The 57671-nt window shown below is 35.7% G+C and carries 49 protein-coding genes and 1 pseudogene (2 of these 50 running past the window's edge); 30 read left to right on the top strand and 20 right to left on the bottom strand.

The features are described 5' to 3' along the window. A protein-coding gene (locus FHR29_RS16470; RefSeq protein ID WP_183915835.1) for a translocation/assembly module TamB domain-containing protein crosses the window boundary here: on the bottom strand, positions 1-3032 show its 5' portion. Its footprint begins 1351 nt before the window's first position; only the first 3032 of its 4383 coding nucleotides appear in the window; its start codon is at positions 3030-3032; its stop codon lies off the left edge, out of view. 20 nt (positions 3033-3052) lie between these two features. Between FHR29_RS16470 and tsaD the strand changes: the two genes are divergently transcribed. Beyond that, positions 3053-4054: a tRNA (adenosine(37)-N6)-threonylcarbamoyltransferase complex transferase subunit TsaD gene (tsaD, locus tag FHR29_RS16465; RefSeq protein ID WP_183915832.1), complete on the top strand. Its 1002-nt coding sequence runs from the start codon at positions 3053-3055 to the stop codon at positions 4052-4054. Positions 4055-4110: 56 nt separating this feature from the next. On the opposite strand, the gene FHR29_RS16460 is transcribed toward tsaD, so the two are convergent. Beyond that, complete coding sequence (locus tag FHR29_RS16460; RefSeq protein WP_183915830.1) at positions 4111-4959, bottom strand: hypothetical protein; 849 nt, start codon at positions 4957-4959, stop codon at positions 4111-4113. A 132-nt stretch (positions 4960-5091) separates the two neighbouring features. On the opposite strand from FHR29_RS16460, the gene FHR29_RS16455 reads away from it, so the two are divergent. From FHR29_RS16455 to FHR29_RS26885, 4 genes and pseudogenes are all read left to right on the top strand, one after another. Further along, positions 5092-5985, top strand: a complete 894-nt coding sequence (locus FHR29_RS16455) for an energy transducer TonB (RefSeq protein WP_183915828.1) — start codon at positions 5092-5094, stop codon at positions 5983-5985. A 146-nt stretch (positions 5986-6131) separates the two neighbouring features. Next, positions 6132-6641, top strand: coding sequence for a hypothetical protein (locus FHR29_RS16450; RefSeq protein ID WP_183915826.1), 510 nt, complete (start codon positions 6132-6134; stop codon positions 6639-6641). Positions 6642-6860: 219 nt separating this feature from the next. Then, positions 6861-7856, top strand: a complete 996-nt coding sequence (locus FHR29_RS16445; protein ID WP_183915824.1) for an energy transducer TonB — start codon at positions 6861-6863, stop codon at positions 7854-7856. Between the two features lie 133 nt (positions 7857-7989). Beyond that, a pseudogene (locus FHR29_RS26885) lies at positions 7990-9358 on the top strand (IS3 family transposase). Positions 9359-9411: 53 nt separating this feature from the next. Here the strand turns inward: FHR29_RS26885 and FHR29_RS16425 are convergent. The 3 genes from FHR29_RS16425 to aspS all read right to left on the bottom strand — a co-directional run bounded on the left by FHR29_RS16425 (position 9412) and on the right by aspS (position 13865). Then, on the bottom strand, positions 9412-10548 hold the full coding sequence (locus FHR29_RS16425; RefSeq protein WP_183915818.1) for an acyltransferase: 1137 nt from the start codon (positions 10546-10548) through the stop codon (positions 9412-9414). 80 nt (positions 10549-10628) lie between these two features. Beyond that, positions 10629-12017, bottom strand: a complete 1389-nt coding sequence (locus FHR29_RS16420) for a LutB/LldF family L-lactate oxidation iron-sulfur protein (protein WP_183915816.1) — start codon at positions 12015-12017, stop codon at positions 10629-10631. Between the two features lie 93 nt (positions 12018-12110). Then, positions 12111-13865, bottom strand: coding sequence for an aspartate--tRNA ligase (gene aspS, locus FHR29_RS16415; protein ID WP_183915814.1), 1755 nt, complete (start codon positions 13863-13865; stop codon positions 12111-12113). Between the two features lie 519 nt (positions 13866-14384). Here aspS and mraZ point away from each other — a divergent pair. The 14 genes from mraZ to FHR29_RS16345 all read left to right on the top strand — a co-directional run bounded on the left by mraZ (position 14385) and on the right by FHR29_RS16345 (position 31510). Further along, positions 14385-14858 carry a division/cell wall cluster transcriptional repressor MraZ gene (gene mraZ, locus FHR29_RS16410; protein ID WP_031288067.1) on the top strand — a complete coding sequence of 158 codons (474 nt, stop codon included), beginning with the start codon at positions 14385-14387 and terminating at the stop codon, positions 14856-14858. Further along, positions 14851-15765, top strand: a complete 915-nt coding sequence (rsmH, locus tag FHR29_RS16405; RefSeq protein ID WP_132844606.1) for a 16S rRNA (cytosine(1402)-N(4))-methyltransferase RsmH — start codon at positions 14851-14853, stop codon at positions 15763-15765. Before mraZ ends, rsmH begins: the two co-directional genes overlap by 8 nt. Before the next feature lie 20 nt (positions 15766-15785). Beyond that, positions 15786-16196, top strand: a complete 411-nt coding sequence (locus FHR29_RS16400) for an FtsL-like putative cell division protein (protein WP_021189603.1) — start codon at positions 15786-15788, stop codon at positions 16194-16196. A gap of 9 nt (positions 16197-16205) precedes the next feature. Further along, a complete protein-coding gene (locus tag FHR29_RS16395; protein WP_021189602.1) occupies positions 16206-18329 on the top strand; it encodes a penicillin-binding protein in 2124 nt (707 codons plus the stop codon). Position 18330: 1 nt separating this feature from the next. Further along, complete coding sequence (locus tag FHR29_RS16390; RefSeq protein WP_183915812.1) at positions 18331-19788, top strand: UDP-N-acetylmuramoyl-L-alanyl-D-glutamate--2,6-diaminopimelate ligase; 1458 nt, start codon at positions 18331-18333, stop codon at positions 19786-19788. 4 nt (positions 19789-19792) lie between these two features. Further along, positions 19793-21037 carry a phospho-N-acetylmuramoyl-pentapeptide-transferase gene (mraY, locus tag FHR29_RS16385; RefSeq protein WP_021190263.1) on the top strand — a complete coding sequence of 415 codons (1245 nt, stop codon included), beginning with the start codon at positions 19793-19795 and terminating at the stop codon, positions 21035-21037. Positions 21038-21041: 4 nt separating this feature from the next. Beyond that, positions 21042-22415, top strand: coding sequence for a UDP-N-acetylmuramoyl-L-alanine--D-glutamate ligase (gene murD / locus FHR29_RS16380; RefSeq protein WP_183915810.1), 1374 nt, complete (start codon positions 21042-21044; stop codon positions 22413-22415). Between the two features lie 35 nt (positions 22416-22450). After that, a complete protein-coding gene (locus FHR29_RS16375; protein ID WP_021190261.1) occupies positions 22451-23659 on the top strand; it encodes an FtsW/RodA/SpoVE family cell cycle protein in 1209 nt (402 codons plus the stop codon). 12 nt (positions 23660-23671) lie between these two features. Continuing rightward, positions 23672-24775, top strand: a complete 1104-nt coding sequence (gene murG, locus FHR29_RS16370; RefSeq protein WP_183915808.1) for an undecaprenyldiphospho-muramoylpentapeptide beta-N-acetylglucosaminyltransferase — start codon at positions 23672-23674, stop codon at positions 24773-24775. A 5-nt stretch (positions 24776-24780) separates the two neighbouring features. Further along, the gene (gene murC / locus FHR29_RS16365; protein ID WP_183915806.1) at positions 24781-26136 is read left to right on the top strand and encodes a UDP-N-acetylmuramate--L-alanine ligase; all 1356 of its coding nucleotides are present in this window, start codon (positions 24781-24783) and stop codon (positions 26134-26136) included. After that, entirely contained in the window at positions 26129-26971 is an 843-nt protein-coding gene (locus FHR29_RS16360) for a cell division protein FtsQ/DivIB (protein WP_183915803.1), read from the top strand. The genes murC and FHR29_RS16360 overlap by 8 nt, the downstream gene beginning before the upstream one ends. 24 nt (positions 26972-26995) lie before the next feature. After that, on the top strand, positions 26996-28360 hold the full coding sequence (gene ftsA / locus FHR29_RS16355; RefSeq protein WP_132844597.1) for a cell division protein FtsA: 1365 nt from the start codon (positions 26996-26998) through the stop codon (positions 28358-28360). A 140-nt stretch (positions 28361-28500) separates the two neighbouring features. Beyond that, positions 28501-30186: a cell division protein FtsZ gene (gene ftsZ, locus FHR29_RS16350; RefSeq protein WP_132772143.1), complete on the top strand. Its 1686-nt coding sequence runs from the start codon at positions 28501-28503 to the stop codon at positions 30184-30186. A gap of 181 nt (positions 30187-30367) precedes the next feature. After that, entirely contained in the window at positions 30368-31510 is a 1143-nt protein-coding gene (locus tag FHR29_RS16345) for a sugar phosphate isomerase/epimerase (protein WP_183915802.1), read from the top strand. Positions 31511-31534: 24 nt separating this feature from the next. On the opposite strand, the gene FHR29_RS16340 is transcribed toward FHR29_RS16345, so the two are convergent. Further along, positions 31535-32176 carry a response regulator transcription factor gene (locus tag FHR29_RS16340; RefSeq protein ID WP_132772144.1) on the bottom strand — a complete coding sequence of 214 codons (642 nt, stop codon included), beginning with the start codon at positions 32174-32176 and terminating at the stop codon, positions 31535-31537. A 258-nt stretch (positions 32177-32434) separates the two neighbouring features. On the opposite strand from FHR29_RS16340, the gene mscL reads away from it, so the two are divergent. The 5 genes from mscL (at position 32435) to tsaB (ending at position 34623) form a co-directional block, all read left to right on the top strand. After that, positions 32435-32842, top strand: coding sequence for a large-conductance mechanosensitive channel protein MscL (mscL, locus tag FHR29_RS16335; RefSeq protein ID WP_021190117.1), 408 nt, complete (start codon positions 32435-32437; stop codon positions 32840-32842). Between the two features lie 188 nt (positions 32843-33030). After that, positions 33031-33189, top strand: coding sequence for a 50S ribosomal protein L34 (gene rpmH / locus FHR29_RS16330; RefSeq protein ID WP_045753170.1), 159 nt, complete (start codon positions 33031-33033; stop codon positions 33187-33189). A 66-nt stretch (positions 33190-33255) separates the two neighbouring features. Beyond that, complete coding sequence (locus tag FHR29_RS16325) at positions 33256-33693, top strand: ribonuclease P protein component (protein ID WP_031288357.1); 438 nt, start codon at positions 33256-33258, stop codon at positions 33691-33693. Continuing rightward, a complete protein-coding gene (yidD, locus tag FHR29_RS16320; protein ID WP_132772145.1) occupies positions 33644-33898 on the top strand; it encodes a membrane protein insertion efficiency factor YidD in 255 nt (84 codons plus the stop codon). Before FHR29_RS16325 ends, yidD begins: the two co-directional genes overlap by 50 nt. Positions 33899-33915: 17 nt before the next feature. Beyond that, on the top strand, positions 33916-34623 hold the full coding sequence (gene tsaB, locus FHR29_RS16315; RefSeq protein WP_183915800.1) for a tRNA (adenosine(37)-N6)-threonylcarbamoyltransferase complex dimerization subunit type 1 TsaB: 708 nt from the start codon (positions 33916-33918) through the stop codon (positions 34621-34623). Here tsaB and FHR29_RS16310 read toward each other — a convergent pair. Both FHR29_RS16310 and FHR29_RS16305 read right to left on the bottom strand, forming a co-directional pair. Next, the gene (locus FHR29_RS16310) at positions 34618-35520 is read right to left on the bottom strand and encodes a CorA family divalent cation transporter (RefSeq protein WP_183915798.1); all 903 of its coding nucleotides are present in this window, start codon (positions 35518-35520) and stop codon (positions 34618-34620) included. The two genes, tsaB and FHR29_RS16310, sit on opposite strands and share 6 nt — an antisense overlap. 111 nt (positions 35521-35631) lie before the next feature. Beyond that, positions 35632-36243, bottom strand: a complete 612-nt coding sequence (locus tag FHR29_RS16305; RefSeq protein ID WP_021190122.1) for an OmpH family outer membrane protein — start codon at positions 36241-36243, stop codon at positions 35632-35634. A 190-nt stretch (positions 36244-36433) separates the two neighbouring features. Here FHR29_RS16305 and gyrB point away from each other — a divergent pair, with 190 nt between their 5' ends. From gyrB to FHR29_RS16285, 4 genes are all read left to right on the top strand, one after another. Then, on the top strand, positions 36434-38392 hold the full coding sequence (gene gyrB, locus FHR29_RS16300) for a DNA topoisomerase (ATP-hydrolyzing) subunit B (protein ID WP_183915796.1): 1959 nt from the start codon (positions 36434-36436) through the stop codon (positions 38390-38392). A gap of 536 nt (positions 38393-38928) precedes the next feature. Beyond that, entirely contained in the window at positions 38929-41004 is a 2076-nt protein-coding gene (locus tag FHR29_RS16295) for a helix-hairpin-helix domain-containing protein (RefSeq protein ID WP_183915794.1), read from the top strand. Further along, complete coding sequence (locus FHR29_RS16290) at positions 41004-43091, top strand: ComEC/Rec2 family competence protein (RefSeq protein WP_183915792.1); 2088 nt, start codon at positions 41004-41006, stop codon at positions 43089-43091. The genes FHR29_RS16295 and FHR29_RS16290 overlap by 1 nt, the downstream gene beginning before the upstream one ends. Beyond that, complete coding sequence (locus FHR29_RS16285) at positions 43088-44989, top strand: ATP-dependent DNA helicase RecQ (RefSeq protein WP_132844585.1); 1902 nt, start codon at positions 43088-43090, stop codon at positions 44987-44989. Before FHR29_RS16290 ends, FHR29_RS16285 begins: the two co-directional genes overlap by 4 nt. A gap of 1 nt (position 44990) precedes the next feature. On the opposite strand, the gene FHR29_RS16280 is transcribed toward FHR29_RS16285, so the two are convergent. The 8 genes from FHR29_RS16280 to FHR29_RS16245 form a co-directional block, all read right to left on the bottom strand. Continuing rightward, a complete protein-coding gene (locus FHR29_RS16280) occupies positions 44991-45452 on the bottom strand; it encodes a YciI family protein (protein WP_132844583.1) in 462 nt (153 codons plus the stop codon). Next, positions 45453-46016, bottom strand: a complete 564-nt coding sequence (locus FHR29_RS16275) for a YdeI family protein (RefSeq protein WP_132844581.1) — start codon at positions 46014-46016, stop codon at positions 45453-45455. Between the two features lie 13 nt (positions 46017-46029). After that, on the bottom strand, positions 46030-46863 hold the full coding sequence (locus FHR29_RS16270) for a sulfurtransferase (RefSeq protein WP_183915790.1): 834 nt from the start codon (positions 46861-46863) through the stop codon (positions 46030-46032). Positions 46864-46968: 105 nt separating this feature from the next. After that, a complete protein-coding gene (gene rpsA / locus FHR29_RS16265) occupies positions 46969-48903 on the bottom strand; it encodes a 30S ribosomal protein S1 (protein WP_132844577.1) in 1935 nt (644 codons plus the stop codon). A gap of 468 nt (positions 48904-49371) precedes the next feature. Continuing rightward, positions 49372-50346, bottom strand: coding sequence for a YihY/virulence factor BrkB family protein (locus FHR29_RS16260; RefSeq protein WP_132844576.1), 975 nt, complete (start codon positions 50344-50346; stop codon positions 49372-49374). Between the two features lie 2 nt (positions 50347-50348). Next, complete coding sequence (locus tag FHR29_RS16255) at positions 50349-50756, bottom strand: thioesterase family protein (RefSeq protein WP_132844574.1); 408 nt, start codon at positions 50754-50756, stop codon at positions 50349-50351. Position 50757: 1 nt separating this feature from the next. Next, entirely contained in the window at positions 50758-51798 is a 1041-nt protein-coding gene (gene mltG / locus FHR29_RS16250; protein WP_183915788.1) for an endolytic transglycosylase MltG, read from the bottom strand. Positions 51799-51800: 2 nt separating this feature from the next. Beyond that, the gene (locus FHR29_RS16245; RefSeq protein WP_132844570.1) at positions 51801-52619 is read right to left on the bottom strand and encodes a PASTA domain-containing protein; all 819 of its coding nucleotides are present in this window, start codon (positions 52617-52619) and stop codon (positions 51801-51803) included. A gap of 155 nt (positions 52620-52774) precedes the next feature. On the opposite strand from FHR29_RS16245, the gene FHR29_RS16240 reads away from it, so the two are divergent. Continuing rightward, a complete protein-coding gene (locus FHR29_RS16240; protein WP_132844568.1) occupies positions 52775-53779 on the top strand; it encodes a D-alanine--D-alanine ligase in 1005 nt (334 codons plus the stop codon). Positions 53780-53833: 54 nt separating this feature from the next. On the opposite strand, the gene FHR29_RS16235 is transcribed toward FHR29_RS16240, so the two are convergent. The 4 genes from FHR29_RS16235 to FHR29_RS16220 form a co-directional block, all read right to left on the bottom strand. Then, complete coding sequence (locus FHR29_RS16235) at positions 53834-55018, bottom strand: serine hydrolase (RefSeq protein WP_183915786.1); 1185 nt, start codon at positions 55016-55018, stop codon at positions 53834-53836. Positions 55019-55161: 143 nt separating this feature from the next. Continuing rightward, positions 55162-55779, bottom strand: a complete 618-nt coding sequence (locus FHR29_RS16230) for a hypothetical protein (RefSeq protein ID WP_183915784.1) — start codon at positions 55777-55779, stop codon at positions 55162-55164. Between the two features lie 29 nt (positions 55780-55808). Then, complete coding sequence (locus tag FHR29_RS16225; RefSeq protein ID WP_183915782.1) at positions 55809-56303, bottom strand: dihydrofolate reductase; 495 nt, start codon at positions 56301-56303, stop codon at positions 55809-55811. 37 nt (positions 56304-56340) lie between these two features. Beyond that, on the bottom strand, positions 56341-57162 hold the full coding sequence (locus FHR29_RS16220; protein WP_021190139.1) for a thymidylate synthase: 822 nt from the start codon (positions 57160-57162) through the stop codon (positions 56341-56343). A 334-nt stretch (positions 57163-57496) separates the two neighbouring features. Between FHR29_RS16220 and mtaB the strand changes: the two genes are divergently transcribed. Continuing rightward, a protein-coding gene (gene mtaB / locus FHR29_RS16215) for a tRNA (N(6)-L-threonylcarbamoyladenosine(37)-C(2))-methylthiotransferase MtaB (protein ID WP_183915780.1) crosses the window boundary here: on the top strand, positions 57497-57671 show its start. Its footprint extends 1145 nt past the window's final position; only the first 175 of its 1320 coding nucleotides appear in the window; its start codon is at positions 57497-57499; its stop codon lies beyond the right edge, outside the window.

The raw sequence follows: 57671 nt of genomic DNA, 5'->3' as shown, positions 1-57671 counted from the left end.
ATACCATTTGATACTATAATGGCTTTATCAGTAAGATGGTAGGGAGTCCTTAAATAATTGATGATAAATGATGCATCGGTGAAATTAGCATTTCCACTTATTTTTGGCTTGTCGATATTTCCTTTGATATCAAGCTCACCATGGACTCTTCCTTGGAGATTTGAAACTAATGATTTCAAAAAGGGTTGGAAAAGGATAAGATCAGTATTCTTTAGGGAAGCCTTGAGATTTATTTTATCCTCCTCCTCTTTGATATTATAGGTGCCGGCAAGTGTAATGCTTTTGTTCCCATCATCGATTTTACTGTCTAAATGGACAATATTGGCATTTTGGTCGTAATTTGCCTTTAAGCTAAGCTGACCAATCGGAAGTTGATTATAAAGGATCGGATTTGTCTGTAGGTTAGCAATAAAATATGGGGATTTAAAAAGGGAATTGATTTCAAGATTACCATTCATTGCTCCTGACATAGTAATGCCAAGTGGTTTTGTAATACCATTTAAAGAACTTAGATTAAAATCTTTGAATAAGATATTCAATTGGTCGCTTTCAGCATTAGACAATATCCCATTGAGCAGTACTTTTTGTTCGTCATGCTGTAACGTCAAATCTTGCAAGAACCATTTCCCTTTGGAAACTTTAAGTTCTGAACCCTGGGTAAGTGACCATTGGTTTTTATTAATAATAATAGTTGATGGATCAAAACTGATAAATGCAGGCTTCTGGTGAGCAAAACGAATAACACCATTAAGATCAAGGTTATTACTAGCATCTAGTTCGGATAATTTTATATTGAAACGTAAACTATCATTGGAAAGAATGTTAGCAATATTTACATTTTTAATATAGGTGCTATCCGTGAGATTTATACGGTCTGCTGAAGCTGATACAGACATGGATTCTGTATTGGAGATCTGATCTACAATAAGGTTAGAAATCTTTATGCCACTATATTTGAAAATGGGACTATATAAATTGAATTGTGCAGCGTTTTCCTCGCTTGAAAATTTAGCGTGCATAGTTGCTCCGCTATCGAGGCTGATTTCCTTTTTAAAGAAGGTCGCGATGGGTTCAAATGATTTGATTTGAAGGTCCAGTTCAAAGTTTTGATTATTGTACAGCTCTGTTTCAAAACCAATTGCAGGTGCATAGCGCATGGCAAGCATTTTAAAATAAGGAACAATTGTTTTTAGATCAATCTGTCCAATAAGCGACGCAACAACAACATCGGAAGATACCGTCAGTAATCGGTTGATTTCATCTCCGGACGCTTGGAATACAACTTCTTTGATATCAAATGTACCTTTTTTTGTACTGAAATTGATGTTGTTTGCTTTCAGATCGCCGACAAGATTATTGATGTTCGATCCTTTTAAATTAGTTTCTATCGTTGTGTTGTGAACAATTATACTATCTTGTTGTGAAAGATGAAGTGCATATAAATTGGTTTCATGAATATCTGCTACTAGATTGTATAGAACGGAGGTATCTGACCAGTCCACATCTGTTTGAAAGTCTATACTTGCATTTGGGTCTTTAATGGAACCAGATCCTTTAAATTTTTCTTCAGCTATAATTCCCGATATTGGAATCTGTTGATAGGTATAATTTCTGAAATTAAAATTTTCTAAATTACCATCTAGATCTATTGAAAGTGTTTTTGATGAACTTCCTTTACCTTTTAAATTGAGGTTAAACCCTGTTGTTTTTAAAAGACTATTGTTCAAAAATCTTCCTATATCAAAAGATTTCGATTCGTAAAGACCAGAAAATTGTGTTTCATTTTGAAAGTTTAAAGATGACTTGGTACTAAGCGCTCCTAACTCTGTTTTTAATTCTCCATCAATATGAAAATTATTATAAAGCCCATGTAAATCTCCCTGGTACGAAACTGTATTTAATATTTTTACGATTTCTGGCAGTTTAAAATTCTTGTTATTGCTCAGTTTTGGAAGAATAACCTGCAGGTCAGCGTAGGTTGATTGTAATGATAGGTCTGTTAGTTTAAAATCTGTCTGATCGATATCCGGTAGACCAATGATCTTAACGTTGCCCTTTAATTTAGTTGCTTTTTCTGTCTCAATTTGTATATTCTTTGCATCAATATGATTTACGCGACCTTGAGCTGTGGCCTGCTTTATTTTTAAATCAAACTTGACCCGGTGCATTGATGAAGAAAAGAAGGCTATATCTTCTGAATTTAAAATGGAATTTTTGATTCTTAGGCTTACATTAACCCGATTGTTAAAATCAGAAAAGTCATCAAAACTATTAAATTCTAATTTGACAAAGTCTTTTATCGTTGATTTATTCGTGATCAATAAAAGCTTATCCAATTGAATTCTCTTGTTGCTCACAAATGCTTTTGCAACTAATCCTTTAACCTCCAATCCTTTTTTTTCCCGAAGATTTAATTGCTTAATGTCAACTTGTATGGATTTGTCCGTAAGTTTTATATTTCGAAAGTCGGCATTTAATTGTTTAATGTCTAGGTCGCCAAAATCCACAACTTTCGCATAATGTTTCTTGGTATGATCAAGATAGCGAAACTGATTATTTATTAATTCCAGTTGTTTTAAATCAAAATTTAAATTTTTACTGACTTTCTTTTCCTTTTTCTTTGGTGGAGTAAAGTACTGCAATAAAAACTGAATGTTTGAGCTGTCTTTATAAGCCTGATAATAAGCTGTGGTATTTTCTAGTGTAAGTTTATTGATAACAATTTTTTTGTCATCCCAGTATTGATTTAAATCTACCGATGCATTTAGCTTTTCAGCAATCAAAATCGTATCACCATGTGGACTGTATAATTCAAACCCTTCTAGAACCAAAGAACGAAAGGGTTTAAAATATATTTTTTTAAGAGCGATTTTTGTATTTAATTCTTTGGAGAGATAAGAAACAGCTCGCTTGGCAATAAAATTCTGAACGGGCTCTAATTGTAACGATAGTAGCAATACCCCTAGCAAAACGAGTATGCTAGCCAGTGTAATCAGTGCTATTTTAATTATTTTTTTGATACTTTTGTACAATTATTAATTACCCCAAAGCTATGGCTGTTATTTTAGGTATTGAATCATCTTGCGATGAAACATCTGCTTCAATTTGTATCGACGGTGAAATATTTTCTAATGTTATTGCTACTCAGGCGATTCATGCTAAGTATGGGGGCGTTGTTCCCGAATTAGCATCGCGTGCGCATCAACAAAATATTATTCCTACAGTAGAAGAAGCCATTCGCACTGCAAAAATACATAAAAATCAAATAGATGCAGTAGCTTTTACACGTGGTCCTGGATTATTAGGCGCATTGTTGGTTGGAACTTCATTTGCAAAGTCTTTTGCTCTTGCTCGTAATATCCCCTTGATAGATGTCAATCACATGCAAGCTCATATATTAGCGCATTTTATTGAAGATCCTAAACCTACTTTCCCATTTTTATGCCTTACTGTATCGGGAGGACACACACAAATTGTGCTGGTGAAAGATTATTTCGAAATGGAGATTTTAGGGCAGACGTTAGATGATGCCGCCGGCGAGGCGTTTGACAAAACAGCAAAAATTCTAAATTTACCATACCCGGGTGGACCGCTAATCGATAAACATGCACAAAACGGTAACCCAGATGCCTATAAACTTCCTGAACCTCAAATACAGGGTTTAGATTTTAGTTTTTCGGGACTGAAGACAGCGATTCTTTATATGGTGCAAAAGGAGGAAAAAGCTGACCCCGATTTTCTGAAAAATCATATGGATGATGTGTGTGCTTCAGTTCAATCGCGTATTGTATCCATATTGCTTAATAAACTGAAAAAGGCAGCCAAAGAAACTGGAGTGAAAGATATTGCGATTGCTGGTGGCGTTTCGGCAAACTCTGGTTTAAGAAGAGAGTTGCTAGCAATGGGTGAACGGTATAAATGGAATGTGTTTATACCTAAGTTTGAGTACTGTACTGATAATGCAGCTATGATTGCAATAGCAGGATATCAAAAATATTTAATTAACGATTTTGTTGGACAAGATGTCGGCCCATTGGCGCGTATGCCTATGTAGCACACGGATCCCGATCATAAAAAAAGACTAGTTGTTTAACTAGTCTTTTTTTGTTTTTATAATGGGGCACTATAACCGTATGCTTCAGCAATGTTTTTAAAAACTCCATCTACTGATTCGTAAAAGTTGAGATTATAACCCTCTGCTCCCCAAAATACGGTTGCTATTTTGATGGATTTATCGGATTGAAAAATTGATAATAATTGTAGATTTTCAAAGTCAAATACGCCACCATCATCTACGCGCCAAGTACTCATTTCATCATATTTTGCAGGAAAATCTAACGTGATTAACTGATCATTATGCAGATAAGTCAGTACAGCAAGTGCTGAATCATTTTTAACCTCAAATAATGTTATATTTATCTGAGCTTTATTATTGAGTTCTGCTAGGGTTGAACTTTGGGAGATCTTTCGATTATACTGCTTCGCTATTTTTAACTTTATCTGTTCATTTGTCTCTTTGTCAATCTTCTTGAATGGTAGAATTTGATTTTGATCAATGAATTTTTGATTCACTAATAAAGCAAAATCACCCTCTTTTATTTGCTCCTTTATACTGAAAAAAGTACCACCATTATTCGAGAAATTGTGGCTTGTTTGTCGACCATTAGAGAATTCACTTTCAGGTTTAGTAACTGAAAAATCAATGGGAGTGATTTTGTTTTCAATAATAGCATGTGTTGCCGCCTCAGGTTTAATTTTTTCGTCTTCAACAGCCAAACTAACTAAAGAATCTTTTTTTTCATTTAAAAAAGCAAAACCTACAAAGGCTTCAACTTTGTCTGTTTTGAGATTGCTTTCTTTTTTTTCTTGTTTGATTTGTTTTGGTCCTTCATTCATGCAACTTGTTAATAATGAAGAAGCTATAATGATCGATAAGAATGATGTAAAGTTTTTAACCATTTTCTATTTTGTGGATTGATTTGTTCTCTATGGTTTAAAAATACGGTAAATTTTATAAATGAAAAATTTTCTTTTATGGAATTTTAATTACTGTGCATCATATGTTAAAATGTAAACTTAATTTTTAAAGCTATGCTAAACTCCAAATTGAATATTTACAAATCGGAATGGTTAGAGGTTGTTTTTGCAGGACGTAACCAATCTTATGGCGCTTTTGAATTGCGTAATTTATCGAATAAGGCAACGAACAGGTCGGTCTTAATTGTTTTAAGTGCAGTTGTTTTAATCGTGCTAAGTAGTAGCATATACAAAACATATTTCAAATCAGAAGCGCCAATTATAGAAGAACGAATAACAGTTGTCGATTTACCTCCTCAGGTTGAGCAGAAGGAAAAAGAGGAGGACAAGATTGTAGAACCTATACCTATTGAAAAAGAAGCACCACAACAAGTTGCTATAGATTTACCAAAGGAGGAAGTAATTCGTTTCGTTGAACCTAAAGTTGCTCCTCAAAGTATGGTAAAAGAAGATGTGTTAACGCAAGATGAACTAAACAAAACCAATAAATTGGCGGGACGCTTGAGTTTGAAGGCAAATACTAATGGAACATCTATTGCAAGAGGAGAGTTTGGTACAGTAAAACGGGATGGTGGAATAACCGGCACTAACCAAGATGGTGCATTACATGGAGATCCAGATGCTATTGTTGGGTTTGAGCATATAGAAATTCAGCCAAGACCGCAGGGTGGGATGGAAGCTTTTATGAAATGGGTAGGCGAAAATTATCAGTATCCTGAAGCCGCTTTACAACAAGGTGTCAGTGGAATTGTTGAGGTTTCATTTGTAATAGAGAAAGACGGTACACTAACAGATATCCATGTAAAGCGTGATGTTTCCCATGGAACAGGGAAAGCTGCTGTTGAATTGCTTGTCAAAGCAAAAAAATGGAAACCAGGCGTTCAAAACGGTCGTCCGGTTCGGGTAGCCTATACATTGCCTATTCGGTTAAATACAGTCTCTCAATAAATATATTACTATTAGGGTTTAACTTTATTTAACAGTGGACGATTTAAACTTTAGGTAGTTTTCAACATCTTATTAACAAATGTCTGTAAACTCATCAATTAAAAACGAGTAGACAAAGTTGTTAATAGTATTAAATAGAAAATATCATGAAAAAGTTAATGTTAAGTTTGTTGCTATCTGGAGTTATGTTTGCGGGTTTTGCACAAGAAAAAGCTAATATTAAAGAAAACGTAAACCATGATGGTCACCGTTCTGGAAAACGAGAATTTAAGTTAGATAAAAAATCAGCAGAAGAAATTGCGCAATTGCGTACGGATCGTATGGATCAAAAATTAAAATTTACGGATAAGCAGCGTAAGGAAATCTATTCATTGCAATTGGATCAAGCGAAAAAGGATAAAAAGAACTTTGCCGATCGTAAAGCTGCCATGGAACAGATGAAGAAGGATCGCATGGCTCAACGTGAAAAGTTGATGAAAAATCTAAATCCTGATCAACAAAAACTGTATAAAGAGTCATTTGCTGAAAATCATAAACAGCACCGTATGCGTAAATCTGAAGATCGTCCAATGCGTCGTGATCGTTTGGACAGAAATAATAAAGGTGAAAAAAATAGTATAGAGGTAAAAAAATATATAACCGAAAAAAATAGTTAGTCTGTTTTAATGGTTTGGTTTTAATTGGTTTTTGGTAAAAAAAAGGTTCGTTCGTAAGAGCGGACCTTTTTTTATTTTAATAGGTTTTTATTGAATTTCTTCGTTGTTGACAAAAATTTGAGAGCAATATTTTAAAGGTAAATTTTGAAACTACTCTCTAAATCTTTATGTTTGGTTTAACCAAATAAATTGTTCTAAACTTAAAATACAGCTATCTTTATGTTTAATAGATTCATATTTTTAATAAGTCAATTTTTTATTTTCACAACATGTGCTGTTGCTCAAGATGTTGTCACGAGTTATTTGCAAAAAGATGATACTCCTCTAGATAAAATAGAAGGATCTTATTATTACAGGAATGTATTTTTGGATACGATTATCAATAATACTAAAATCTATAGAATAGAAGAGTATTATTCTGCGGACAATTCAGCGAAGACATTGGGTTACTCTTCAGTGGACAAACCTCCTCTTAAATATATGGGAGAATTGCAACGATTTTATTCTAATAAAAACCTTGCCTCTTTTGAGAAATATAATAAGTCTGGATCGTTGATTGATACGGCGTATTATTTTTATCCCAATAAATCTTTAAAAATGATGCTTAATCTGAACGTGAAAGCAATTACTTCTTTCCCCGTTAAACCTATTGAGTATCTTGCCTATTATGACAGCCTTCAGGTACGTTTACTAAAGAATGGTGATGGTTTTGTTCGGGTTGATCTGGTAACTGGTCTTGTCTCGGAAGATTCTCTAAGTTACGAAGAGGGAACTTTAAGCAAGAATAAAAGAGAGGGACTGTGGAAGGGAGTCAGTGGAAAGTATAGGTTTGAAGAAAATTATACAAATGGATTAGTAATTGAAGGCAAATGTTTTTGGCCAGACGGAAAAGTAGTGGCTTATACAAATAGTACTATTTCTGAAGCTCCGGAGTACCCAGGTGGAGTGGAGGCACTAATGGAATATGTCAGTAATAATTTTGTGTACCCAGATGAAGCTAAACAGCATAAGGTAAGTGGAATTATAAATGTAAATTTTTTTGTCGATGAATTGGGAAATATTAAGAATATTCGTGTAAAAAAAGATTTAGGGTATAATACGAGCAGAGCTGCTATTAAAGTAGTACAAACATTGGGCAAATGGAAGCCTGGGACTTTGAAAGGAATACCACAGAAAGTTAGTTACACGTTACCAATAAGATTGAACAGTTTTTAGGACTAATATTACTAAGGGGAATGAAGTGGAAAGTGGGCGCCTGCGCAAGTGAGGAATGCAGCATTAGAAAAAAAAGGGGCTGTTCGAGTTTGCAGTGCCCCCAAAAAGTTAGACACTTTCTGGGGGCATTTTTATGAATAAGAAAAACAAGCACAGTTTTGAATTTAAGTTGAGCTGTGTTAGACAAATGGATGAGCATTATCGTTCTGCAAAGTCTTTGGGAGAAGAATTCGGGATTACGTATTCTTTGTTTGAGACGTGGTACAAAATATATAAGTATCAGGGGGAATCGGGTCTACTTCCCAGGAAAGGGAAAAGACACTTTAGTGCTTCTTTTAAGCTTTCTGTCCTTATCGCAATCCAAGAAGAAAGTTTATCTTTGAAAGAAGCCCGTGTACGCTTTGACCTTTCCTCGGATGCCCATATCATTGAATGGCAGAAAAGGCTGGACAAGTTCGGTCCAGAAGGATTGGAGGCACGGCCAAAAGGAAGACCCCTGATGACAAAGAAAGCAAATCCGCAGATCAAGCGAAAAGTTAGAAAAACGAATAAAGCGCTCACGCGTGAAGAGGAACTTTTGCAGGAGAATGAGTATTTACGTGCAGAAAATGCCTTGCTAAAAAAGCTCAGCGCCTTAGCTCAAGCCGAAAACAAGCGAAAGCCATAATGGAGCTAAGGCATCAATTTGATCTTGATATCCTGCTGAGTTGCGTTAAAATGGCAATAAGTACTTTCTATTATCATTCCAAGAAGGAGGGACAAGCAGATAAATACGAACAGGTCAAAGCGCAAATCAACAAAGTTTACCATGTACATAAGGGCCGCTTTGGCTATCGCCGCATTACCCTGCAGCTCAAACGGGATGGAGTGGATATCAATCATAAGACCATTCTTAGATTAATGAGGGAAATGGGTTTGAAGAGTCTGATCAGGATAAAGAAATACAGGTCATACCGGGGTGAACTGGGCAAGATCGCCCCCAATATCCTCAACAGGAAATTCCAGGCTGAGGGGCCTTTGCAAAAATGGGCCACTGATATTACTGAGTTCAAAGTCAAGGAAAAAAAGCTGTATCTCTCCCCAATAATTGATCTGTTCAATCAGGAAGTTATAAGTTATGAAATTACTGACAGGCCGGTCTTTAAAGGGTAATGGATATGCTCAAAAAGGCACTGCCCAAAGCAAGGGGGGCATCACAACTGCTTTTACATTCAGATCAGGGCTGGCAATACCAAATGCCTAAATATCAACAGTGGCTCAAAGAAAACGGAATCACTCAAAGCATGTCCAGAAAAGGAAATTGCCTTGATAATGCCGTAATTGAAAATTTCTTCGGAATTTTAAAATCAGAACTGTTTTATCTAAAACAATACGAATCAACAGAGAAGTTAAAAAGCGAAATAGAAGATTATATCTCCTATTACAATAATCAACGGATAAAACTAAATTTAAATGGAATGAGCCCGACAGAATATCGAGCTCATTATTACAAATCTAATTAACTAAATTTGTCTAATATTTTGGGGGCAGTCCAGTTTGGACTGCCCCTTTTCCATTATTTAACAAATCTTCTAGTTACAGAATTGGTGTCAAATAGCTTAGTCACTAGGTAACTTAAGACAAAACTAATAATAGCGATGAGAATTATTTTTAGAGCCGTAGGTAGATATGGAATTTTGAAAAACAAGTCTGAAATGCCCTGTACTATTATAAAGTGACAAAGGAATATACCGAATGTAGCAAGAGACCAATCTTTAAGTGCTTTTGATTCACGGATTTTTAATCTTTGGAAAATAATAAACACCGAAAAAGTCATCATCGCGACATTTATGGAGCAGAAATACCATACAATTTCTAAATTAGCATAGTTGGCAGGAAAATATTTTTGTGTAATTAGGAAACCTGAAAAAGTAATAACAAATCCGATTAAAAAGAGCGGAATAGCGATTGATAATGTTTTGTTCCAAGACCAATTTAAAGGGAATTTTACTAAATAATAGGCGAGAATGATGTAGCCGATAAAACCGGAAAAATAATAAAAAGTTCCAAACTCATTCCAGGTACAGACTCCCCAGATACCCGTATTGCCATAGTTGCCGTTGTAACCTAATAGTGGAGCAGCCATTTTAATGTAGGGCAAAACTAAAGTTACAATCCAAAACCCTAAAAAGATCTGTATGTCTTTTTTCGAAGCGCGATCTAACCATGAACCAAATATGGGTATGATTAAATAAATGCCAATGAGCATGTAAATGTACCAAAGGGGTGTTGTATCGTAATTGAAATTAAAAATTGAGGTAATTATTTTCGTAATAGTTCCTTCTACAGTGTATTTTTCAATTGAAATCAACCCATTTGGACTTTTTTGAATAAAATAGGCGTATAATGCAAATGCTATCGGAAGTGCAATGGACCAAAATAATAATGGAATAATGATGCGCCCGATACGTTTTTTATAAAATGTAGCGAGGTCGGTCTTAATCGGAAATAGTAAAATACCGGACATCATGGCAAATAAAGGAACGCATGGTCGTACAAGACTTCCTATGAATACTGCTGTATGAAAAGAAAAGCTATTATCAAAAGAAGCGACAAATGCATCGCAGCTATGACAGAGTACGACTAAAAAGCAAGCGAAAATTCTTAAAAAATCAATCCAGGGAATGTAAGTTCTTTTTGTTTGTAAATCCATAAATAAATTAGGTTTTTATTGATGGAGCTAAGCTAGGGAAAAAAATAGCAATTGATCTCAAATCAATTGCTACAATCTTGTTAATCTTTATTTTTTTGTTGCTCTTTCCACTGTTTGGAAAATGATTTATCTGCGATTTTTGGTAATTGTCGATTATTTCCCCATGTTTTTTTGAAAAATTTACTAATAAAGAAGTTCTTGACCTTGCCACCGAATAAATCGATCAGCTTTCTCCTTTGTATTAAGTAAGTAAATCCTTTCCATGCTTTTTTCTCGATTGCTGGTGATAGATCTTCCGCTACGGAATCTCTACGGTTTAGCAATAGCATACGTTGAATATCGATACCAACCGGACATACTTCTGTACATTTACCGCAAAGCGATGAAGCGTAGCTTAAGTGTTTAAACTCTTTCATTCCACTAAGGTGTGGAGATATCAATGAACCGATTGGACCTTGATAAGTCGTTTCATAAGTGTGTCCACCAATATTTTGATAGATAGGGCATACATTCAGACATGCTCCGCATCGGATACAATAAAGGCCCTGACGCTGCTCTTTTTGTGCTAATAGATTGGTTCGTCCATTATCCAATAAAACGACATACATCTCTTCTGGTCCATCAGATTCATAAGCTTGTCTTGGACCGCTCAGTAGTGTGTTATAAACTGTTAAATTTTGACCTGTTCCATGAGTGGCAAGCAAAGGCCAGAATAAATCAAGGTCATTGATCGATGGTAATATTTTTTCAATACCTACAATAGCAATGTGAATTTTTGGGAAAGCTGTTGTTAAACGGGCATTTCCTTCATTTTCTGTAATGGCAATACTACCGGTGTCTGCTATTAAAAAGTTTGCTCCGGAAATGCCGATATCAGCAGTTTTATATTTTTCACGTAAAAGTTCACGTGCTTTCATGGTCAATTCTTCAGCTGTTGCTTCGAGCGGAGTGCCAAATCTTTCGTTGAATAATTGCGCTATGTCTGCAAGACTTAAATGCATCGCCGGTGTAACGATGTGGTAAGGTTTCTGATCCAATAATTGAATTATAAATTCACCGAGATCACTTTCTAATGCCTCTATTCCTTTATTTTCTAGAAAATGATTGAGCTCAATCTCTTCAGAAGCCATGGATTTGGATTTGATAACACTTTTTGCATTATTTCGTTCCATGATCTTCCAGATTTCCAGACGCGCTTCTTCTGCGTTATTGGCCCAGATTACTTTACCTCCTCGTGCTATAAATTTGCTTTCAAATTCGAGTAGATATTTATCTAAATTTTCAATAGCTCTCCATTTTGTTAGATTGGCTTCTAAACGGGAGTTCTCCAGATTTACAAATTTACTCTTCCCTTTTTCGAAAGCAATAGTATACTTGTCGATATTATAGTTAATAATATCGCGATGTTTACTGTCGAAAGATTTTGTCGCACTTTCTTTTAAAAATTTATCTGCAGAGCTTACTGACATCTAATTCTTTTAATTTTACAAAAAAAGTTGGTAATAAATTACCAACTTTTAAAGATAACGCTTATAAATTATTTATCGCATGATGCGATCAAATTATTTAACTTTTAAATTCAAATTTAAGCTCAATTCGTTCAATTGATCCTGATGGATAGTTGAAGGGGCATCGATCATCACATCTCTTCCTGAATTGTTTTTAGGGAAAGCAATGACGTCACGGATAGAGTCTATTCCGGCTAATAATGCGACTAAACGATCAAATCCAAATGCTAATCCACCATGTGGAGGAGCACCGTAAGTAAATGCTTCCATTAAGAAACCAAATTGTTTTTGTGCCTCTTCGGGTGTGAACCCTAAATGTTTGAACATCAAAGATTGCAATTCACGATCGTGGATACGAATCGAACCACCACCTACTTCAGTACCGTTGAGTACAAAATCGTACGCATTTGCTCTAACTTCACCAGGATTAGTATCCAATAATGCAATATCCTCCGGTTTTGGAGAAGTAAAAGGATGGTGCATCGCATGGTAACGTTCAGATTCTTCATCCCACTCTAATAGCGGAAAATCAAGTACCCAAAGTGGTGCAAATTTGTTTTTATCACGAAGACCCAATTGATTGGCCACTTCAAGACGAAGTTCATTTAGTTGTTTACGTACTTTATCCTTTGGACCGGCCATGATTAGGAATAAGTCACCTGGTTTAGCATTAAATAATTTTGCAAATTCTAGTAATTGTTCAGGTGTATAAAACTTGTCAACGGAAGATTTTACTGTACCGTCTTCATTGTAGCGCGAATATACAAGACCTGTTGCACCGACTTGAGGACGTTTTACAAAATCGGTCAATGCATCGAGCTGTTTACGAGTATAGTATGCACAATTTTCTGCGTTAATACCAACTACTAATTCAGCTGCATCAAACACAGGGAAGCCTTTGTCTTTTGCAACTTCATTTAATTCTACGAATTGCATGCCGAATCGGATATCTGGTTTATCAGAACCGTATAAACGCATCGCATCGGCGTACGTCATACGGGGTACTTCTCCCAAATCAATATTCTTGATTTTTTTGAAAATATGCTTTGCTAAACCTTCAAATATATTTAAAACATCTTCTTGCTCTACGAATGACATTTCGCAGTCAATCTGTGTAAATTCAGGTTGACGGTCTGCACGTAGATCCTCGTCGCGGAAACATTTTACAATTTGAAAATAACGGTCGAAACCAGATACCATCAATAATTGCTTGAATGTTTGTGGCGATTGTGGTAAGGCATAGAATTCTCCTGCATTCATACGAGAAGGAACAACAAAATCACGAGCACCTTCCGGTGTTGATTTGATCAATACAGGGGTTTCAACTTCTAAAAAGTTTTGCTCGTCAAGAAAACGACGAACTTCCTGAGCTGTTTTGTGACGTAAAATTAAGTTTTCACGAACTGGGTTACGACGTAGATCTAAGTATCTGAATTTCATTCTGATATCTTCTCCGCCGTCGGTTTCATCCTCGATGGTAAATGGTGGTGTTTTTGCCGAATTTAATATTTCTAAAGAAGAAACTTTAATCTCAATTTCTCCAGTTGGAATTTTTAGATTTTTACTCGAACGTTCGATAACTGTTCCAGTTACTTTAATCACATATTCACGGCCTAGTTCACGTGCGCTAGCGCGTAAAGAATCGTCGTCATCCGAATTAAAAGTTAATTGTGTAATGCCATAGCGATCTCTTACATCTATGAAAGTCATTCCGCCTAAATCGCGAGATTTTTGAACCCAACCGCTAAGTGTTACTGTTTTACCTAAGTCAGCTATTGTTAATTCTCCGCACGTGTTTGTTCTATGCATACGCTAAATTTTAATTTTACCACAAAATTATCTGTTTTTAGGGAGAATAACGAATGGCAATTTTGTTTTTTGAAAGAAACTCCATTACACTTTTGCAAGCTGATATTATTTCCATGGAAAATTAAATTTTTCATTCTTAGAATTGGTGAATTTTGAAACTACTCGTTGTATTTTAAGGATGAATTTTAATGTTTTTATTTAACTGTTTTGTTATCCCACATTCTCCCATTTTTGAGTCATTTTTTGTAAAAAATATGTTTTTTGACGTAGTTTCAGTCCAGTTTGACGAAAATAAAAGTGATTTTTGAGGTCTTTTTTTTCGTGTTATACCGTTTTTTAAAACGGTATAAAAACTGTATTTATGCGCTGATATTTAGCTTTTTGGCTGCTTTTTCCTCAAGTAATTTTCAATTAAATGTAGCGGTCGGGCTATGTGGAAAACTTTTTTGTGGGTAAAAGTGGGTAAAAGTGGGTGAAAGTGTATACTTTTACATTGAATTTGAAACCAATGTGTACAAAATGAGTTTTTTAATTGGCGAATATGAATGCAAGTTGGACACCAAAGGAAGAATGGTGTTGCCCGCTGCGCTCAAAAGGCAATTGCCTGATGTTGAGCGTGAGGGACTTGTGATCAATCGTGGATTTGAAAAACATTTGGTGATCTATACGCGCGAGGAGTGGAATGCGATTACAGCTCGGTTAGCTCAGTTGAATCAGTACGTTGAAAAAAATAGGATGTTTATCCGAAATTTTACACGTGGTGCAACAGAGCTAAGTTTGGATGCTGCTGGTCGTGTTTTGTTGCCAAAGGGTTTGCTAGATTATTCAGGTATCACAGGTGAAGTTGTTTTGGCTTGCCAGGTTAATAAAATTGAAGTTTGGTCCAAAGACGGATATGAAGAGTTTATGAATGGAGATCTTGGAGAGGATTTTTCAGCTTTGGCCGAGCAGGTTATGGGAGGTTTTGATTTAGGAGGATTAGCGAATGGATAATGTTTATCACGTACCAGTAATGTTAAAAGAGTGCATGGATGCTTTGGCGATTAAGCCAAATGGTATTTATGTAGATGTTACTTTTGGTGGCGGAGGGCACTCAAGAGAAATTTTGAAACACTTGGGACCTGAGGGCAGGTTATTTGCTTTTGATCAGGATCCGGATGCATTAAATAATGTAATTGATGATGCTAGATTTACCTTGATCCATCAAAATTTTCGTTTCTTAAAAAACAATCTTCGTTTGAACGGGGTGAAGCAGGTGGATGGTATTTTAGCTGATTTGGGAGTTTCGTCTCATCAGTTTGATGCCGCTGACCGTGGCTTCTCTATTCGTTTTGATGCAGATCTGGATATGCGTATGGATCAGATTTCTGATGTTGACGCTCGTACGGTATTAGCGACTTACGCTGAGGAAGATCTTCATCGTATTTTTGGAATGTACGGGGAGATCGTTAATGCAAAAACATTGGCAAAGACAATCGTGACAGCTCGTTTGACTGCTCCTATTAATACGGTTGCGGAATTAAAGGAAGCGATCAAGAAGTTAGTGCCTAGAGGCAAAGAGCATAAATATCATGCGCAGGTTTTTCAGGCTTTGCGTATTGAAGTTAATAAGGAGTTAGAAGCTCTGCAGGAGTTTTTATTACAGACGGTCGATGTTTTAAAATCAGAAGGACGTCTTGTGGTCATGTCTTATCATTCTTTAGAAGATCGCTTGGTTAAGAATTTTATGGCTAAGGGCAAGTTTAGAGGTGATGTAGAGAAGGACTTTTTTGGGAATGAAATAAAACCATTTCATGTTATCAGTCGTAAAGCAATTACGGCTAATGATACAGAACTGGTTGAAAATAATAGATCGCGTAGTGCGAAACTGCGTATTGCTGAAAAGTTGGAGATAGCTTAATGCTTTAATAAAGTGTCGAGATGGGCAAGAATACAATAAAACAGCAGGGATTAAGCGAGGAGCTTCAAGAGGAACTACAGGAAGCAGTTGAGGAAAAAGCCGAGGAAACCCAGAAGTTTCTGCGGACGCTACTTACTGCTGGTAATTTGTCTATATATTCCATCGTCAATTATCTGCCATTTATTGGGTTTGTAACGCTGCTCATGTTGCTTTATATTACAAATAGGCATTTTGCGGAGCGTACGATTCGTAATATCGATAAGCTGGGGAAGGAAGTTAAGGAGTTAAGCTGGGATCATAAATCACTTTCAGCAGAACTCATGAAAATGTCCACTCAAACTGAAATTGCGAAACGTGTGGATTCTTTAGGTTTGAAAGAGCGGGTAGAGCCACCGATCAAGATTGAAATTGTAAAAGAAAAAAAGAAGTAGGAGACGTTTATGAATATCAGAACTACCATTCTATTTCGTGTTTATATCGCATTCGGTTTAATCGTCCTTGTGGCGATTGCTGTGTTTACGAAGCTTTTTCATTTACAGTATATTGACGGTGATAAATGGCGGGAGTTGTCAGATAGTTTATCCATTCAGGAGCGTGAGGTAGAGGCTGCTCGTGGAAATATCTACTCTAATGATGGAAGCTTATTGGCGACATCTGTACCTGAATACGAATTGCGCTTTGATGCTATGGCTATTCCGGAAGAGGAAAACGATTATTTCAATCTGAAAGTTGATTCTTTGGCGATTAAACTGTCGGGATTTTTTAAGGATAAATCTTCTAGACAGTATTTGACATTATTAAAACAGGCAAGAAATAAAAAGCAACGTTATGTCTTGATTAAGCGAGCTGTTTCGCATCAAGACCTGAAAGTTATTAGGAATTTTCCGTTGCTTAAAGCTGTTCGTGTTGGTAAAGAACGTTATCCTGGTGGTTTGATTACAGAGCGTCAGAATAAGCGTATTCTTCCGTTTGTTAATTTGGCTGCGCGGACAATTGGTTATAAAAATGTCAAAGAAAATATTCATGTTGGACTTGAAGGAGCCTATGGTGAATATATTGACGGAAAAAGTGGAAAACGCCTGATGCAAAGAATTGCAGGTGGTGTGTGGATTCCAGTTAACCGTGATATTGAAGTGGCTCCTGTAGATGGGGCTGATATTATCTCAACCATTGATATCAATATGCAGGATATGGCACAAAGGGCCTTGGAGAAGCAGATGATAGCAAGTAATGCTGATGAAGGTTGTGTTGTGATGATGGAGGTTAAAACGGGGGAAGTTCGCGCTGTTGCAAATTTTACGAAAGACAAAGATGGTGTCTACCGTGAAAAAATGAATATTGCGATTGCACAGAGTGCTGAACCAGGATCTACATTTAAACTAGCATCTTATCTGGCTGCTATTGATGATGGGTTGATCGATTCGAGTACTCATGTGAATGTTGGAAACGGAAACTGGCCGATCTACCGTCACACGATTAAAGATTCACATGCGCCTAAAAAATCAATAATGAGTGCGCAGGAAGCTTTTGAACAATCGTCAAACGTAGGTATTACGAAATTGATTTATGAGCATTATAAAGATAATCCAGGGAAATTTTCAGCTAAGCTGCATTCTTTTGGATTAGATCAGAAATTAAAATTACAAATAACGGGAGAAGGAGCTCCCTTGATAAAAACTCCAAAAAGTAAGAGTTGGAGTGGTCTGTCACTTGTACAAATGGCTTATGGCTACGAGTTAAAAGTGACACCATTACAGATGTTGACATTGTATAATGCCGTAGCGAATAATGGAAGAATGATTTCTCCGCTTTTTGTAAAAGAAATCAGACACCTAGGTAATACGGTTGAAAAATTTGAAGCAAGGGTTATTAATGAAAAGATTGCTTCTGATAAAGCCTTGGGACAAATCAGGGGAATGCTGGAAGGAACGATGAAAGATGGAACAGGGAAAACCTTGAGAAACCCATTGTATAGCTCCGGTGGTAAAACAGGAACGGCTCAAATGGCAGACGGTGCGATGGGATATCGTAATCGTAAATATCAATCTTCTTTTGCAGGATATTTTCCTGCTGAAGATCCAAAGTATTCGATCATCGTGGTGATTCGAAATCCGAGAAACGGATATTATGGTGCGTCAACAGCGGGACCGGTTTTTAAAGAGCTAGCTGATATGGTGTATGCAAATGATTTGGATATGCACAGTGCTTTTAATAGAAAAAAACTAAATACGTCGGCCTTGAATACGAAGGCTTTAACATTGAAGGGATCGCGCGAAGCGACTCAGAAGGTGTACGAGCAGTTAGGTTTAAAAATTGTGAATTGGAATTCAATTGCACAGAATGATTCAACAAGTTCAACGCTTGGAGTTCCTTTTGTGGAGTATCAAATAAAAGAGGGTGTAGTGCCAAATGTTATGGGAATGGGGTTGATTGATGCTTTGTTTGCTCTGGAGAATTCTGGATTTAAAACAAGCGTGATTGGAAAAGGAAAAGTGATTAAGCAATCTTTGATTGCAAGTCAGAAATTACCAATTGGTACAGGTGTAACAATAGAACTGAAGTAGAATGAAGAATTTAAAATCAATATTACATGCTATTCCTGTACAGGAGGTAGTCGGTCAACTAGATGTTGAGGTAGTATCGCTTTGCTTTGATTCGCGTCAGGTCGTGTTCGGAAGTTTGTTTATTGCCGTTAGAGGTGTACATACTGATGGGCATTTATTTATTGAAAAAGCAATTGCATTTGGAGCAAGAGCAGTGATCGTAGAAGAGTTGCCGACAGAGACGTTGGATTCTGTTGTTTATATTGTTGTAGCTGATTCAGCATTAGCTTTGGGTATTGTTGCATCTAACTTTTATGATAATCCGTCAAAGAAATTGAAATTGGTTGGCGTGACGGGAACGAATGGTAAAACAACTGTTGCGACGTTGTTGTTTCAGCTGTTTTCAGAACTGGGTTATCATGTTGGGCTTTTGTCAACTGTACAGAATCAGATCGGTGATCGTATTATACCTGCAACACATACAACTCCTGATCCTATTCAATTAAATCACTTATTGAGTGAAATGGTTGAAGAGGGATGTGATTACTGTTTTATGGAGGTAAGTTCGCATGCAGTAGTGCAACAACGGATTGCAGGTTTGAAATTTACAGGCGCTATTTTTACGAACATTACGCATGATCATCTGGATTTTCATAAAACTTTCAGTAGTTACATTAAGGCAAAGAAAAAGTTTTTTGATGATTTAGATACAGCAGCTTTTGCACTGACGAATGAAGATGATCGTAATGGACAGGTGATGTTGCAAAACACATTTGCTTATAAAAAGACATATGGTTTGCATTCTGGTGCTGATTTTAGCGCTAGAATTGTGGAAAGTCATTTCGATGGTATGTTGATGAACATCGATGGTCATGATGTTTGGGTGAAATTGGTTGGAGGCTTTAATGCTTATAATTTACTGGCAGTTTATGGAGCTGCTATTCTGCTGGAGCAAGAAACTGTTCGTGTATTGACTGCAATGAGTGTCTTGACTGGTGCAGAAGGACGCTTTGAAACCATGAAAGCACCGAATGGTGTCTTTGGAATTGTTGATTATGCACATACGCCTGATGCTGTTGAGAATGTATTGCAGACCATTGAAAAATTACGCAATGAGAGTCAGCAGATTATTACGGTACTGGGATGTGGTGGTGATCGTGATAAAACAAAAAGACCCGAGATGTCACAGTCGGCATTACGTTATAGTGATCGCCTGATTATAACATCAGATAACCCGAGAACGGAAGATCCGCTTGTTATTATCAAAGAGATGGAAGCGGGGGTTGCTCCTGAGCAAAAGAGTAAAGTTTTGTCTATTGCCGATCGTAAAGAGGCTATCCGAGTAGCATATCAATTGGCTAAGCCAGGTGATATTATTGTGGTAGCTGGAAAAGGACATGAAAAGTATCAAGAGGTGAATGGTGTACGCCATCATTTTGATGATAAAGAAATTTTAGAATTAACATTTAACGAAGAATAAGAATATGTTGTACCATTTATTCACATGGTTAAACGAATACGTGCACATTCCAGGAGCTGGACTGTTTCAGTATATTTCTTTCAGAACATCGATGGCGGTGATTGCATCATTGATCATCACGACTGTGTTTGGAGGAAAACTGATTCAGGTACTTCAGAATAAGCAAGTGGGAGAGACCATCCGTGATTTAGGATTAGAGGGGGAGAAAAAGAAACAAGGTACACCAACTATGGGTGGTTTGATTATTATCGCAGGTATTCTAATTCCGACTTTATTGTTTGCGAAGCTGACGAATATTTATGTCATCATTATGATCGTTTCTACACTTTGGATGGGAGCTGTAGGATTTTTGGATGATTATATTAAAGTATTTCGCCATAATAAGGAAGGTCTCGCTGGCCGTTTTAAGGTAATCGGTCAAACTGGTTTAGGTATTTTCATTGCATGTACAATGTATTTTCATCCAGAAATTGTCGTACGTCAAAATGTTGCGTCACCTACTTCGACTAAACCTGTTGAGGTTGTGATCAATCAGAGTACCGGTGAGAAGACTTATGCAGAGAATGTGAAATCATCGAAAACAAATATTCCTTTTTATAAGAATAACGAATTTGACTATGCTAAAGTGTTTAAGGTATTTGGACTTAATAGTAATGTTTTAACGTTTATTGTATTCTTGGTCGTTGTTGTATTTATTGTGACAGCGGTATCTAATGGTGCAAATATAACAGATGGTATTGATGGTTTAGCAACGGGTACTTCTGCAATTATTGGTGTTACACTAGCCATTTTAGCTTATGTATCCGGTAACGTTATTTTTTCAGACTACCTGAATATCATGTATATTCCTAATTCGGGAGAGCTTGTGATTTTTGCAGGTGCTTTTGTTGGGGCATGCGTTGGCTTTTTATGGTACAATACTTATCCTGCTCAAGTATTTATGGGAGATACGGGAAGTTTGGCTATTGGTGGTATTATTGCCGCTTTTGCAATTTTGATCCGTAAAGAACTGCTGATCCCGATATTGTGCGGTGTTTTCTTATTGGAACTGGTTTCTGTTATTTTGCAGGTTTCTTATTTTAAATACACAAAGAAAAAATATGGTGAAGGAAGACGTATTTTCTTAATGTCTCCTTTGCATCATCATTTTCAAAAGAAAGGTTATCATGAAGCTAAGATTGTAACCCGGTTTGTGATTGTTGGAATTATTTTGGCCATTTTGACCATCGTAACATTAAAAATTAGATAACAGTATGGCGAACATTTCATCAACATATTATCCACAGTCGGGAAAACTAATCGTTCTTGGAGCAGGTGAGAGTGGTGTAGGTACTGCTATACTGGCAAAACAGAAAGGTTTTGATGTTTTTGTTTCTGATATGGGAATGATTGCATCGCACTATAAAGTGCAGCTGGATGAAGAGCAGATTGCTTATGAGGAGGGCACTCATACCGAGGAACGTATTTTATTGGCGGATCTTGTTGTGAAAAGTCCCGGTATTCCGGAACATGCTCCTTTAGTCATTGCGTTGAAAGCTAAACATATTCCTGTTATTGCAGAAATAGAATTTGCTGCACAATATACCGACGCTAAATTGATCTGTATTACGGGATCAAATGGGAAATCGACCACTACCATGTTGACCTATGAGATGCTGAAGCATGCAGGTAAACATGTAGGATTAGCTGGAAATATCGGTAAAAGCTTTGCGCTGCAAGTAGCATGTGAGCAATTTGATGTTTATGTATTGGAAATTTCGAGCTTTATGCTGGATGATATGTACCAATTTAGAGCAGACATCGCTGTTATTTTGAATATTACCGCTGATCATCTGGATCGTTATGATTATAAGGTGGAGAATTACGTGGATTCTAAGTTTCGAATGATTCAAAATCAGACAAAAGACGATTACTTCATTTATTGTCTGGATGATCCACAAACAGCAGCAGGTTTAAAAAGACATCATACTGCAGCAATGCATTTGCCTTTTACACAGGAACAAAAAGTAGAATTTGGAGCATATTTGACTTCAATTAAAGATATTATAATTAACATACCTAATAGCGATACATTTACTATGAGAACGGAAGAGTTGTCTTTGACAGGGAAACACAATGTGTACAACAATATGGCTTCTGGCCTTATTGCTAAGGTTCAAGAGTTGAGAAATCAAGCTATGAAGGAAAGTATGAGCTCATATGTTAATATTGCACATCGTTTGGAGCAAGTAGCTTGTATAGGTGGCGTTAATTATATTAATGATTCAAAAGCAACCAATGTTAACTCGGTTTGGTATGCTTTGGAAAGTGTATCCACACCTATCGTTTTGATGTTAGGTGGCGTGGATAAGGGTAATGATTATGAAATGTTGCGCGATTTAGTTAAAAATAAAGTACGTGCTATTGTTTGTATCGGCAAAGATAATACGGCTATTCACGCCGCATTTGAAGATGATACGGAATTGATCGTAAACAGTTCTTCTATGAAAGATGCGGTGCAATTAGCATCTCATTTGGCTCAAAAAGGAGATACGGTATTGTTGTCGCCAGCGTGTGCAAGTTTTGACTGGTTTAAAAATTACGAAGATCGCGGTGATAAATTTAAAGCCGCAGTGATGGAGTTGTAGTGGATATAGGTTTTATAAATCTAAAGTAATTAAATATGGTAGAGCATCTACTTTCTAAATTAAAGGGCGACCGTTGGATATGGATTATTGTAATCCTGCTTTCGGGCTGGTCTTTGTTAGCGGTCTACAGTTCTGTAGGAACGTTGGCATATAAAGAAGGTAAGGGAACAGAATTATATCTGTTCAAGCACTTCTCTTTGATTGCTGTTGGTTTTGTGTTGATGTATTTATCGCATAAACTGGATTACCGTTATTATGCAGGTATTTCCAAATTGTTGATGGCGATAACGGTTCCATTGCTTTTATATACATTGATTTTTGGAAGTAAGGTGAATGATGCAAGTCGTTGGGTTACGATCCCTGTGATTAATCAGACGTTTCAAACTTCCGATTTGGCAAAGTTGGCATTGATTACGTTCTTAGCTCGTATGTTGTCTAGGAAGCAAGAGGAGATAAAAGATGTCAAGAAATCATTTATTCCGATCATGGGTGCTGTTTGTGGTGTCTTTGTTTTAATTGCTTGGGCGAATATGTCTACAGCAATTATGCTGTTTGGGGTATGTGTATTACTGCTCTTAATTGGACGTATTAGTTTTAAGCAGATTGCTATTGTATCTGCCGGCGTGGTATTGCTCGGAATAATTGTTGTTTCGATCGGTCCAAGACGAGCAACGTATTATAGTCGTGTCAAGTCTTTTATCGGGGTTGAAAAAGATAAACAGGAAGGTATGCCTGTTTCATTTCAGGATGATAAAAACTATCAGGCTAATAATGCGAAGATTGCAATAGCGACGGGAGGTGTTTTTGGTAAAGGACCAGGTAATAGTATTCAGAGAAATGTATTGCCACACCCTTATTCGGATTTTATATTTGCCATCATCATTGAAGAATATGGAACAATAGGCGGTGTCGTCTTAATTTTTCTATATCTCGCTTTGATGTATAGATGTATTCGTATTGTGACATTAAGCCCTAAAGCATTTGGTGCTTTTTTGGCCGCAGGGCTAGGCTTTAGTTTGACTATTCAAGCATTTGCGAATATGGCAGTAGCAGTAGGTTTGGGTCCGGTGACCGGTGTTCCGCTTCCCTTAGTGAGTATGGGAGGAACATCAATTCTATTTACCAGTATTGCATTAGGAATTATCTTAAGTGTAAGTAGAAATATTGAAGAGTTAAAAGGTAAACAGGAATTGGATGAACGACCAAAGGAAAAAAGAGTGGTCGTTGGTACGATTCCGGTATAAAAGATATAAAGAATGGCTATACGTGTGATCATAAGTGGTGGTGGTACTGGCGGACATATTTTTCCGGCAGTAGCAATTGCTAATGCACTAAAAGCATTGGATCCGCAAAATGAAATTCTTTTTGTTGGAGCTAACGGCCGTATGGAAATGGAGAAAGTTCCAGCAGCAGGTTATAAAATCGTGGGATTAGATATTCAAGGGATCAATAGACAACAGTTTTGGAAAAATATATTTTTACCGTTCAAGCTGTTTAAAAGCATGAACAAAGCACGTACAATTGTCCGTGAGTTTAAACCTGATGTAGCTGTTGGTGTTGGTGGTTTTGCTTCTGGCCCCTTATTGATGGTAGCAAATCGATTGCATATACCAACACTCGTACAAGAACAAAATTCTTATGCGGGAGTTACCAATAAGCGCTTAGGAAATAAGGCAGCTAAGATTTGTGTTGCTTATGAAGGTATGGAACAATTTTTTCCAGCAGAGAGATTATTGTTAACGGGTAATCCGATTCGCCGAGCTTCTATTGAGATTGAAGGTAAGCGTGAAGAAGCATTGTCCTTTTTTGGATTAGATGCTGATAAAAAGACAATTTTAGTCACGGGTGGCAGTCTGGGAGCACGTACTTTGAATGAAAGTGTAATGGCTTCTCTAGAGAAGTTTGATGATGCAGATATACAAGTGATATGGCAGTGTGGAAGTTACTATTTCGATCAATTAAGTCAAGAATTGAAAGATAAACTTTCTGGTCGTATTCATATGCTTGCTTTCTTGCAACGTATGGATTACGCTTATGCAGCGGCTGATATGATTATTGGCCGTGCAGGTGCTGGAACCATCTCAGAACTATGTGTGGTTGGTAAGCCGGTAATATTGGTTCCTTCGCCCAATGTCGCAGAAGATCATCAAACAAAAAATGCGATGGCTTTGGTGAATAAACATGCGGCGATATTAGTTAAGGATAATGAGGCAAAAGCAACATTATTTGACACAGCTATTGCTTTGCTCGATAATGAATCTGAATCGAAAGCTTTGGCTCAAAATATAAAGAAATTAGCGCTTCTTGATGCGGACATAGTCATTGCAAAAGAAGTTATAAAATTGGCAAATAAAAGGTAGAAATAATGAAAATTGACGCAATCAAACAAGTATATCTTATTGGGATAGGTGGAATTGGAATGAGTGGACTTGCTCGTTATTTTGCTCACTTAGGATGCGTAGTGAAGGGATATGATCGTACGGAAACGGAATTGACTAAAACATTAGTGTCCGAAGGAATTGAAATTTCGTATGTTGATGATGTCAATACGATAGATCCGATATTTAATATTTCTAATGAAGAAACATTAATCATTTTTACTCCTGCTATTCCTAAAGACTCTAAAATTAAACATCATCTGGAAGAAGTAGGGCATACGCTACATAAGAGATCTGAAGTTTTAGGCATCATTAGTGAAAGTCGTTTTACAATTGGTGTGGCGGGTACACATGGTAAAACGACAACTTCTACCATGGTGGCCCACATATTAAAGGATAGTGGTTTTGACTGCTCTGCTTTTCTAGGCGGTATCAGTTCCAATTACGATACAAATGTTTTGTATGGTAATAATGATGTGGTCGTCGTAGAAGCGGATGAATATGATCGCTCATTCTTAACCTTACATCCTAATATAGCTATTGTGACTTCAGCTGATGCTGATCATTTGGATATTTATGGTGATGCAAGCCAACTTTTGACGACTTTTCAAATGTATTTGGATCGAGTTGTTGAAGGTGGTACGCGTATTGTTAAGAAGGGTTTACCTTTTGAAAGTCAAATCTCGTATTCTGGACATGATGTTGCAGATGTTTATGCTTCTAATGTACATGTTAAAGATGGAGAATTTTATTTTGATTACATTTCAGGAGATGTAAAGATTGAAGATATTCATTTGGGAATACCGGGCACGCATAATGTTGAAAATGCTGTAGCGGCAATAACTGTTGCCCGTATTTTGGGTATTGCAGATGATAAAATAAAAGTTGCACTAACGAATTTTAGAGGTGTTAAAAGACGTTTTGAATATATCGTAAGAAGTCAGTCTGCTATTTATGTAGATGATTATGCACATCATCCGGAAGAGTTGCGTGCATTTTTGAGCTCGATGCGTAAGCTATATCCGAATAAGAAGTTGACAGTTGTATTTCAGCCACATCTCTTTACGAGAACCCGTGATTTTATAGAAGGATTTGCAGAAGTGCTTTCTATGGCAGATCGTGTACTACTTATGGAAATCTATCCTGCTCGTGAATTACCTATCGAAGGTGTAAATTCATCTTGGTTGTTGAGTAAAATCACGGCACCGGAAAAAGCTGTTGTTACAGCCGAGGAAGTATTGGCAATTGCTCAGCGTGAAAAACTGGAATTGTTGGTGACAGTTGGAGCTGGTGATATTGATAAATTAGTAAAACCATTGAAGGAAATTTTAGCACATGCTTAAATATTTACACAACATACGATGGAATCGCGTATTATATTTATCACTCTTTTTTTTAGGTGTGATAGCTGTAATCATTGTGATGTCCTTGGTCAATCGCAAAGATAACCTGCAAGTATGTCGTGAGGTAAATATTTTTATTGAAGGAAAAGAAGCTTTTATTGATCAAGGAGATATCTCTGCGCTTATCAGCAAAAGTTATGGCAATATAATTGGTAAGCCATTACTTGATATTCCTTTAGAAAAGATTGAAAAAACGTTGAAAAAGTTGCCTTACGTATCTAAGGCAACGGTTCATTTGGATATGGATGGTATTCTAGCCATTAATATCGCGCAACGGGAAGTCGTTATGCGTGTCATTAATAAGAATGGCCGGGAATATTATATCGATTTAAATGGATTGAAGGTACCAACTACATTGAAATATGTACCTCATGTTATGATTGCAACAGGTAATATTGAAGAGGGATATAAGAATCCTTTGGATTCGATTAGCTCTACACTGGTAAAAGATTTATTGCGAGTGACACAGTTTATCGAAAATGATGAGCTGTGGAGCAATCAAGTTGTACAGGTATTTGTTAACAATGATAAAGATATTGAATTGGTACCTCGGGTGGGAAATCAGCAGCTTGTTATCGGCACTGCCGATTCTTTAGACCAAAAGTTTAGTTTGTTGCAGACATTTTATAAAGAAATAATCCCTAAAGTCGGGGTTGACGCTTACAATAAAGTGAATGTAAAATATGCAGGTCAAATTATTTGTGAAAAACGTGGTGTTTGGACATTTGATGATCTGCATAACCCGGAGAAGAAAGTAAAGAATAACACATTATAGTATACAGCATCAATACAGAATATTATGAATCCAAAATCAGCAGAAATCGAAAGAGAGAACCCAATTATTGTGGGACTCGATATTGGTACAACCAAGATTTGCGTTACAGTTGGAAGACGTAGTGGCGGAAATAAAATAGAACTTTTAGGCGTTGGTAAAGCAGATTCGGCAGGAGTAAGCCGAGGTGTGGTCGCGAACATTCAAAAAACGGTGAGCAGCATTCTTGAAGCGGTTGAAATAGCCGAAAATCAATCAAATGTTGATATCAAAGTGGTGAATGTTGGTATTGCTGGCCAACATATCAAAAGTATTCAACATCGTGGTATTTTTACCAAGACTGATAGCGATGATGAAGTTACAAGAAAAGATATTGAACGTCTTATTTCGGATATGTATAAATTAGTGTTGCCTCCTGGAGAAGAAATTATCCATGTGTTGCCGCAGGAATTTACGATCGATAATGAGCCGGGTATTCGAGAACCGATCGGTATGGCAGGACGTCGCATTGAAGCGAATTTCCATATTATTTCGGGACGTGTTACGGATATTCGAAATATTAAAAGATGTATTGATAATTCAAATTTAGAGGTTTCAGAATTAATTCTTGAACCTTTGGCATCATCTGAAGCTGTATTGGATGATGACGAAAAAAATGCTGGTGTTGTTTTAGTTGATATTGGAGGAGGTACTACAGACGTAGCGATTTTCCATGAAGGAATCATTCGTCACACTGCTGTAATTCCTTTAGGAGGGAATATCGTGACGGAAGATATTCGTCAAGGTTGTTCTGTATTGAGAAGTCAAGCTGAGTTGTTAAAAACACGATTCGGATCTGCATTAGCTGATGAAAATAAGGAAAACGAAGTAATTTGTGTTCCCGGATTAAAAGGTCGCGAACCTAAAGAGATTTCAGTAAAAAATCTTGCATACATTATTCAAGCACGTATGGAGGAGATTATTGAGCATGTGTACTATGAGATCAAATCTTCTGGTTATGAAAATAAACTGATCGGTGGAATCGTTATTACTGGAGGTGGTGCCCAATTGAAACATTTGGTACAACTTGTTGAATATATCACTGGCATTGATTGTCGTATCGGTTTTCCTAATGAATACTTGGCAAAAAATGAAGTTTTGCCAAAGGCTTTGTATGAAGAATTGAAAAGTCCATTATATGCTACCAGTATAGGTTTGTTGATGAAGGGTATTCAGGCGCACGAGGATGAAGTAGAAACCAGAAGAGCGCCTAAAGTTGTGAAGAAGGATGTTGAGTCTGTGAAAGAGGTCGGCGAGCAACAACAGAAGGAGCATGGTTTGCTAACATGGTTCAAAAAATTAATGAAGGATGGCAATGAAATTGATGATGCCACTTTCTTGGATAAAAAATAGTTTTCAACACTTTATGTTTTTTTCCACATTTTAAACATTTGTGGAAAAAAATTGTTGAAAATATGTTATTATTACATTACGAATATTGAGTTTAGGTGAAGTTTGTACTGAAGTCATTATGAGTTAAATAGGGATAAGTTATGTCAATACAGTTTGAAATGTTAAAAGAACAATCATCAATAATTAAGGTTATTGGGGTTGGTGGTGGTGGCGGTAATGCCGTTAACCACATGTATAAACAAGGAATTAGTGGGGTAGATTTCATCGTGTGTAATACCGATGCTCAAGCTTTGGAGTTAAGTCCAATACCTAATAAAGTACAATTGGGTATGAGTTTGACAGAAGGTATGGGTGCTGGTGCAGATCCTGATGTAGGTGAAAATTCAGCTATCGAAAGTATTGACGATATCAAACGTATGTTAGGTACTAATACCAAAATGCTGTTTATTACTGCAGGAATGGGTGGTGGTACTGGTACTGGAGCTAGTCCCGTATTGGCAAAAGCAGCTAAGGAATTAGGTATTTTGACTGTTGCGATTATTACAACTCCCTTTACTTTCGAAGGTAAACGTCGCCGTTCGCAAGCCGAAGAAGGTTTATCTGAATTGCGTAAATATGTAGATTCGTATTTAGTGATCTCTAACGATCGTTTGAGAGAGATTTTTGGGAATCTTACCATGACAGCAGCTTTTGCAAAAGCTGATGATATTTTAACAACTGCCGCAAAAGGTATCGCTGAGATCATTACTATCCCTGGTTATGTAAACGTCGATTTTAAAGATGTGCGCACAGTGATGAATGATAGTGGTGTTGCCATTATGGGTAATGCTGTTGCTGAAGGTGAAGACCGAGCTATTAAAGCAGTTGAAGGAGCTCTTGCTTCTCCGCTATTAAAAGATAATGAAATTGAAGGTGCCCGTTATATCTTACTGAATATTACTTCTGGTTTAAAGGAAGTAACTATGGATGAGGTTGCTATTATTACTGATTATATTCAAGAGAAAGCTGGTCTTTCTGCAGATTTAATCTGGGGTAATTGTATTGATGAAAACTTTGGCGAGGAACTATCTGTAACAATTATTGCGACAGGATTCCAGACTTCTGAGGAAAGAGATATTGAACGCGAAAATACGAAAGTTACGATGCCTTTAACGGCTGCAGAACAAGTAGCATCTTTTGTTAAACCGGTTAATCAATTTGTACAGAAGGAAGTGACGAATACACCTCTTGTTAATCCTGTGCAAACAAATCCAGAAAACGTTTCAGCTCCTATCCCGACTAACGATTTGTTTTCTGCACCTAAAAATGCTGTTCAACAACAGGTGGCTGTTGAAGGGAATTCGATTATTCGTCATGAATTAAATTTTGAAGAAGTGGTCGAAGAAGAGGCTTCGTCAGCAAATCAAGGAAATGATTTCCAATTAAAAACTTCTCCTTCTGTATTTCAATTTCAGATGCCTACGGTATTTGACGATTATACTGCTGGATCTGTTTCTCCGCAAGAGGAGCAGGCAAATAATTTCTCTGCTTCTGTTAATAATAAAGCTGAGATAGAACAGGTGGAAGAGGAGCAAGTTTCTTTTGAAGATCAATTGGTACGTACAAAAGAACGTATTTTGAGATTGAAGGAGTTGAGTATGAAATTAAAATCTTCAAATGGTCTTCAGGAATTGGAAAATGAGCCAGCTTACAAAAGAAAGCAAATGTCATTAGATGATACGCCGCATTCTTCACAATCTCAGGTTTCCAGATTTACACTGTCTTTTGAAGATGGAAATACAGAAATTAGACCTAATAATTCTTTTTTACATGACAATGTAGATTAGTTTAATTTTGCATAAATAATATGAAAGCTATCTCGTGTGAGATAGCTTTTTTTTGTATCTTTAATTTTTACCATTTATATAGAAATACATTATATTTATGAAATAGCAATGTTGTAAAAACTCTAAAAAAGAGCATATGCATGGTTATTTCATAGAACCGATAAAAACAAGTAGTATAGATATGAATCGCAAATTGAATAATCCAATATGGGTGATGAGTTCAGCATTTGACAAGCTGGATTTACCAGAATTAATAGATAAAACAAAAGAAGTCGGAGCTTCAGGTATTGATTTATGTGTGTTTAGAAAAGATGGCACACGTCAGGATCATACGGCAACACATCTCAATTATGAAGGTTTTACAGCGGAGGATGCAAAACGCACAATAGAAGTTTTCAATCAGGCCGCTTTACATCTGTCTTTGGGGGCTTTTGAGAATATGATCGGTGGAGAAGAAGGTGAACGGGTTAAAAATCAGAATCATTTATTAAAACTTATTCGGATTGCTCATTTACTCGGAGGAGATGCCAATAATGTAAAAGTGGGGACTTTTGTTGGTTATAATCACGATCTTGGTAATCAGATAGATGGCTTTCAGAAAAATCTAGATGAGTACAAACGTGTTTTTGCACCAATTATTAAATATGCAGAAGATCTAGGGGTAACGGTATTGTATGAAAACTGTCCTATGGAAGGCTGGAGATCGTCGCGTTATAGCAGTACTTATAATAATTTGCCAGCAGTATTGGCCGCACGAAAATTGATGTATGAAATGATACCAAGTAAAGCACATGGTGAAATCTATGATCCATCACATGATGTCTGGCAAAATACAGATCCAGTATCTGTTATCAATGCTATGGATATTGAGCGGTTACACCGTATTCATATCAAGACTACACGCAATTTAAGTACGCAAGCGCGCACGGACTGGGGCGGCATGTATCCAATGCAGCATGTTGATGCTGGCCTTGCTAAGGCTGCTAATATTGCAATTCCAGCACATGATTGGGATAGACATCATTACGAAGCCATGCTTCCTGGATTTGGAGGGTCAGATAGCATGGACTGGAGAGCATTTGTTGATACTTTGCAAAACCGCGCTTTTACCGGAGTTTTTGAAATAGAAAACGAAGCTAAAAATTCAAAAGATACAGGGGTTATGTCTGCTATTTTACAGGGCTTTAGTACCTGTGTTAATTTCTTTGCACCAATGTTATGGGAACTGGATGAAAAGAGCGGGTATTCATATAAAAATGAACGTGACTTACAGATCGTACACGGAAAAGATATTCCTGTTGTAACAATTGATCAGTTGTCTTAAAAAAAATTGAATTCACTTTGCAAACTAGTTTGCAGAGTGAATTCTAAATATTTCAATGAGCTCTGGAATATTAGAGACATTTAATTTTTCAAATATTCTACTTTTGTAAGTACTTACAGTTGACGGGCTAAGATCTAAGCTCGTAGAGACTTCAATGATACCCAATCCCTGCATTAAATACTTTGCAACATCTACTTCTCTGTTTGAAAGTCGGGAAAGCGGATTCATCGTGTTTATCTTAGCTTTGGTTTGAGTTAGCTTCTTAACATAAAGGTCTTTTACTTCATCCGACATGTATTTTCCTCTTTCTTTTATTGTTAATATTGCATTACTAAGCTCTGCCATAGCCGTGCTTTTATTGACAAATCCGGCAGCGCCAGCTTCAATATATCTTAAAGCATAAAGAGATTCATCATAAGAAGAGAATACCAGTATTTTGATGGACGGTTGTATTTCTAGAATTTCTTTTACTACTCTAATATTATTTCCTCCAGGCATATTGATATCGAGTAAAAGTAGATCAAAATCTTCTTTTTCTAACAATGTTAGAACCTCACTATAATCCTGAGCCTGTGTAATGATACAGGATGGCATAGTTTCTTTTATAATGACAGATGCTCCTAATCGAACAATACTATGGTCGTCGGCAATTAATATTTTTTTCATGAGCGATATTTAGGAAATATTATTTTGCGAATTGTGTTGTTTAAAAATAAACAAAAATACTGAATTCGAAATAATAAATGCGTGTAAATATAGTCAAAGATTAGTTCTTTTCTGTTTATTTTATTTCTCGCTACTTTGTGTTGTAAATTGGCTAACGATATTTTACCGTAAATATTAATATTTTTGTGTCAGTTTTATTGAAATAAGTTTATATTTAGGTAGAGAATTACAATAATTGCAATATTAAACATTTATTTTATGGGAATTTTGAAAGAGTTTAAAGAATTTGCTATGCGCGGTAGCGTAGTTGATTTAGCAGTCGGTGTTATTATCGGTGGTGCATTTGGAAAAATTGTAACGTCATTGGTAGATGATATCATCATGCCACCAATTGGTTATTTAACAGGAGGTGTTGATTTTTCAGAAATTAAATATGTACTTAAAGCTGCAGATGAGGTTGCAAAAAAGCCAGAAGTAGCGATTAATTTAGGAAACTTTATTAATGTCGTGATCCAATTTCTAATTGTTGCATTTTGTATTTTTATGGTGATTAAAGCCTTAAATTCGATGAAACGTAAGGAAGATAAAGCTCCTGAAGTGGCACCTGCTCCAACAAAAGAAGAAACACTTTTAACAGAAATCAGAGATTTACTTAAAAATAAGTAATCATATACTTTGGTAAAAAATTAGATGAAGAATAGGGTATTCTTCATCTGTTTTTTTATGGAATATTTCTATATTTTGGAGAAGTTGCATTTATTGTTTGTTATTCTCTAAAATATATTTTACTTTTGCATTCCTCTTTAGGGAGTTTTATTAATAGAATCAAAACATAATTTAGCATATTAAGCGTCATGAAAAGAACATTTCAGCCATCGCAAAGAAAAAGAAGAAACAAGCACGGATTCAGAGATCGCATGAGTTCTGCAAATGGTAGAAGAATTTTAGCTTCTCGTAGAGCAAAAGGTAGAAAACGCCTTACAGTTTCTGACGAAGGTCGTCACAAAGGTTAATATTTTTGCGTAGCTGGTGGCCAGGAGGCTCGTGTAATGACATGGCCGACTTTTCAGTCATCGATTATGATTAAAAATACATTTAAGAAAGAAGAACGTTTATGTAGTGTCAAGTTGATTGATACGCTGTTTCATAAAGGTTCTTCTTTTGTTTGTTATCCCTACCGTGTTGTCTTCTATGCTCCAAGAGAAGACGATCATCTCATCATGGAAAATTCTTCATCACAGGTCATATTAGCGGTTTCTAAACGCCGGTTCAAACGTGCTGTTGATCGTAATCTGATGAAGCGCCGTATGAGAGAATGTTTTCGTTTACAAAAAAATGAAGGCTTAACACCATTTTTAGAAGAACATCAATTACCTTTGTTATTCACAATACAATACGTAGGTAAAGGTCTGTTAGCATATGATTTTCTGTATAGTCATATGGAAAAAGCTTTGGTAAAATTAAAGAATGAATGTTCTAAACTATATTTGGCAAAAGATTATCAAGCGGATATTTAGTCTGTTATTTTTAGCTATTATCCGATTTTATCAGATTTTTATTTCTCCCTTTTTGGGAGCTAACTGTCGTTATACACCAACCTGTTCACAGTATGGTTATCAAGCCATTCAAAAATATGGTCCCTTTAAAGGAGGATGGCTTGCTATAAAACGTATTTTAAGTTGTAATCCCTGGGGTGGCCATGGTCACGATCCTGTTCCTTAATATTTTTTATTTTTTGTATGCATACTTATATTTTACAAATCGAGACTTCTACTTCTATGTGTTCAGTCGCTTTGGTTGAATCGGGAATTGTTCGTCAGCACGAAAGTGTCAATGAACCTAATGTTCACGCCTCACAGCTAACTTTGCTTATACAGGCTTTGTTGGATCAGGAGAATATAGGTTTTAAAGATTTGTCAGCAATTGCGGTGAGTATGGGGCCAGGTTCTTACACCGGATTAAGAATCGGAGTTTCTACCGCTAAGGGTTTGTGCTATGCCCTGGATATACCTTTGATCGCTGTCAATACGCTAGATGCTATTTATTCGGGTTTTCGTGCGAATGATGGGAAATCTCTATCGTACGATCTTTATATCCCGATGTTAGACGCGAGAAGGATGGAGGTGTACTGTGCTTCATTTGATGATACAGGAAAATCGGTAGTAACTACTCAAGCTTTGATTATCGATGCTACAAGTTTTGATCAATTTATAGTACAATACCCTCGTATTTGTTTATTTGGTCCGGGAGCGGATAAATTAAAAGATGTATTTAGTACTGGACAAGGTGTAGATATTATTGAGGAAGTACAGACGAACGCGACTGATATGAGCAAAATTGCTTTCGATAAGTATCAAGCTAAAGATTTTGAAGATGTTGCTTACTTCGAACCCTATTATTTAAAAGATTTTGTTGCAACCACTGCAAAGAAAAGACCTGGTTTATAACCAGCCTTTTCTTTTGAACCAGTAATAGATTGCTAGCGATATTCCGAGCATAATAATAATTGCTACAGGATATCCATAGTACCATTCTAGTTCAGGCATGTTTTTGAAATTCATACCGTAAACGCCAGCGACAAAAGTAATCGGCATAAAAAACACGGAAAAAATGGTTAAAATACGCATGATTTCGTTCGTGTGATTGGAGGAAATATTAAAATAGATATTGAGGAGCTGACTTGTGTTCTCTGAAAGATTGTCGTACAGGGTATTGGCTCTCAAATATAGATCTTTTAAATCTCGGCTGTAGACATTGCGTTTTTGATTAGCATGAAAGTGCTCTACAATTTCTTTGTACAATATGATAACCTTCCTGACAACATCAATCTGTCTTTTAATAAAATAGACATGTTTGAGGACTAGCTTTTTTTGACGTGTCAGAAAAACGCTTTCTTCATATTCATCCAATTTAGTTGATATTTTGGGCAGTATTTTTTCAAAAGTGGCGAGCGCGGCCGTGCTCAGGTAATTAGCTAAATGTTTACTGTCTTTTAATTTTGGAGATCTAAAATCCAAAAGTTTCATTTTATGAATGAATTCTACATTTTTCTTATGAAGTGTAATGACGAAGTCTGCACCATAGAAAATAGTTAAACGGTCTGTTATTTCACCTATATTGTCGGAATTATCCTTAAATGTTGCAGATACCATCCTTAGGATAATAAAAGTATAGTTGTCAAACTCTTCTATTTTTGGAAGATGTTCAGGTTCTAAAGAATCTTTAATAGATGCCTGATTGAGGTTATATTTTTCTTTCAAAATTTCGAGATCCGTTACACTTGGCTCGAATACATCGACCCATTCATAACTAGCTTGCTCTTTACTTACTATAGTGGATATCATAAATTAATCGGATTTTAGGTTAATATACCGAAGAGATTTTCAAAAAGCAAATTGTTGTTAAATAAGAAAGCCGCTCATGAGCGGCTTTCTTATTTAACTATTTTAGAAATGTTATTTCTTTTCTTTTTTATATTCTTCATTTAATTGTTTCACCACTTCATTCGTGATTTCCAATTTTGAATCAGCATATAATACTGTCGGATTTGATTTCGAATATGTCAGTACAAGTGTATAACCGTTATCACTTGCATGTTTCTTCAAAAATTCGGTAATTTTATTGTAGACATTATTAAATTCAGCGGATTCGTCTTGTTGTATTGAAGCAGATGCATTTTGATCTAAACGGCTTAATTCGTCTTGTTTACGTGCTAATTTTTCTTCTGTTGCTTGTCTTTCTGCAGCACTTAAATTAGGTGCTTTTTGTTGGTATTCTGCAACTTCACGTTGAAAAGCTTGACTTTTTGCCTGAAGATCTGTTTGTGCTTTTTTAACTTTTGCTTCTAATTTACTTCTAATGTCCTTAAAGTACTCATATTTTTGAGATAAAGAATCTGAATTGATGTATACAATTTTCTCAACTTTTGTTGAAGAAGTGTTTGCTGAAGTAGAATCTTTGGAAGTTGTAGCACCAGTACTTTTTCCCTCTTGGTTACAAGAAATAGCGGCTACTGATATTGCTACGCCTAAAGTTACCTTTGATAATGTTGAAAATATATTACTCATTGTTTATTTGATTACACGTTTTAATAAGAACAAACCTACTATAAAAAAATTACATTTAGGATTTTCGACTGCTAAAATATAAAATAATTATGGAATAATAGCGCATTAAATTGCTTGTTATCACTTCTCGTTGACTTGTTAAAGTGGTTAAAATTTCGTATTTTTGATTACAAGTATTTAATTAGTTTCAATGAGCGAAGAAAACAAAAATGCATCATCCTATTCAGCCGATAATATCCAAGTTTTAGAGGGATTAGAGGCTGTACGTAAACGTCCTTCCATGTATATTGGAGACACAGGGGTTAAAGGTTTGCACCATTTGGTATATGAGGTCGTCGATAACTCTATCGATGAAGCCGTTGCAGGTTATTGTACAGATATTTTTGTCACTATCCATAAAGACAATTCTATTTCCGTAAAGGATAACGGACGTGGTATTCCAACAGGTATCAATAAAAAGGAGAATAAATCAGCACTGGAAATTGTAATGACTGTATTACATGCTGGTGGTAAATTTGATAAGGATACGTATAAGGTATCAGGTGGTCTTCACGGTGTGGGGGTTTCCTGTGTAAATGCTTTATCTATTCATTTGTCCGCAGTTGTTCACCGTGATGGTAAAGTTTTTCAGCAAGAGTATGAAAAGGGAAAACCTTTGTATACTGTGAAGGAAATTGGTGAATCTGATGCTACGGGTACTATTGTTACGTTTACTCCCGATAGTGAAATTTTCACAACGACTACGACTTATAACTATGATACATTAGCGAGTCGTCTTCGTGAATTATCTTTCTTGAATAAAGGGATCACTTTATCTTTAACAGATGAGCGAGAAACTTTGGAAGACGGTACTTTACGTCAAGATGTGTTTTTATCTGAAGGTGGTTTACAAGAATTTGTCCAGTTTTTAGATAGTAACCGTCACCCAATCATACCACATCCGATTTATGTGGAGGGTATCAAACAAGGTATTCCTGTTGAATTGGCTTTACAGTATAACGAGACTTACACTGAAAATGTGCATTCATACGTGAATAACATTAATACCATTGAAGGTGGTTCACATGTTGCCGGTTTTCGTCGTGGTTTGACCCGTACTTTAAAAGCATATGCCGATAGATCTGGTTTATTGAAAAATTTGAAGGTAGAAATTACTGGAGATGATTTTCGTGAAGGTCTAACAGCTGTTATTTCGGTGAAAGTCGCTGAACCGCAGTTTGAGGGACAGACAAAAACCAAATTGGGTAACTCTGAAGTAATGGGGGCTGTTGATGTTGCCGTAGGAGAGATTTTAAATATCTATTTAGAAGAGAATCCTCGCGAAGCAAAAGCAATTGTACAAAAGGTTGTAATAGCAGCTCAAGCTCGTGCTGCGGCTCGTAAAGCTCGTGATCTTGTACAAAGGAAAACTGTAATGGGTGGCTCAGGTTTACCTGGTAAGCTCGCAGATTGTCAAGATAATGATCCTACAAAATGTGAGATTTACTTTGTCGAGGGAGATTCGGCTGGTGGAACTGCGAAATCAGGTCGTGATCGTAAGTATCAAGCGATTATGCCACTTCGTGGTAAAATTCTAAACGTAGAAAAGGCAATGGAACATAAGATCTATGAAAATGAAGAGATCAAAAATATGTTTACTGCCCTAGGTGTTAGTTTAGGTACTCCAGATGATCCTAAAGCATTAAACTTAGAGAAATTACGTTACCATCGTATTATTATCATGACCGATGCGGACGTCGATGGTTCTCACATCACAACTTTGATTCTAACGTTCTACTTTAGATACATGAAAGAATTGATTGAGAAGGGATACATTTACATCGCTACTCCACCATTATATTTGGTTAAAAAAGGTAAAGATCATCAATACGCTTGGACTGAAGATCAACGCTTAAATGCTATTCAGCAATTGAAAGGCGGAGGTAAAGAAGACAGCGTACATGTACAACGTTATAAAGGTCTTGGAGAAATGAACGCAGAACAACTATGGGATACAACAATGAATCCTGAGACGCGTACATTAAGACAAGTAAACATCGAAAATGCCGCTGAATGTGATCGCATATTCTCAATGTTAATGGGTGATGAGGTTGCACCTCGTCGTGAGTTTATTGAACGCAATTCACGTTACGCTAAAATCGATATTTAATTATTTTTAAATTTTAATCTCAGAAAGGTCTAACTACTCAGGTAGTTAGACCTTTTTTTTTGAAGCAGAGCAATCTATATTTTTTGCCTAATTAGGTTAATAACTGTAACTTATATATAGTCTTGGTATTTTCGTTGTACTTAAATTACGTTTTTTCGTCGATTTTAGGTTAGCGATTAACTCTCTGCTAAAGCGTGTTCTATGATCCGTTGATAATCTTCTTCAACCATATAATACGTATTAGTTTGCTGTAATTAAAGATTAATGATGCTGATTGATAAAAATTATGATTTACTGCGCCTATCTTATTTAGGTAATTATTTTTGCTTTTACCCTAAGTGAGAATGCGATAATGCTATAAAAAACCTCTCCTGGTTTTTAATTGTAGCAACGGTTATGGCATCTTTTAAAGAATTAGTTGATGCATTCGTTACAATATTTCTTTAGGTAACATAATTATTACTTATTGTAATAGTCATGTTCCGATATGTGAAATAATATGAAATTAAACTTTTTATTATCTATATATCAAATTTATGATTCTTATTTTTTTAAGTGATAAGTCTTTGAGACTTAAACTTTACCTAATAATTTGGATCTTGTTAGGTAGCGCTATTGCAACATATAGTCAAGAGTATAATGAATTGACTTTTGATCAGTTATTTGAACAACTATTGGAAGAATTAGAGGAGGATGTCGATGCAAGCGAAATTTCGGAGAGATGGTCATATTACTTGAAAAATCCGATTGATTTAAATAAAACAGACGGACGTGAATTACACGATTTATTATTTTTAAGTGTTATTCAGATCGAAAGCCTGTTGGCACATAGAAAAGAATCCGGTGATTTTATTTCTAAACAGGAGTTACAAAGTATAATCGGGTTTGATTTGCGTACAGTTCAGTATTTACTTCCTTTTGTTACTGTTTCAGGTGATATGCATTACAGAGATTTTACAGTTAAGAATTTCTTAAAATCGAAGCAAGAAGTTATGTTACGATATGGACGTTTATTGCACCGTGCCAAAGGATATTCTATTACTGATACAGCCAGGTCGCGCTACCTTGGGGATCCGAATCGATATACTGTACGTTATCGGCTCAATTACAATGATAAGATCCGGCTCGCTATTAATATGGATAAAGATGCAGGGGAGTTGTTTTTCAAAGACAAGCAACGGTATGGTTTTGATTTTTATGCTGCAAGTTTAGCGATTCGCGATCTTGGTAAAGTAAAACAGTTAGTGATTGGAGATTTTGCCTTACAAATTGGCCAAGGCTTAACCATGTGGAATGGATTGAGTTTCAGTAAAGGAAGCATGATCGAAAGTTCTGCTAGGCAGGGGATAGGTTTAAGACAGTACACATCTTTGAATGAAGCAAATTTTTTAAGAGGTGTAGCAGGTTCTTTGTCTTTAGGTAAATTTGAATTTACACCTTATATTTCTTATCGAAAGATTGATGGCAGTATGGAAAAGGTGAATGATGATTGGGTGATATCTACTTTGTCCACTTCAGGTCTTCATCGTACCCCAACAGAACAGCGATATCGTAATGCGATCGGACAACTGGTTTATGGAGGTAACTTACTTTACAGCAAAAATAGATTTAAGATAGGTGGAAATTTTGTTGCTACCCATTTACAAGGTGTTAAACTTTTGGGCAAAGCTCTTGAAAATAAATATGATTTTGAGGGTAATTTACTTCGAAATGCTAGTCTTTATTATAATTACACTTATCGTAATTCTTATTTTTTTGGAGAGATTGCTACGAGTTTTGATGAAGGATATGCCTGGTTAACGGGAATTATGACCAGTATAACTCCAAAGTTTTCCACAGTTCTTTTATATCGTGATTATCAAAAGAACTATCATAGTTTCTTTGCCCAGTCAATGGGAGAAAATAACAGTACTAAGAATGAAAAAGGACTCTATACAGGTCTTGTTTTTCATCCCTCTCGAAAAATTCAATGGACCGCTTATCTGGATGTTTTTAAGTTCCCTTGGTTGCGATACCGCGTACTAGCACCTTCTTCAGGCTATGATATTATGTCCCAATTCTCTTATATCTGGTATAAGAAGGGTCAGATATCAGTGCGCTTCCGATACCGTGTGAAAGAAGAAAATACTTCGGCCTCAAAAAATGAAAAGGTTTTCTTGGCAAAAGTTAATAAATACCAATTGAGATTTGAATACAAATATAAATTAAGTAATATCTGGAGCATTCGTAGTAGGCTCGAAGGTGTTCAATATCTGAAAGAGTCCGAACAAAAAGAATATGGGTGGATGGCCTATCAGGATCTGTTTTTTAACCCCAAGAGTAGTAAAATAGCAACAAATATGCGTTTAGCTTATTTTCATACTGATAGTTATAATACCCGGATTTATGCTTTTGAAAATGATGTCTTATATGCTTCTTCCTTTCCACTGTATTATCAAAAAGGGTGGCGAATGTATAATAATATACGTTACAGAATACATCGAAATATTGATTTATGGACTAAAATATCAGCTTTCTATTATCCTGAACTTGAAAAAATAGGTTCGGGGTTAGATGAAATTCAGGGAAATATCAAATCAGAAGTTAAAGTACAGCTAAGACTCCAATTTTAATGAAGACGAATTTTGAAGAACAGCTGAAAAAGCTTCCATTTCTTAAAATTGTGCTATTTTATGGTATTGGAATAGGAATTGCCAATTTTTTTGAACCTAGCAAAAGCATGTTTAATTTGATACAATTACTGCTTGTTTTTAGCTTTTTATCGCATCTCGTATTTTTCTTTTATACTTCCCGTTTAGAAATTTTATCTATTGTAAATAGCTACATTATTTTGATTTTTTTCGGAATTTGGAATATCTGGAGAACGCATGATCAGGTGGATATTAACCATTTTCTCATTGGTCCTAGTGATCAGTATATTGCGATGGTGGATGAAGAACCGGTTTTTTACAATAATTCAGTTCGATTTTCTGTAACTCTGTTAGCAAAACGTATCGATTCAACATTTCAAAAGGCGACAGGTCGGCTTATGGTGACGTTGCCTTTTGATCAAAAAGACTCTCGTATACAATATGGTGATGAGATGGTTTTAAAAAATAAGGTGAAACCCATCCCAAAGCCACTTAATCCATTGGAGTTCAATTATAGAGATTATTTAAAAAATCAGGGTATCGATGGCCAGATTTATTTGAAGTCAAAGGAGTATAAAATCATTCGTCATCATCAAGGTTTTGGGATTAAAGCCCGAGCTTTAGAATTAAGGAGGGAGCTCGTCAGTAAATTTAGAAAATATCTGAAAGATGAAAATTCTTTTCAAATTGCAGTGGCATTGATCGTTGGTTATAGAGCAGTGATGTCACAAGATATTGTGCAGACTTTTAGTAATACAGGTACTATTCATGTGCTGAGTGTTTCAGGTATGCATGTTGGAATAGTCTTTATTGTTTTGATGTGGTTGCTAGCCAGGGTAAGTGGTAATTATACTCTAAATCTTTTAAGAATTGTTATGTTGCTTTGTGCGATCTGGAGTTATACCATCTTAACGGGAATGGCACCTTCCATATTACGCGCAGCGATCATGTTGAGTTTTTTTCTTATTGCTAGATCAATGCAGCGGGAAGGCAATATGCTGAATACAATGGCATCTTCTGCATTCCTACTTTTATTATTGCAGCCCAATATATTATTTGATATTGGGTTTCAGTTGTCTTACTTTGCTGTTTTAGGAATTGTTTTATTTTTTCCACTGTTTAAACGTCTATCTATTTTTGAAAGTAATCGCTTCAGTCGCATCATATGGGATAGCGTCGCTATTTCTTTGAGTGCTCAAATTATGACAGCACCGTTTTCATTGTTTTATTTTGGACAGTTCCCAAATTATTTTTTAATTGCGAACTTACTTGTTGTTTTACCTGTTACGCTCATTATGTATATCGGGATGGCGATGATGTTCATGCCTGTTGATGTTATCAATGTTTGGTTAGGGTATGCTATGGATTGGCTTATTCAGAAAATGTTTTTCACATTGGAGTTTTTGGATCAATTACCTTTTGCAACATGGACTGGAATTGTCCTTTCTCCAACTTTAGTTTTGATCAGTTTAGTTTTCTTGTTCAGTTGTAGTTATGCATTTTATTGGAAAAATAAGTTTGCTCTATACATGAGTGTATGTTTTCTATTGATTGGCCTTAGCACTTTCAGCTATTTACAGTATTTGCAGTTTAATTATACAGGATTTCGCATTTACAGTACCAGAAAAGAGATTGCACTTGCTTTTATACAAAAGAATAACATCACCATGGTTAGTTCTTTCAATTCTTTAGATGCCAGAAATTTGGTTTATAGTGTAAAAAGGGATTTGTCACGTTTCTCTAATTGGGAAGATATTAATTTTCTTCCATTGATATCATATGATTCTGTAAGGACAAATTACCTTATTCAGAAACCCAATTTAACAATCCAAATTATGGAGCATTCTTTACTAAGTCATCGCTCTACAGATATTTTACTTGTCAGAAAAAATAGTAAATGGAATTTTATCGAAAATGTAAGAATTATAAAACCTAAGCTTGTGCTGTTTGATGGAACGAATAGCGATTTCAATATTCAGATGTGGAGACAGCAACTTGATGATATGGGGTTGGCGCATTATACCATAAAAAATAATTTTGCGTATGTTTGGGACAAGGAGTTATTATGAGTGTAGATAGCATCAGCATATTAAAACAGTATTGGGGACATGATGAGTTTCGACCTCTTCAGGAGGAAATCATCCAATCTGTACTGGATAAGAAAGATACCCTAGCTTTATTGCCTACAGGTGGCGGTAAATCAATCTGTTTCCAGGTTCCGGCAATGATACTTCCGGGTATCTGTATTGTCGTGACGCCTTTAATCGCTTTGATGAAAGATCAGGTAAAACATCTCAAGGATATCGGTATCGAAGCTGTTGCTATTTATTCGGGTCTTAAACCACGAGAAGTTGATATTATATTGGACAATTGTATTTTTGGCCATATAAAATTTCTTTATTTATCTCCCGAACGTTTGTATAGTGAATTGGTACAGGAACGTATCAAACATATGCCTGTCAATCTCTATGCAATCGATGAGGCCCATTGTATTTCACAATGGGGTTATGATTTTCGACCTTCTTACCTTCAGTTGTCTAAACTGAGGGAGATACATCCAGATATTCCTTTTCTTGCTTTAACTGCAACAGCTACCACGTCTGTAATTGCAGATATTCAGGATAAATTAGCCTTTAAAAAGAAGAACGTATTTGTTAAAAGTTTCTTGCGTGATAATCTCGGATATATGGCGCTGGAAGAAGAAAATAAATCGGGACGGATGCTTCGTGTCATTCAAAAGCTGGGAGGCTCAGGTGTCGTCTATGTGCGAAATAGAAGAGAGACTCAAGAGATTGCACGTTTCTTAGTAAACAATGGGATCTCCGCGGATTTTTATCATGCTGGTTTGATAGGAAAAGACCGTGATGATAAGCAAGAAGCTTGGATGCAAAATAGAACACGCGTTATTGTTGCGACCAATGCCTTTGGGATGGGAATTGACAAATCGGATGTCCGGTTTGTTATTCACTTGGATATCCCTGAATCTTTAGAAGCTTATTATCAAGAAGCAGGAAGAGCGGGCAGGGATGGAAAAAAGGCTTATCCTGTTATGTTATATCAGCAGGAAGATAAGAATCGTCTTTTAAAAAATTTAGAACTGAGTTTTCCAACCGTCGCCTTCATTCAACAAGTCTATCATTACCTATGTAATCACTTTCAAATTCCTTATGGTGCAGGGGAGGGAGTTGTATTTGATTTTGATGTAGTCTCCTTTATAAAAAAATATAAACTTGAAACAATTCCTACTTTAAGTGCCCTCAAGTTTTTAGAAAAGGATGGCTGGTTGACGCTTTCTGAAGCTGTCTTTATTCCTTCTCGATTTAAATTTGAAGTGAACCATCAAGAGCTCTACAAAATTCAAGTTCAATATGAGCGTTATGATAAACTTATAAAGGCTATATTACGATCGTATGGAGGAGTATTTGATGATTATATTTCCATAAATGAATATGAGTTTGCAAAAAAGTTAGGTGTTTCTTATGAGCAAATTGTAAGTTTGATCAACGCCTTGGTTAAAATGGAAATTGCGAGTTATATTCCTCCAACAGATAGTCCACAGCTATCTTTTCTGCAGGACCGTGTTGATTATAAGAATCTGTATGTAGACCATGTTTTCATTAGAGAAAGACAACGTGTAAAGACTGTCCAGATCGAGGCGATGCTCAATTATATTGAGCATTCACAATGTCGTAGTCAGTCACTACTCCATTATTTTGGTGAACAGAATACACTATTTTGTCAGGTATGTGATCTGTGCCTAATTCGTAATCATCGTGTGAAATTGCATCATAATATAAAATTGGAGATAGAACGCATTTTATTGAACGAAGCTCAAACGATACATGATCTTATTGAAAGGATCTCTCTTGGTGATGATGAAATAAAATTGGAAGTAGTGAGAAATTTAATAGATCATCATAAGATTATGGTCGTAGATGATCGGTATATCTGGAATACCAATATCTAGTTTAAAATTCAAATTTATTTACTTTTTCACTGGCTTCTAAATATAATGGTAGCGCCGCAGATCCGTACCATAACGTGATTTCGGAGATTAATAAACCAGCTTTAATGGCAGGATCAGTAGCCAATAGTGCTTCTGCTTCTTTGATAGTTTTAACATTTAATATAAAGATACCGCGATAATCTCTTTCATTTTTCCCAAATGGACCAGCTACAATTAGTTTTTTCTCTTTTGCAAGGCGTTGAATATTTTTCATATGTCCATCAAAAAGTCGATTGACAGAATCTTTATCGGTTATTTTTGTCGCGCCCGTTTTTAGAAGCACGAAACTATAATACTTCATTCCATAATTGTCAGCTCCTAATGAATCTGCTAGTAAATGGTCATATTTAGCATTAGTCTTTTGTGCATAAGAACGAGATAGCGTACCTAATATCAATAATCCAAGGTAAAGTATATTTTTCATCTATTTTTTATATTTATCATATAAACCTTTTCCACTTAATATAATAGGTTTAATTTTTTCTAGACGGTTTACTTTTGTTTTATCTTGTTTTGCTTCATGAATATACTCATAATATTCATTCTTTTTTGCAGCACTGAGATTCTCAAAATTCCTTTTTAATTGCGGGTCGTTCTTTAATGCTTCTTCAAATAATGCGGGAATGGATAAATATTCTTTTTTCCCTGGAATGAGTTTTAATCCCTTTTCTTCAATATTAATGGCCTGCTGTATATATTGTCTGAGTAGAGATTTATCAATTTGACTTTGATCTGTAAATTTCCATTGACGCAGGTTTTTCGTTTTTTCTCCCTGTGTTGCTGTTAAAACTGCTGCCGGATCTACCAGGTGCGATCCGTTAAAAAACCAAAGTGCAAAATGATCTTTAAATCCAGCAAATGAAATAACATTTTTTTGTTGGTACGTGAATACGGGACCACCCCATTTTGTTGTTTCTTCAAGTGGGAACTTTTCAATTATGCTGCGTAGGATTAATAATTCTTCCCGCCATTTGCTTTGCTTATCCATAAATTTGTAATAACTAGTTGGAAATAGGTAAATGGAGTCCTTCCTGTCCCCACTCGGACCAAGAACCGTCATATACTTTGATGTTTTTATTACCAAGCAAATGACTGGCAAAAGCTAGGATCGATGCTGTAATACCTGATCCACAGGTGAAGATCTGTTCATTGCTGTTATTAAATGATTTAAACAATTTTTGCAATTCTTCTTTTGAATCGTAGCTGTTTCCTTCGAGAACAAGATCAAATGGAAGATTATGAGAATTGGGAATATGCCCTCCTCTTAATCCTGCTCTGGGTTCTGGAGCTGAGGCAATAAATCTTCCTTGACTACGAGCATCAATAATGCTTGTTTCACTATTATCATAATGAGCTAAAACGTAATCTTTATCTGCATACCATTTTGAATTAAAATGAGCTTTGGCATTACCTCTTTGTTGTGATTTTATGTGATGGTTTACTAAGGGAAGATGTTGTTCTTTCCATGCTGGAATTCCACCTTCAAGTATATAAACTTGATCAAATCCCATAACCTTAAACATCCACCAAGCTCTAGGACTTGAATATATACCCCACCGGTCATATAGTATAATGATGCTATCTTGATTGATACCAAGTTCCTGAATTCCATTTGTGAAGGTTTCCTGGGAAACAAGTGTGTGTGGTAGCGGGTTGTTTTTATCTGAAAAGGTATTTTCGATATCAAAAAAGAGCGAGTTGCCTATTACTTCTAAGTTCGTACCCTTTAGCGATTGACCTACTTTGTCAATTGTACAATCTAATAATACAATTTTGGAATTGTTTAATTCACTACTAAGCTGTGCAGGAGTGATTAGTGAAGAGGGAAAGTACATGGGTTATTTCATTTACGTTATGTAAATTTAATCATGTTTTTGTTATAAACAAAAAAAGCCCTAGCTAAATGCTAGGGCTTAATATGATCGAGTTGATGTTAAAAACTATTTAGCGTTTTTCTCATCACCTTCCATTTGCTCTTTCAATTGTGCAAGAACGTCTAAGTCACCTAATGTAGATTTCTCAACTGAATCTTTTACTTTTTTAACAGCATTGTTTGCTACTTTAGCTTCTTTTTTACGAGCATTGAATTCTTCAACACGTGCTTCAGCTCTTTCATCTTCCCAGATACGAGAGTGAGAAATTACTAGACGTTTGTTTTCTTTGTTGAATTCAATGATTTTGAATGAAGCAACTTCGTCAACTTTAAGTGCAGAGTTATCTTCTTTTACAGAGTGTTTAGATGGACAGAATCCTTCAACACCATATTGTAAAGCAACGATATCACCTTTGTCACCAACTTTCAACACAGTACCTTCATGAACTGAATCAATTGTGAAGATTGTCTCGAAAGTATCCCAAGGGTTTTCTTCTAATTGTTTGTGACCTAAAGATAATTTTCTGTTTTCTTCATCTAATTCTAAAACAACAACGTCTAATTTTTCACCAACTTTAGTGAACTCGTTAGGGTGGTTGATTTTTTTAGACCAAGATAGATCAGAAATATGGATTAAACCGTCGATACCTTCTTCTAATTCTACGAACACACCGAAGTTAGTCATGTTTTTAACTACTGCAGTTTGTTTAGAACCAACTGGGTAACGCTCAACAATGTTTTTCCAAGGATCTGGAGTTAATTGTTTGATACCTAGGCTCATTTTACGCTCTTCGCGATCTAAAGTTAAGATCTCAGCTTCGATTTCATCGCTTACTTTTAAGAACTCTTGTGGAGAACGTAAGTTTTGAGACCAAGACATTTCAGAAACGTGAATTAAACCTTCAACACCCGGGATGATTTCTAAGAAAGCACCGTAATCAGCAACTGTTACGATTTTACCTTTTACTTTAGAACCAACAGCTAAGTCTTTATCTAAAGATTCCCAAGGATGCTCAGAAAGTTGTTTCAAGCCTAAAGCGATACGTTTTTTCTCATCATCAAAATCTAAAACAACTACGTTAATAGTTTGATCTAATGATAATACCTCTTTTGGATGCTCGATACGACCCCATGAAATATCAGTAATGTGAAGTAAACCATCAACACCACCTAAATCGATGAACACACCGAAGTCAGTGATATTTTTAACAGTACCTTCTAATACTTGACCTTTTTCTAATTTAGATACGATTTCAGATTTTTGGTTCTCTAAATCGTTTTCAATTAATACTTTGTGTGATACGACAACGTTTTTAAATTCGTGGTTGATTTTAACAACTTTGAATTCCATTGTTTTACCTACGTAGATATCGTAATCACGGATAGGTTTAATATCGATTTGAGATCCAGGTAAGAATGCTTCAACACCTTTGATATCAACGATAAGACCACCTTTAGTACGACTTTTAACAAAACCGTTAATGATAGCATCATTTTCCAATGCTTCATTGATAGCTTCCCAAGATTTTTGAGTTTTAGCACGTTTGCGAGATAATACTAATTGTCCATTAGCATCTTCTTGCGACTCTACGAAAACGTCAACTACGTCACCAACTGCCAATTCTGGTAAGTCACGGAATTCAGATAATGAAACCAAACCATCAGATTTGAAACCAACATTCAAGACAACGTCTTTATTGTTGATAGAAACAACAGTACCTTCGATAATTTCACCTTGATTGATTTGGTTGAAAGTACCTGCGTATTGTTCTTCTAATTTAGCGCGCTCAGCATCGCTGTAATTTCCGAAACCTTTATCACTAGCATCCCAGTCGAATTCGCCTTCTGGAGTGATCCATGTGTTAGATTTGATTTCTTCGATTAGTTTTGAATCAGCCTCTGATTCAATTTTTTCTGTGTCTTTCACCACTCTGGTGTCAGCGCCTTGTAGCTCCGCGTTTTTCGCTGCTAACTCTTTTTCTACTTCTTGTTTTTTTGCCATTAATTATTTTTTCTCCTTTTCCCCACATTGTAGGGACTGCAAAAATACGAAAAACTTTTATTAACAAGTATTTATATCTATTTTTTTTTAAATTGTTATCCACATTTATTCAATTACTAGCAGTTTTGAACAAAATTGACTGTTAAAACATAATTGGATTACGACTCTTCCACATGGAATTGGGGCATATGTTCCTAATAATTGTTCTAATCTGGCAGTGGTTGTAGGGCGTAAATTACTTCGATTTGGTTGTACAGGTACATTTGAGAAATTATTGAGCAGTATGATCGAATTGTAACGTAAAAAATAGGGGCTATGAATTTTATTGATTTTGAGGGAGATAGGGATTGTGCTTTTTTTTCTGGTAGCCGATATTTAAAAGCAGAATTAATAAGAAGATTGGACAGCTGTTCCGATTTACAGTGTAATAAACTAATTTTAAAAAAATAGACGATTTCTCAAGCCGAACTATAAATTTTCGTTATTTGCTCTGAATGAATTGTAGGATTTTGGCCTTACGATTTTAATACTTTGTTTGGACAGAGCAATGGCCGCATTTAGTTCGTAACCTATTAGTAATATTAATGTATTGAGATACATCCAGATCATGATGACAATTAAAGTTCCAATAGATCCATATAGCTTATTGTACGTGCCAAAATGGTTGATATAGAATGCGAATCCGGAGAAAGTTAGAATAGCTAAAATAGTAGCTAAAGTTGCTCCAGGGCTAAATATTTTCCAGCGACGGGAAGAGGTTGGTGCAAATTTATAAAGGCAGCTTACAGTAAAGAAATATATACCGAATATTACGAACCAACGAGCTGCCTTTATGACAAAGGCCCAGAAACTATTGGTTATAGCAATACTATCTTTTAGATAATTAACAACAATGCCAGCATAAGTAAATATAGTCATTCCTATGGTTAAAGCTGTTATGATCAAAAAAGCGAGTCCAAGCGCAATCATTCTACGTTTTACCCACGTACGTTTTTCAGCAATAAGAGAGGCTTTATTGAAAGCTCGCATCATGGAGGCCATTCCATTGGTAGCAAAGTAAGCTGCCAATATAAAACCGAAAGATAAAAGTCCTCCATTCTGATTTTTAATAATGTCTTCTAATGTAGTCTCCACTACTTCATAAGCATTATGTGGAATGACTACTTCCAAAAAATCTAAAAGTTGTTCTTGAAAATTGTCTATTGGTATATAAGGGATCAATGTAAATAGAAAGATGATCCCCGGAAAAATAGCCAGCATGAAACTATAAGAAAGTGATGATGCTTTGCTTAAAATAGAGTCACGAGATATTTCTTGAAAAAAGAATATGGCTACAGTATAGAGCGGCAAGGATCCAAATCCAGGTAAAATCACTCCTTTACTCCATTCAATAACTTGATTGTAAGGTTTTAATTTCAATAAGTATTGATGAATATTGGACATGTTTATTCAAAGTATTGCGCCATTTTTTCAAGAAAAATGGCGGGTGGCATTGTGGGTTTGTTCTTACTGATATCAACAAATACAAGTGTTGTTTCACCTGTATTTAGGAGCTCTTCTTTTTCATTGAACAGTTCATATTCAAAAACTATTCTTACTGCAGGTTTTTTTCTGATTGTGGTTTTAATCGTTATTAAATCATCGTACCGTGCAGGTTTAATGTATTTACATTTCATCTCCATAACCGGTAGCATAACACCCATCACCTCCAGTTCACGGTATGATATTCCAGTGCTTCGTAGCATTTCGGTTCGAGCTATTTCGTAGAATGCAGCATAGTTTCCATAGTACACATAACCCATTTGATCGGTTTCTGCATACCGTACACGTGTTTGATATTCGAATTGAAACATACTATTTTTTGATATTTCGTTCGTCTAATGCTTTTTGAAATTTGCGGGCGTTTATTTGATGTTCAGCGACATTAGTAGCAAAAGCATGGTATCCAGAAAAGTCTTCTTTAGCACACATATAAATATAGTCGTGATGCTTATAATTTAATACAGCATCTATGGCAACAATACTAGGCATCATAATAGGACCTGGAGGAAGACCTTTATAGATATAGGTGTTATATGGATTATCGGTTCTTAAATGTTTATTCAATACACGTCGGATAGTAAAATCTTGAGTGGCAAAAATCACTGTCGGATCAGCCTGTAAAAGCATTCCTTTTTTTAATCTGTTGAGATATAACCCAGCGATAGCGGGCATCTCGTCTTTGTGAAGTGCTTCACCTTTAACGATGGCAGCAAGGGAACTAACTTCTTGTGGTGTCAGGTTGATTGCTTTTGCTTTTGCTAAGCGATCTTTTGTCCAGAATTTTTTCCATTCATCATGAAAACGTGCAAATAATTTTTCGGGCGCAGTATTCCAATAAAGTTCATATGTATTTGGAATAAACATTGCAATGAAATTATCTTTAGTAAAACCGTATGACTTTGCTAGATTCTCATCATTTAATAGTTTTAAGAACGTGATAGAGTCAGCCTCGAAATTTTCTGCAAGTTTACCTGCAAAGTTTTCCTTTAAGCGGATATTTTCGAATCTAAATTTAACAGCATCTTGATAGCCTCCTCTCAAATTACCGATAAATCTTCTGTTGTTCATACCTGGAGTCAAAGCATAACGACCAGGCTTAACACTCTCTGTATAATTCTGATATTTGGCAGCGCGATCAAAACTATTTGGATCTTCCACTATTTTTTGATCTTTTATTTTTTGTAATACTTGTGGATAAGTATCACCGGTATTGATATACAGGTATTTTTGATTATCTGTAACATTTGATGCTAGGAAAGTGGTGTAAGCTGTCCAGCCGAAATATCCTCCAATAATAAAGATTAGGAGTGCAATGATTTTTAACCAATTTGGTATTCTCTTTTTATTTTCCATATTTATGGATTTGTTTTTTGTTTTTGCGTTGAAGAAGGAGCTGTTACTGGTGGAGTAGCAGGGACAGTATTGGACAACGTAAGATCCACTTTAGATCCTATGCTAGTGATCCCGGTTTCTAAACCGGGAAATTGAGTGATAACACGAGCTGTACTGGTGTCTGAAACACCAATGTCGTAAGTCACCGTACCCAGAGCTAATCCTATACCCTGTAGTGCAAATTTTGCCTCCGTAACTGTTAATCCCGATAAATCCGGTATTTGAACTTCATTTGCGCCCTGACCATTACCCAATATTAAATCAATTTTAGATCCTTTTGGAATCATTCTTCCATCACGGATAGATTGCCCTGCAAATTGGGCATCTAAAACAATATCTCTTGCTATGTCTGCAATATAAGTTGTATCACCTATACGTAAATTATGATTTTTTAGTATAGAAGATGCTTCAATTAATGTTTTATCCTTGATTTTTGGAAACGCAATTTCTGGTGCTACCTGTGTAATAATAGTTAAGTAGATGGTACGTCCGCTTTTTACATGAAATTTAGCTTCGGGATCTTGTTCAATCACTAGACCTGGTTTAGCATCCATTTGATAAACGGAATCAATTTGATATTCCAAGTTCGCATTTTCTAATGCTGAGATAGCAGCATTAATATGTAAGCCTTTTACTTGTGGAACTTCTATCGATTCATCGTGTTTGGTATATACTTTTAAACCAAGATAGATGAATAGGAAAATTGCTAAAACAAATCCAATAGCGATTAGAATGTTGTTTCTAAACGTATTCGTTTTTAAATACTGTAATATTTTTGACATTTATATTTCTTTAAAAAATCATTTTATCGTATATTTTCTAAGCAAGATTAAAGCCACTATTTTTGTTCAATATCTGCCCTTTTAAATATTGAACAAAAATATTCGTTTTTCTGTGTATAGCAAATTATATTTGTTAGAAGAATCACGATAATTTTATGAAAACAAAAATAGCATTAATAACTGGAGGTTATACAGGTGAAGCGGAAGTTTCTTTTAAAAGTTCTGCATTTGTATACTCACAGCTTGATCACAATAAGTACGATATCTATCAAATTACGATTACCAAAGATGCATGGTTTTATGTTAGTGATTCAGGAATAAAGCATGCAATCAATAAAGAAGATTTTACTTTAGTGCTTGATGATAGTATTGTTCAGTTTGAATTGGCTTTTATAATGGTTCATGGTTCACCCGGTGAAGATGGGCGATTACAGAGCTATTTTGACTTAGTTGGCATACCTTATACATCATGTGATGCTTTGACTTCGGCGCTAACAATGAATAAGGGATATACAAAAGCGATTTTGGCAGATCTTAATGATTTGTTTTTAGCTAAATCTGTATTATTGTTTGAAAATCAGCGCGCTCAAGCTGTTGAGCTGGTAGAAGATAAATTATCCCTGCCTTATTTTGTAAAACCTAATGCTGGAGGTAGTAGTATAGGTATGACCAAAGTAAAAGTGGCAGATGAACTAAAAGTAGCTATTGATAAAGCTTTTGATGCTGAGAACACCGGTAGCCAGGTTATTGTTGAGGAGTTTGTAAACGGCCGTGAATTTTCGGAAGGTATTTATCGTAATGTCGACGGAGAATTGGTTGTTTTGCCGGCTACTGAAGTGAAAACAACACGTGAGTTTTTTGATTTTGAGGCAAAGTATATTCCTGGGCTTACAGAAGAAATTACACCAGCGGATCTGGATGTAAATCAGCAATTGCGTATAGGAAAGATTTTAAAAGAGATTTATGTGCGATTGAATTGTAAAGGAATGGTCCGTATTGATTTCTTTTTGGAAAACGATACGGATAAGTTTTATTTTATTGAAATCAATACCATTCCAGGGCAAACTCCCCAAAGTTTTATTCCTCAACAAGTTCGCGCCGCCGGATTGACGGAGCAAGAGTTTTACGGTAATTTAATCGAAGTGGCACTAAAAAAATAACTTCAGTATGAGATTTTAAAAGTTACATTACAACTTCTTGTAATGTAACTTTTTTTATTTTCTAAAGTCAAATTTCGTTAGATCAGGACTAAATTCTTTCGTTCTTTTGAGCTCTTCCTGATAGATAATTTGGCCTATGTTTTTTAGAAATGGGTAGGTGACAGTTTCATATTCGTAGATTCCATCATTATAAATTCCATTTTCATTAGATTGGATTACTACAGCCAATAAGAACTCTATCCCTTTTTCAAAATCAACAATGTATGCGTTATCAATATTATAACCATATGAATCTCCATATTTATTGAAAATGCGAATATTTGGATTTATTGTTGCCTTTTTATCACGGCCATAAAAAAGCAATTTACTATATGTTGGCCAGAATTCAGTTGTGTCATATTTAGGGTAATCCGACTCAAACGGATAACGTGACATGTAGTCGTACAAAAATGAATAATCATCATTTGTTAATTTGAATCTTTTGCGAGCATCGAATGCTTCTGGGAAAAGTAATTTTTTCATGATCAGTTGCTGATCATCTAATGGGTAAACATTTAACCCTTCAAAACTCCATTGTTCATGAATAAGCTCGTCTTTGTCATTCATGTAACCTTTTCCTTGACGGGTATTTTCTAGCTTAATAGGGTAGTCGTTTGGATCAAATTGGGCATCCTGTTTATAGAGGGTTTTATCTTCTAAGTAGAAAGTAATGGGATTGGTGTGTTTTGCCCAGACACCTTTGTCACCTGTGGCCAGTCTATTGACAATGCGTGAGTTTTGTGCGCCATGCTTTTGTAATTTGCTGTTTAATTCAGCACGTCCGATAAATTCAAAAAGTCTGTTCTGTGCATCATTGTCACTCGTCAAAAGGATTTTTTTAATATATTGACCAACTGACGGAAGACCGTTTTTAGCAGACTCGTCTTGTACAACAGCTGTTTGTTTCTCATAAGAAGAGTCGATTCTTAACGGTGTATCTTTTGATAATCCAGCAATTTTTAGCTCATTTATTTTTTCTAATGCTAGGATTGCCGTTGGGAGCTTTACCGTGCTGGCAGGATAGAAATACCAGTTTTGATTTAATCTATAACTGAATGATTTAAAATGTGGCACATTATTTTTATCCCGATCAATTTGCGTGTAGAGAATTTGAACTTCATTTTTACTCGGGTGATCTAAGATCTTTTGAAACAATTCGGGATGGCCTTGTAATAATTTTTCGAGGTAAATTGTATCCATTTTTTGAGCAAATATTTGAGACGACAGCAGAATGAAAAATAGTGTCATGATCTTATGCATTGTATTTAATATCATTACATATAATTTTGATATAGCAGTTAGTTCTAAAATATTAATGGCTTCATAAATTGAAGCCATTAGTACTACTTACTATTATATTCCTTAATTGCTTTTAGCAGTTTGTTTTTATCAATTAGCTTTAATATCGCGGGGCTGTCACCTACCAATGGTTTTAAATTATCAGGTGTAAGTGCCAATATTTTGCCATTTACACCTGATTGAATATATCCAATCGTTGGCGAATTAAAATCTGAAGTAATACTGTATGTTCGAATTTTTCCAGAATCAATTAAAAAGGCCCAGCACGTATCTAAAGGGATTCCCTTAATTCTTCTATTATCAAAGGTTGTACGGTAAATTTCTTTTGTCTCTTTAGGATTAATAGTGTGTATTATTCCCTTTGATTTCCACCTTAAATCACAATGATTTGTTTTTAAGTCAATTTTTATTTTAGTTTTTTTTGTAAAGCTACTATCATTGAGTAAAACTATAGTAAAATCATATTTACCACTTGTGGGATCAGCATTATTAAAACCATAGTATCTAGGGCTATAAACTCCAGGAGTATTAACAGTTCCATAAGGAGTTGATATTCGACTAGGGGGAATAGAAAACTGTGCTTTTACAAGATTGATGTTTCCTAAAAATAATAGCGTAATAAAAAAAATAGACCTTTTAGTATTTATATAAATTAAATTCATAGAATTCGAATAGTCTTTGATTTTAACTTTTATTTTCTGACGTACACCTGAAAGCTATAGTCGAAAGCATGTTTCTCATCTTTTTCATGCTTATCTTCACTTTTTAATGTCCATTCATGTGCTGGTAATTCTGGAAAGTAAGCATCTCCATCAATAGTTGTATGCAACCTGGTCAATAATATTTTATCCGCGAAAGGTAACGTTTGTTTAAATATTTCGCCACCACCAATAACAAAGATCTCTCTTTCATCTCTGCAATAGTTTAATACTTCTTGAAAGCTATTGGCGATGTCCACATCATCAGATTTTGCGGTCATGTCTCTTGTCAAGATAATATTTCTGCGATCTGGTAATGGTTTACCAAGAGACTCAAAAGTTTTTCTCCCCATAACCACACTATGTTCAAGTGTATTTTTTTTGAAATATTTAAGATCATTTGGTAAATGCCAAGGCATTTTATTTCCTTTACCGATTACATTATTTTCAGTAGCGGCGACAATTAATGTTATTTTAAGTTTACTCATTTCTATAGGTTACACATGTATATAAGGAAGATTCTTTTTAAACTGCTACAGGAGCTTTAATATGCGAATGGGATTCATAATTTAACAACTCGAAGTCTTCAAATTTAAAATCAAAGATATCTTTTACTTCGGGATTGATTTTTAATTGAGGTAAAGCCTTTGGTTCACGGCTCAATTGTAATTCTGTTTGTTCGAAGTGATTACTGTATATATGGGCATCTCCTAAGGTGTGAATAAATTCAGCAGCTTCCATATCACAAACCTGTGCCACCATCATGGTTAATAAAGCATAAGAGGCAATATTAAATGGTACACCTAAAAAGATATCTGCACTTCTTTGATATAGCTGACAAGACAACTGTGGTTTTAAGATTCCATTTTCAGGATCAGCAGGAGCAACATAGAATTGAAAAAATGCATGACAAGGAGGTAAAGCCATATTTTCAATTTCTGCAACATTCCAGGCAGACACAATGATTCTTCTTGAATCGGGTGAAGTCTTCAATTGCTTGATTATTTTTTCAATCTGATCGATATGGCCTCCATCAGGAGTTGGCCATGAACGCCATTGTGATCCATAAACAGGACCTAAATTACCATTTTCATCTGCCCACTCATCCCAGATACTGACACCATTGTCTTTTAAATATTTGATGTTTGTTTCACCTTTCAAAAACCAGATCAATTCATGGATAATTGATCTTAAATGTAATTTTTTTGTAGTAACAAGTGGAAAGCCCTCCTTTAAATTGAAACGCATCTGATATCCAAATACACTTTTAGTTCCAGTTCCAGTACGGTCAGTTTTAATAACCCCGTTTGTATATACGTGCTTTAGTAAGTCAAGATATTGTTTCATTGTAAATAGTTGCTTTTATTTATTTTGTGATTAACAAATAGCATCTTTTTGGCTGTAATATACCAACAAAGATGCTCGCTGTATAATCATGTAATATTCTATACGAAGGTAAGATTTTTTGAAGTATTCTCACGAAAATTTATAAAAGTGTGCACATCATTTTCATATGTGGTATACTATCATAGCAATGTAAAGAAAGACGGTAAAATAAAGAAATCAAAACTGATATTGTTAAATTTTGGATCATTAAAATCTCATAATTAATTGAAAAGCGTTTAAATCAGAATTAAGAATTTTCATTTGGAGCTTTTTGTTGTATTTTTGCAAAATCATTATGAGTAAAAAAGTAGCTTTCTATACCTTAGGATGTAAATTGAATTTTTCAGAAACATCCTCCATAGGTCGTGTCTTTCAAGATGCGGGTTATGAAACCACGCCATTCAATAGTGCGGCAGATGTTTACGTTATTAATACATGTTCAGTCACGGATCATGCAGATAAGAAATGTC

Origin of the sequence: Sphingobacterium sp. JUb56 (assembly GCF_014191365.1) — a bacterium.
Lineage (GTDB): Bacteria > Bacteroidota > Bacteroidia > Sphingobacteriales > Sphingobacteriaceae > Sphingobacterium > Sphingobacterium anhuiense.
Note: the sequence above shows the minus strand (reverse complement) of the source record. Positions and strands in the feature narration are given on the sequence as shown.

Coding starts and splice junctions, on each gene's coding strand:
- tsaD (WP_183915832.1), top strand. CDS start 3,053: ATGGCTGTTATTTTAGGTATTGAATCATCTTGCGATGAAACATCTGCT.
- FHR29_RS16460 (WP_183915830.1), bottom strand. CDS start 4,959: ATGGTTAAAAACTTTACATCATTCTTATCGATCATTATAGCTTCTTCA.
- FHR29_RS16455 (WP_183915828.1), top strand. CDS start 5,092: ATGCTAAACTCCAAATTGAATATTTACAAATCGGAATGGTTAGAGGTT.
- FHR29_RS16450 (WP_183915826.1), top strand. CDS start 6,132: ATGAAAAAGTTAATGTTAAGTTTGTTGCTATCTGGAGTTATGTTTGCG.
- FHR29_RS16445 (WP_183915824.1), top strand. CDS start 6,861: ATGTTTAATAGATTCATATTTTTAATAAGTCAATTTTTTATTTTCACA.
- FHR29_RS16425 (WP_183915818.1), bottom strand. CDS start 10,548: ATGGATTTACAAACAAAAAGAACTTACATTCCCTGGATTGATTTTTTA.
- FHR29_RS16420 (WP_183915816.1), bottom strand. CDS start 12,017: ATGTCAGTAAGCTCTGCAGATAAATTTTTAAAAGAAAGTGCGACAAAA.
- aspS (WP_183915814.1), bottom strand. CDS start 13,865: ATGCATAGAACAAACACGTGCGGAGAATTAACAATAGCTGACTTAGGT.
- mraZ (WP_031288067.1), top strand. CDS start 14,385: ATGAGTTTTTTAATTGGCGAATATGAATGCAAGTTGGACACCAAAGGA.
- rsmH (WP_132844606.1), top strand. CDS start 14,851: ATGGATAATGTTTATCACGTACCAGTAATGTTAAAAGAGTGCATGGAT.
- FHR29_RS16400 (WP_021189603.1), top strand. CDS start 15,786: ATGGGCAAGAATACAATAAAACAGCAGGGATTAAGCGAGGAGCTTCAA.
- FHR29_RS16395 (WP_021189602.1), top strand. CDS start 16,206: ATGAATATCAGAACTACCATTCTATTTCGTGTTTATATCGCATTCGGT.
- FHR29_RS16390 (WP_183915812.1), top strand. CDS start 18,331: ATGAAGAATTTAAAATCAATATTACATGCTATTCCTGTACAGGAGGTA.
- mraY (WP_021190263.1), top strand. CDS start 19,793: ATGTTGTACCATTTATTCACATGGTTAAACGAATACGTGCACATTCCA.
- murD (WP_183915810.1), top strand. CDS start 21,042: ATGGCGAACATTTCATCAACATATTATCCACAGTCGGGAAAACTAATC.
- FHR29_RS16375 (WP_021190261.1), top strand. CDS start 22,451: ATGGTAGAGCATCTACTTTCTAAATTAAAGGGCGACCGTTGGATATGG.
- murG (WP_183915808.1), top strand. CDS start 23,672: ATGGCTATACGTGTGATCATAAGTGGTGGTGGTACTGGCGGACATATT.
- murC (WP_183915806.1), top strand. CDS start 24,781: ATGAAAATTGACGCAATCAAACAAGTATATCTTATTGGGATAGGTGGA.
- FHR29_RS16360 (WP_183915803.1), top strand. CDS start 26,129: ATGCTTAAATATTTACACAACATACGATGGAATCGCGTATTATATTTA.
- ftsA (WP_132844597.1), top strand. CDS start 26,996: ATGAATCCAAAATCAGCAGAAATCGAAAGAGAGAACCCAATTATTGTG.
- ftsZ (WP_132772143.1), top strand. CDS start 28,501: ATGTCAATACAGTTTGAAATGTTAAAAGAACAATCATCAATAATTAAG.
- FHR29_RS16345 (WP_183915802.1), top strand. CDS start 30,368: ATGAATCGCAAATTGAATAATCCAATATGGGTGATGAGTTCAGCATTT.
- FHR29_RS16340 (WP_132772144.1), bottom strand. CDS start 32,176: ATGAAAAAAATATTAATTGCCGACGACCATAGTATTGTTCGATTAGGA.
- mscL (WP_021190117.1), top strand. CDS start 32,435: ATGGGAATTTTGAAAGAGTTTAAAGAATTTGCTATGCGCGGTAGCGTA.
- rpmH (WP_045753170.1), top strand. CDS start 33,031: ATGAAAAGAACATTTCAGCCATCGCAAAGAAAAAGAAGAAACAAGCAC.
- FHR29_RS16325 (WP_031288357.1), top strand. CDS start 33,256: ATGATTAAAAATACATTTAAGAAAGAAGAACGTTTATGTAGTGTCAAG.
- yidD (WP_132772145.1), top strand. CDS start 33,644: ATGAATGTTCTAAACTATATTTGGCAAAAGATTATCAAGCGGATATTT.
- tsaB (WP_183915800.1), top strand. CDS start 33,916: ATGCATACTTATATTTTACAAATCGAGACTTCTACTTCTATGTGTTCA.
- FHR29_RS16310 (WP_183915798.1), bottom strand. CDS start 35,520: ATGATATCCACTATAGTAAGTAAAGAGCAAGCTAGTTATGAATGGGTC.
- FHR29_RS16305 (WP_021190122.1), bottom strand. CDS start 36,243: ATGAGTAATATATTTTCAACATTATCAAAGGTAACTTTAGGCGTAGCA.
- gyrB (WP_183915796.1), top strand. CDS start 36,434: ATGAGCGAAGAAAACAAAAATGCATCATCCTATTCAGCCGATAATATC.
- FHR29_RS16295 (WP_183915794.1), top strand. CDS start 38,929: ATGATTCTTATTTTTTTAAGTGATAAGTCTTTGAGACTTAAACTTTAC.
- FHR29_RS16290 (WP_183915792.1), top strand. CDS start 41,004: ATGAAGACGAATTTTGAAGAACAGCTGAAAAAGCTTCCATTTCTTAAA.
- FHR29_RS16285 (WP_132844585.1), top strand. CDS start 43,088: ATGAGTGTAGATAGCATCAGCATATTAAAACAGTATTGGGGACATGAT.
- FHR29_RS16280 (WP_132844583.1), bottom strand. CDS start 45,452: ATGAAAAATATACTTTACCTTGGATTATTGATATTAGGTACGCTATCT.
- FHR29_RS16275 (WP_132844581.1), bottom strand. CDS start 46,016: ATGGATAAGCAAAGCAAATGGCGGGAAGAATTATTAATCCTACGCAGC.
- FHR29_RS16270 (WP_183915790.1), bottom strand. CDS start 46,863: ATGTACTTTCCCTCTTCACTAATCACTCCTGCACAGCTTAGTAGTGAA.
- rpsA (WP_132844577.1), bottom strand. CDS start 48,903: ATGGCAAAAAAACAAGAAGTAGAAAAAGAGTTAGCAGCGAAAAACGCG.
- FHR29_RS16260 (WP_132844576.1), bottom strand. CDS start 50,346: ATGTCCAATATTCATCAATACTTATTGAAATTAAAACCTTACAATCAA.
- FHR29_RS16255 (WP_132844574.1), bottom strand. CDS start 50,756: ATGTTTCAATTCGAATATCAAACACGTGTACGGTATGCAGAAACCGAT.
- mltG (WP_183915788.1), bottom strand. CDS start 51,798: ATGGAAAATAAAAAGAGAATACCAAATTGGTTAAAAATCATTGCACTC.
- FHR29_RS16245 (WP_132844570.1), bottom strand. CDS start 52,619: ATGTCAAAAATATTACAGTATTTAAAAACGAATACGTTTAGAAACAAC.
- FHR29_RS16240 (WP_132844568.1), top strand. CDS start 52,775: ATGAAAACAAAAATAGCATTAATAACTGGAGGTTATACAGGTGAAGCG.
- FHR29_RS16235 (WP_183915786.1), bottom strand. CDS start 55,018: ATGGATACAATTTACCTCGAAAAATTATTACAAGGCCATCCCGAATTG.
- FHR29_RS16230 (WP_183915784.1), bottom strand. CDS start 55,779: ATGAATTTAATTTATATAAATACTAAAAGGTCTATTTTTTTTATTACG.
- FHR29_RS16225 (WP_183915782.1), bottom strand. CDS start 56,303: ATGAGTAAACTTAAAATAACATTAATTGTCGCCGCTACTGAAAATAAT.
- FHR29_RS16220 (WP_021190139.1), bottom strand. CDS start 57,162: ATGAAACAATATCTTGACTTACTAAAGCACGTATATACAAACGGGGTT.